Raw genomic sequence first — 42873 nt, 5'->3', positions numbered from 1 at the left:
TCGTTGGTCGGCTCGTCGAGCAGCAGGACGTTGCCGCCCTCCTTCAGCATCTTGGCGAGGTGGACGCGGTTGCGCTCGCCGCCGGAGAGCTGGCCGACCTTCTTCTGCTGGTCCGGCCCCTTGAAGTTGAAGGCGCCGACATAGGCACGGGTGCCGAGCTCGTGCTTGCCGAAGCGGAACACGTCGGCGCCGCCCGAAACCTCTTCCCACACATTCTTGTCGGCGCTGAGATGGTCGCGCGACTGGTCGACATAGCCCAAATGGACGGTCGGCCCGATCTTGACCTCGCCCTCGTCCGGCTGCTCCTGGCCGGTGATCAATTTGAAGAGCGTCGTCTTGCCGGCGCCGTTCGGGCCGATGACGCCGACGATGCCGCCCGGCGGCAGGCTGAACGACAATTCGTCGAACAAGAGCTTGTCGCCATAAGCCTTTGAAACGCCTTTGACGTCGATCACATTGCCGCCCAGCCGTTCGGGCACCTGGATCATGATCTGCGCCTTGCCCGGGGTGCGGTTCTCCTGCGCCTGGACCAGCTCGTCGAAGGCGCGGATGCGGGCCTTGGACTTGGCCTGCCGCGCCTTGGGTGAGCGGCGGATCCATTCCAGCTCGTCGTTGATCGCCTTCTGCTTGCCCTGTTCCTCGCGCTCTTCCTGCTCCAGTCTCTTGGCTTTCTTCTCCAGGTAGCCGGAATAATTGGATTCATAGACGTAGTAGCGGCCGCGATCGAGCTCCAGCACCCAGTTCACGACATTGTCGAGGAAGTAGCGGTCGTGGGTGACGAGGATGACGTTGCCCGGATAGTCGACGAGATGCTTTTCCAGCCATTGCACGCTCTCGGCGTCGAGATGGTTGGTCGGCTCGTCGAGCAGCAGGATGTCGGGCTTCTCCAGCAGCAGCCGGGTCAGCGCCACCCGCCTCTTCTCGCCGCCCGAAAGATGCTCGACGCTGGCGTCGCCCGGCGGGCAGCGCAGCGCGTCCATCGCGATCTCGAGCTGGTTGTCCAGCGTCCAGCCGTCGACCGCGTCGATCTTCTCCTGAAGCTCGCCCATCTCGGTGCCGAGCGCGTCGAAATCGGCCCCGTCCTCGCTCATCTCGGCGACGATCGCGTTGTAGCGGTCGACGAGGTCGGCGACCGGCCGGACGCCGTCGCGGACGTTCCCCATCACCGTCTTGGTCGGATCGAGCTGCGGCTCCTGCTCCAGATAACCGACCCGGATATTCTCGCCCGGCCAGGCCTCGCCGGCGAACTCGGTGTCGCGCCCGGCCATGATCCTCATCAAGGTCGACTTGCCCGATCCGTTCGGGCCGACGATGCCGATCTTGGCGTCGGAATAGAATTGCAGGCTGATATCGTTGAGCACCGGCTTGGGGACGCCCGGGAAGGTCTTGGTCATGTGCTGCATGACGTAGCTGAATTGACGAGCCATCGCGGCGCGGTCTCCGAATATGGGGTGCTGGCGGGATTTGGCGCTCCCCTAGTGCGGGCGAGCTGAAACGTCCATGCCGCGCGCGATAAGCGCAGCTTATGACGATGAGATAATATTACGGGTTTCGTCACTAGCGCGCTTTGGCTAGGCGGCGATCCATGAAAAAGCCGCTGCTGCTCATCGCGTTCGCCGCGTTCGCCCTCTCGCCCGCCTCAGCCTTCCAGACCTCCCAGCCCGATCCCGCCGCGCTGCGCGACGCGGCGCTGGCCAGCGACACCGTCGCCTGGGACCTGCTCGAAGGGCTCACCACCGAGGTCGGCCAGCGCATGGCGGGGACCGAGGCCGAGGCGCGGGCGCGCGACTGGGCGGTGCGGCGGCTGACCGCTTTGGGCTTCGCCAACGTCCATATCGAAGCCTTCGACATGCCGGTCTGGGTGCGCGGCGAGGAACGGGCCGAGATCGTCGCCCCCTTCCCCCAGAATCTCGTCGTTACCGCGCTCGGCAACAGCGGCGCGACGCCGGTGCGCGGGATCGAGGCGGAGGTCGTCTATTTCGAGACGGTCGCGGCGCTGGAAGCGGCGCCGGATTCGGCGGTGCGCGGCCGGATCGTCTTCATCACCCATGCGATGCAGGCGAACCAGGACGGCTCCGGCTACGGCCCGTTCGGCGCGCCGCGCCGCCGGGGCCCAAGCGTCGCCAGCCGCAAGGGCGCGGCCGCGATCGTCATCCGCTCGATCGGCACCGATTATCACCGCAACCCCCACACCGGCGTGCAGACGTTCGACGAGGGCGTCCGGCCGATCCCCGCCGGCGCGCTGTCGATCCCCGACGCCGAGCAGCTGCAGCGCATCCTGCGGCGCGGCCAGCCGGTGCGGATGCGCCTCGTCCTGACGCCGCGCAACATCGGCCGCCGTCAGTCCGGCAATGTCGTCGCCGAGGTGCCGGGCACCGATCCCTCCGCGGGCGTCATCGTCATCGGCGGTCATCTCGATAGCTGGGACCTCGGCACGGGCGCGATCGACAATGCCGCCGGCGTCGCGATCACCACCGCCGCGGCGCACCGGATCATGCAGGCGGGCCGTCCCCGCCGGACGATCCGCGTCGTCCTGTTCGGCGCCGAGGAGGTCGGCGTGTTCGGCGGCAACGCCTATTTCGCCGCCCATCGCAATGACGGCAATGTCGTGCTGGTCGGGGAGTCCGATTTCGGCGCCGACCGGGTGTGGCGGATGACGACCAATCTCGCGCCGGCCAATACCGCGCTGGGGGACCGGATCAACGCCCTGCTCGCGCCCTTGGGCATCGTCCGCGGCCGCGACCGCGCCAATGCCGGCGCCGATCTCGGCGCCTGGGCCAATGCCGGCATCGCCGCGATCGACCTCAATCAGGACGGCACCCGCTATTTCGACTATCACCACACGCCCGACGACACGCTCGACAAGGTCGATCCGGCGCAGCTGAGGCAGAATGTCGCCGCCTGGACGGCGGTGCTGGCGGCGACCGCCAATGCGCCGGAGCGGATCGAGCCGGCAGGGGTAGCGGCCGCACGGCAATAAGGCTGGTCGGGGAGACAGGATTCGAACCTGCGACCCTCTGCTCCCAAAGCAGATGCGCTACCAGGCTGCGCTACTCCCCGTCCGGCGGCGCTCTATCGGGCTAGCCGCGCAGCAGCAAGGCGTTCCGAAGCCATGTTACCGGCGTGCAACACCGCGCAAACAATCAAAATTCCGTCGTTAACCACGCCGCCTTTGCTTGCCTGCGACGCGACGTTGCGCCAAGACACGGCCATAAGCCTGAATCACAACCAGTCCTTTTGGGGGGATTATGACCGTCACTTCTGCCGCTCGCCGCGCGTTTTATCTCGCTTCGGCCGCGACCTCGCTCGCACTCGCCATCACCCCGGCGCACGCCCAGCGCTCCGATCTGTCGATCAACAACGTCCGGGATTCGGCGAGCTCGGCCTCGGCGCTGTCGATCGGCGACGTCCGGGATTCGGCCCAGACCGGCGCGGCCCTGTCGATCGCCGACGCGCGCGATATGCCGCTGGCGCCGCCAATATCGATCATGAATGTGACCGAGAATCCGAACGTCACGATAAACAATAACTTCACCCCAAATGACATTCGCGATCCCGTCAATGTCACAGGCATCGGGCAGATTGTCACCGACGCCGGCGGCGGCTTCGTCGGCCTCTGCACCGGCTCGCTGATCAATCCGCGCACCGTGATCTTCGCGGCGCACTGTGTGAACCAACGCGCGGCGACCGCCTACGGCGCCAATTCGGGCGGCGTCGGCGTCGGCGTCGGGTTCGAGACCAACACCCGCGCCAATGCGCCGGGCCAGCCGGACGAGCTGGTCAACTGGCTCACCGGCGGCAGCACCGGCCCGGGCCGGTTCCAGTCCAACCGGGCGCAGCAATTCTACAACGGCAACCAGGTCCTCTATAATCCGGCCTCGCTCGCCCCGGCCTCATGCACCGTCCCGACGTCCTGCTTCCTCGAGGCGGACATCGCGATGCTCTCGCTCGACACGCCGACCCGCGGCGTCCCGCAATGGGTGCTGCTCTTCTCGCCGCTGACGTCGCCGGCGGCGATCAATCCGGCGAACGGCACCGGCTATCATGTCGGCATCGCGGGCTACGGTAACACCGGCAACGGCACGACCGGCTCGGCCGCCAGCGGCGGCTTCCGCCGCCGCGTCGCCGAGAACATGCTCGGCGCGCTGACCTCGATCAATCGCCGGAACCTCTTCCTGTTCGGTTCGACCGGCACGACGTCGCGGCCTCAGCTGCTCTACTGGACCGACTTCGACGATCCCGCGCGCGGCACCGCGACCGCCGATCCGGAGGATTTCAACGGCTATCGCGACAACGCGCTGACCCGCGAGGGCCTGACCGGCCCCGGCGATTCGGGCGGCCCGCTGATCATCGACCAAGCCTTCTCGCGCCCTGTGGTGATCGGTGTCCTTTCCGGCGGCTCGACCTTCTTCGGCGGCCAGCCGGGCGGTAGCTACGGCGCGCAAAGCTTCTACCAGCCGCTCTTCCTCTATTGGGAGTGGATCGTCGCCAACAATCCCTACCGGTACGTGACGGCCAATGCCGGCAACCGCAACTGGGAGGATGCGGCGACCTGGGTGACGACGCTCGACCCGGCCTACCAGATCCTGACCGGTGGCCAGCTCGTCAACGGGATCCCGACCGAGCTCGGCGGCGCCCTTGTCGCGCAGACGCCGCAATTCGGCGAAGTCTGCTTCCAGACCCCGCTCAACACGCCGGCCCCGCCGGCCTTCAACGAGTGCGAAAACCTGGCAACCGGCGCGGCGCGCAATAACGTGCCGAACACGCCGACGGGCACGGGAGATGCTTCCGCGCCGCTGACGGTCCAGATAGTGGAGGGCGCTCAGCCGGCCGACGCCGAAGTCGAGCAGGCCGCGGCCAGCTCGTCGGGCACGACGACGCTCAGCGCCGGCGGGCGGTTGTCGCTGGCCGACGCCAGCGATGTCGCCATCTCTGGCGCCGCTTCAGGCCTGATCGACGGCGCGATCGAGTCGCCTGAGGCGGCCCCCGGCTACCGCGACGGCGCGCTTCCCGCCCCGTCGATCGCCAACGGGCTGCCCGGCGCGACCAATTTCGTGCCGAACAATGTTGACCCCGTCCGGACAACCGGCGCGCTCGGGCGTTATTATGACGTGACGCTCCGCAACGCGGGCACGATCACCCTGTCCTCGGCGGTGACCATCGATCGCTTCGCGATCGCGGCCGCCACGGCTGGCCTGACGATCAACAATGGCGCCTCGCTCACGAGCCTGATCGACATCACCCAGACCGCCGGCACCATGAACGTGAACGGCACGCTGGCGAGCGGTGGCGATTATGCGCTGATCGGCGGCCTGCTCTCCGGCAGCGGCACGGTCCGCACGCCGTTCCTGACCAGCGTCCTCGGCACGATCGCGCCGGGCACGGTTGGCACGATCGGTACGCTCACCGTCTCGGGCAACGTCATCCTGTCTTCGGGCACGCAGACGGCGATCGATCTCGGCGCCAATGGCGTGTCCGATTTGCTGCGGACCACGGCCAACGGCACGTCGACCGGATCGATCGATCTCGGCGGCGCGCTGGTGCTCAACCCGGTGGCGCGGGCCACGTTCGGCTCCACCTATACGATCGTCAACGCGGCGGGCGGGCGCACCAACACGTTCGCCAGCGCCAACGCCCTCTCCGCCATCCTGCGGCCGACCGTCACCTACACGGCGAACACCGTCCTCGTGCAGATCACGGCGGTGCCGTATCTTTCCGTCGTCAACCCGAACTCGCCGGTGCAGGTTGCCTATGCCAGGCTGCTCGACGGAAACCGCGCCAATTATACCTTGCTGGCCGATCTTTTCGGCGAGCTCGACGTGCTGTCGCAGGCGCAGATCCAGACGGTGCTCGAAACCGCCGCGCCGCGGACCGAGGCGACCCAGGGATCCCTGGCGCGGATGTCGACCGACACGATGGGCCGCTTCTATCGCGACCGCATCTCGTTCCTCGCCAGCGGTGAGTCGGGCGGCACGCTGACGATGATCGGCAATCCGATCCAGCTTGCGTCCAACGCGATCAACAATATGGGCGACAATGCGGGCGGCATGCAGACGATGAACGACGCCGGGTCCAGCAATCTGGTCCAGGCGCATGGCGTGCTCCCTGATCATGTCAGCGCCTTCCTCGCGGGCGGCTTTCTCGACGGCAGGGCCGATGCGCTGCCCAGCCTGATCGCCGGCCGCGACGAGCTTAATGGCTATTATATCGCCGGCGGCCTGGAGCTCGACCTCAACGAAGACACCCGGATCGGCGTCGCCATCCACTATGTCGACACCGAGGGCCTGTCGCCTGGAAACCAGTCCACCGACGGATCGCTCGTCGAGGGCAATTTCTACTCGATGAGCAACCTCGGCGGCGGCCTCATCGGCACGACCCAGCTGAGCGTCGGTGAATTCTCGGTCGAGAGCCGCCGCCCGGTCGTCGTCGGTGGCACGACGTTCGACCTGCGTGGCCGCAATGACGGGCTCGCGGCATCGGGCGAGATCGGTCTGGGGTACCAGATGCCGGTGGGCAGCCTGACCCTCACGCCGAACGTCGCCGGCCGCTACACGCTGGTCGACTTCGGCGACAATCGGGAGACTGGCGGCGGCCTCGCCCTGGTGATCGACAGCCAGCGCTACGAAAGCCTTCAGGGGCGCATCGGCGTCGATCTCGGCGGCACGATCGAGGGCTCAGTGTCGATCAGCCCGCGGCTCACGGCTAACTGGATCCACGAGTTCATGGATCAGCCGACTTTGGTCCGCGCCGGCTTCGCGGCGACCGGCTTCGGCGCGGCGGCGCAGAACTTCATCCTGCCCAATGCGGACCGCAACTGGGGCGAGATCGGCGGCGGGCTGCGGCTCAACACCGGCCGGGTGAGCATCGACCTTTCCGCCGACACCACGATCGCCCGGGGCGACCTCAATTACCGCACCTATCGGGCGGGCGTCACGCTCCGCTTCTGATCGGACCGGCCAGGAGAAAGGGCGCCGGGGTCGAACCTCGGCGCCCTTTTCTTTTTGGAGCTGGTGGGCCCGGCAGGATTCGAACCTACAACCAAGCCGTTATGAGCGGCCGGCTCTACCGTTGAGCTACAGGCCCCACCTCGCGCCTGCCGCGGATAGCGGACCCGGCGCGGCGGCGCCAGCCGGCGGAGCGGCTCTCACGCCGCCGGCGCGGCCGGCAACCGAAGCTGGATACGCTCGGCCCCGATGACGAGCTCGCCGCCCGCCGCCTCGGCAAGGTTGCGCACCAGCCGGAGCGCGAAGCCGAGGCCGAGCGCCGGCGCGGCCGGCCAGTCGCCCGCCGGGCTGAAGGCCGGATCGAGCAGCGCCTGCGCGTCGAGCCCTTCCACCGCCTGCGGCCGGTCGATCGCGAAGTCGAGCATCTCGCGGTCGGCGCGCAGCGCGGCGGCGATCTCCTCTCCCTCGCGCGCGAGTCCGATGGTCGCCGCGAGCATTCTGGCGAGCAATCGCTCCGTCACGTCCGGCGCCACCGCCGCCTCGGGAAGATCGGGCGCGACCGTCAGGTCGAACCGCGCGCCGCGCTGGCGCGCCGCATTGTCGTAGGATTGCCGGAGACGTTCGAGCAGCGCCGCCGCGTCGCTGCGGCCGGCGGTCTCGGCAAGGCGCCGGGTTTCGATCCGCGCCGCGGTGTCGAGATCGTCGACCGTGCCCAGCAGCCGGCTCGCATGGTCCATGATGTCGGCCGCGCGGTGGCGATAGCGATCCGCGGCCGGGCCCATATACTGGCCCTCGATCAGCTCGGCGAAGCCCATGATCGCGTTCAATGGCGTGCGCAGCTCATGAATCAGCTGGCGAAGCGAATCGGGCGGCAAAGCCGGCCCGAACGTGGCCGAAGGCATCTCGGCCGTGCCGCCGCGCCGCGCCGCGCCGCGATAGCCGAGAAAGGCGCCCCTTGCGGCGTCGAAGAAAGGCACGCCCGACGCGCGCCAGTCGCCCGCCGCTTCGCCTTGCCCGGCGACACGCAGCTGCGCGTCGCGAAACGGCGTACGCCGCTCGAAAGCGCGCGAAGCCTCGTCATCGACGCCGGGTCGCGCGGCGTCCGCCGGCGCGGCGATGCTGAGCCCGATCAAGGGCCCGCGCGGTGCGCCGTCCACCCAGCGGATCACCCCCTCGGTCCCCGCCTCCCAGCGAAAGGCGGCGGCGGGTGCCGCATAGCTGGCTGCCTCGGGTTCCGGCGCCGGCTCGCGGCGTTGGCGCTGATAGGCCTCGATCCGCTCGACCAGCTCGAGAATGGGCGAGCCGGCCTCGCCGCGCGGAGAGTCGGCAGGCTGCGGCCCGGGATCGGCCAGCTGCTGCCCGAGCACGAGATCGGAGGGACCGAACGCCGCCAGCGCGCGGCGGACATCGCGCGGCAGGTCCCGCCTGTGGCGCAGCAGCGCCCGCGCCGTTGGTCCAAGCCGCGGCAATATGCCAAGCCAGTCGTCCGCGCCGAGCCGCACCGAGCGCAGCAATGGCGCCGCGATCTCGGCGCGGTCCTCGGCGAAGAACGCCACCAGGTCCGGATCGATCGCCAGGCCCGCCAGCGAGGCGGCCGCGGCGGCGCGAACACGCGGCTCCACCATCGCGCGCTCGTCGCGCAGGAATGCGAAAGCCTCCGCGCGCGCCGCGTCCGGCGCGCCGGGCTGGCGCTGGGCGAGCAGGTCGACGAGTTGCCGCCACTGCGCCTCGCGCGCCTCCGGCCGTTCGGCCGAGGCGGCGAGCACCGTGGCGATCATGTCGTTGAAGCGCATCCCGATCCCGGCCCATGGCGCGCCACAGGGCGGCGCGACTACGCCGAAGGCGTAACCGCAAAGGCCGTGGCCGAGGAAGCCCCGCCCCGGCGGCCGTCACAAAGTGGGACGAACCGCCGGCGGGGTTTTCGATCCTATTGTGTGGGCCGCGCCGGCTGCGTCGGTTGAGCCGGCGCCGGCTGCGCGGCGGGCTGCGTGCCCCGCTCCATCCAGACCAGCCAATAGCCGGCCAGCGCCGCACGCGGCCCGGTCACCGCCCGGAACGCAGCCTGTGCCTCGGCAGTCCGGCCTGCACGCGCCAGCGACGCGCCGAGGCGGGTATTGAGCAGGTTCGCGTCCTCGCCGCCCTTCTGCAGCGACGCGCGGTAAAGCTCCGCCGCGGCGGCATATTCGCCGTAGCCGTAATGGGTGTCGCCCGCGATCCGCGCCTCGCGTCCGGTCGCGGCGGCGAGCGCCCGCGTCCGCATCGCCCCGAGCTGTGGCCGGTCCTCGCGAATCCGCGCCTCCGCGGTGGTCATCATCTGGCGCACGGTCGAATCGCTGGCGTTGACCGTTCCGCGCGCAACCCCCTGGTCGAGCACTGCCTTGGCCTCGCCCCATTGGCCCGCACGATCCAGCCGCGACGCGAAATCGACATAGTCGCCGGCACGCGGCAAGGCGCCGGCCACCAGCATCAGCCGCCGGACGTCGAGCCCCAGCTGAAGATCCTCGCCGGCGCCCTGCCGAAGCGCGACGAGCACCGCCTGCCAGCTCGCCGCGTTCGGATAGGCACGCAGCAGGCGGTCGTTCAGCTGTGCCGCAAGCTGCGTGTTGCGCTGGTCGGTCGCGAGGGCTGCGGTGCGGCGCAGCTGCTGTTCGGTCGGCTGCTGGCCGGCGGGCTCGAGCGCCTGGAGCAGCCGCTGATAGAGGGCCAGCGCCGCACCATTATTGTTGAGCGCGATCTTGACCTCGGCGAGCTGGAACAGCCGCTCCGTATTGTTCGGCTGAAGCTCCAGAACCTGCGTCAGCATGCGTTCGGCTGTCGGCCAGTCGCTCGCCTGGATCGCGATGCTCGCGCGCGCACCCAGCAAGGTCGGCATGGCGGTCGCCGGGGCGCCACCGCTGGCCAGCATCGCGTCCACGCCCTGGAGTTGCATCTCGCGATTCTGGGTGCCTTGCCCGAGTTGCAGCTGCAGCCGGCCGACCTCGAACCGCGCCGGGGGCGTTGTGGCGCCCGCCTGGGCGGCGGGGAGCGCGGCCGCGGCGCCGGCCCAATTCTGTGTCCGCACCGCCTCGCTGAGCGGCCGGATCGCGGCGGTCTCCTCGCGCGATAGGCGGATCGGCGCCGCCTGCTGCTGCTGGGCCGGTTGCCGCTGTTGCTGCACCTCCGGCGGCTGCTGGGCCGGCTGGGATTGCTGCTGATAACCACCCTGCGCCAGGGCCGGCATGGCGGCGGCGGCGAGCAGGCCGGACAAAGCGGGACGATAGGTCTTCATCGGGATCTCCTGTTGGCGCAACCGGCGCCGGTTATACCTCATTCGAAATCTGACGGCTCGCGCCCGACCGGCGTCAACCAGGCCGTCGCGCAATCCATGCCAGCCAATAGCTTGCCAGACCCGTGCGCGGCCCGGTCACCGCGCGCAAGACCGTCTCGGCCTCGACACGCTGCCCGCCCAGCGCCAGCGCCGCGCCGAGCCGGGTGTTCACCAGCGCCGGATCCACAGCACCACGCTGAAGCGCCGAGCGATAGAGCTCGGCCGCGGGCAGATACTGGCCGTTGCCGAAATGCGCGTCGCCGGCGGCGACCATCGCCGCGGCGTCGCCGGCAAGCGCGCGCGCGCGCGATGCCGCGAGGCCGGCGCGCTCCTGCGCGGCACGGGCGGTGACGGCGGTAAATTGCTGGCGCACGATCGCCTCGTTGGCATCGAGCGCGCCGCGGCTCACGCCCTCGTCGAGCACCGCCTTGGCCTCGCCGGGCGACGTCCGGCTCAGCGCCTGGGCGAATTCCAGATAGTCCCGCTCGCCGGCCAGCGCTTCGGCGGCGCGGGCAAGGCGGCGAATGTCGAGATCGAGCGCCGGATCGGCGGGTGGGGCTATAGCGGTCCCGGCCGGCCGCGGCGGCTCGCCGACGCGCAGCGCAAGCAAGGCGTCGCGCCAGTTGGCCGGGTTCGGATAATTGACCACGAGCTCGCGGCCGAGCGTCGCGCTCTGCGCCGCCAGCCGCCCGTCGACGGCGATCGCCAGCGCCCGCTGGTGCCAGCTCTCCGGCGCCGGCTGGCCGAGCGCCCGCTGCGCGGCGAGCGCGCGCTGGAACAGCGCAACCGCCGCCGGCCGGTCGCCGAGCCGTGCTTTGAACTGGCCATGATCGGCGAGCACCGCCGGATTGTTCGGCTGGGCCTCGACCATCCGGGCCAGAATGGCGTCGGCGCGCCGAAGGTCGTTGGCGGAATAAGCGCGGCTCGCCTGGCTGGCGAGCAGCGCCGCCAGCTCGGCGCCCTGCGGCAGGTTGGTCGCCAGCATCTCGTCCGCGGCCGTGTTCATCCCCCGGACGTCGCCCCGCGCGCGTGCGATCTGGTAGGCGAGGCTGGCGACGGCATAGCGAGCGTCGACCCCGCGCGTCGCGCTGCGGGCGGCCGCCAGCGCGCTGTCCTGCGCCGCCCGGTCGGGCCCGGCGGCGGCGGCGCGGAGCGCGGTCACCGCGGCGCGCTCCTCGCGGCTGAGCGTGAGCGGCCGTGACGCCGGTGCGGCGGGCTGCGCCTGGCCGGCGGCGAGCGGAATCGCGACAAGGGCGCAGGCGGAAAGGATCGCGGCCAGAACGGCCCTGACATGACGCATCAATTCGCCTTCCTTGCCCTCGAACGGGGCGGCTTCTACCGCCATCGCCCGCGCGTTGCTAGGGGGCCGGCCATGAACCGCCCTTGAACCCGGACGGGCTGGAAAAGCCGCGAAAAACAACCATATGACACGAGCCTCGCGCGCACGTGCGCGCATGCGCGCGCGAGGGGTGGCGCGGCCTGCCGGCATCGGCTAGGCCGGGCCCGACCAGGCCGCCGTCCGGCGCGGCCGATCTCGTAACCCAGGACAGAACTTTGGCCACCGAACCGCCGATCACCATCGATTCCAGCGACATCTCCCCCATCTCGATCGTCGACGAGATGAAGACCTCCTACCTCGATTACGCGATGAGCGTGATCGTGGCGCGGGCGCTGCCCGATGTCCGCGACGGGCTGAAGCCGGTCCATCGCCGCATCCTCTACGCCTGTCAGGAGGGCGGCTTCGTCGCCGGCCGTCCCTACCGCAAATGCGCCAAGATCGTCGGCGACGTGATGGGCAATTATCACCCGCATGGCGACAGCGCGATCTACGACGCGCTCGCCCGCATGACCCAGGATTGGTCGCTGCGGGTGCCGCTGATCGACGGCCAGGGCAATTTCGGCTCGATGGACCCCGATCCGCCCGCCTCGATGCGCTACACCGAGGCGCGGCTGGCCAAGGTCGCGATGACCCTGCTCGACGACCTCGACAAGGATACGGTCGATTTCACGCCGAATTACGACGCGTCCCGGGAAGAGCCGCAAGTCATGCCGGCGCGCTTCCCGAACCTGCTCGTCAACGGCGCCGGCGGCATCGCGGTCGGCATGGCGACCAACATCCCGCCGCACAATCTCGGCGAGGTGATCGCCGCCTGCAAAGCCTATATGGACGATCCCTCCATCACCGTCGAAGGACTGATGGAGCATATCCCCGCCCCCGATTTCCCGACCGGGCCTTTGATCCTGGGGCAAGCCGGCGCCCGCGCCGCCTATCAGACCGGGCGCGGCTCGATCATCATGCGGGCCCGCCACATCATAGAGGAAGGGCGCGGCGAGCGGCGGTCGATCGTGCTCACCGCCATTCCCTTTCAGATCGGCAAGAATGGCCTGGTCGAGAAGATCGCCGAAGCGGCCAAGGAGAAGCGGATCGAGGGCGTTTCCGACATTCGCGACGAATCCAACCGCGAGGGTGTCCGCGTCGTCATCGACCTGAAGCGCGATGCGACGCCCGACGTGGTGCTGAACCAGCTCTGGCGGCACACGCCGGCCCAGTCCTCCTTCCCGGCCAACATGCTCGCGATCCGCGGCGGCCGGCCGGAGACGCTGACCCTGCGCGACATCATCGAGGCCTTCGTCAGGTTCCGGGAAGAGGTGATCACCCGCCGCGCCAAGTTCGAGCTCGCCAAGGCGCGCGAGCGGGCGCATTTGTTGCTCGGCCTCGTCATCGCGGTCACCAATCTGGATGAAGTGGTGCGGATCATTCGCGGTTCCGCCTCGCCCGCCGAAGCGCGCGCCGCCCTGATCGCCCGCGCCTGGCCGATCGCCGAGATCGCCGCCTACATCCGCCTCGTCGAAGCGATCGAGACCGAGGTCGATGGCGACGCCTATCGCCTCTCGGACGCCCAGGTCCGCGCCATCCTCGACCTGCGCCTGCACCGCCTGACCGCCCTCGGCCGCGACGAGATCGGCGGCGAATTGCGCGAGCTCGCCACCTCGATCACGGGCCTGCTCGAAATCCTCGGGGACCGGGTGAAGCTCTACGCGGTGATGCGCGAGGAGCTGGACGCCGTCGCCGCCGCCTTCGCGACGCCGCGCCGCACCGAGATCGCACCCGCCTGGGACGGAATCGAGGACGAGGCGCTGATCGAGCGCGAGGACATGGTCGTGACCGTGACGCTCGGCGGCTACATCAAGCGCACCCCGCTCGAAGCGTTCCGCGCCCAGCGCCGCGGCGGCAAGGGCCGCGCCGGCATGGCAACCAAGGACGAGGACGCGGTCACCGAATTGTTCGTGACCTCGACCCACAATCCGGTCCTGTTCTTCTCGACCCACGGCAAGGTCTATCGGCTCAAGGTCTGGCGCCTGCCGGAGGGTCAGGCCAATACCCGCGGCCGGCCGATGGTGAACCTGCTGCCGCTCGCCGAGGGCGAGACGATCTCGACCGTCCTGCCGTTGCCGGAGGACGAAGCGGAATGGGGCAAGCTCCATGTCGTCTTCGCCACCGCCAAGGGCAGCGTGCGCCGCAATTCGATGGACGCCTTCACCAATGTGCCGTCCAACGGCAAGTTCGCAATGCGCTTCGATGAGGATTCGGACGATCGCCTCATCGGCGTGGCGTTGCTGACCGAGGGCGATGACGTGCTGCTTGCCACCCGTCAGGGCAAGGCGATCCGCTTCGCCGCCGACGACGTGCGCGAATTCCAGAGCCGCACCTCGACAGGCGTGCGCGGCATGACGCTGAAGAAGGCCGACGAGGTCATCTCGCTGTCCATCCTCCACCGGGTCGGCACGAGCCAGGAGGAGCGTGAGGAATATCTGAAATATGCGCCGTGGAAGGGCGAGAAGGACGGCAGTCCGGCACTGGAGCCGGAACGCTATCGCGAGCTCATGGAGCAGGAGCAGTTCATCCTGACCGTCTGCGCCAACGGCTACGGCAAATTGTCCTCGGCTTACGAATACCGCCGGACGGGTCGCGGCGGCCAGGGAATCGTGAATATCGACAATATCGAGCGAAACGGCCCGGTTGTCGCCAGCTTCCCGGCCGGCGAGGGACACGAGCTGATGCTCGTCACCGACCAGGCCAAGATGATCCGCATCCCGATCGAACTGCGCGATCCCAAAGTGAAGCTTGAGGAAGGCAAGCGCGATACGCGTCTCAGGGTGATCGGCCGCGGCTCGGCCGGCGTCAGGCTGTTCGACGTGGCCGACGAGGAGCACGTCGTCTCGGCCGCGAGGATCGAGGAGAGCGGCGAGGAAGACGGCGACGAGACGGCGGATGGAACCATGGATGGTGACGAGGCGGAGGCCTGACCCCAACCGCTTGACAGCGCCCCTAACGTTCCATACACGTTCCGCCAATGTTCCCGGCGGAGGACTCGCCATGCTGACGCGCAAGCAACAGGAGCTGCTGCTCTACATCGACGCCAAGCTCAAGGAAGGCGGCGTCTCGCCCTCGTTCGAGGAGATGAAGGAGGCGCTCGACCTCAAGTCGAAGAGCGGCGTCCACCGTCTGATCTCGGCGCTGGAGGAGCGCGGCTTCATCCGCCGCCTGCCCAATCGCGCCCGCGCGCTCGAAGTGCTGAAGGTGCCCGAGGTGCGCGCGCCCGTCGCGGCGAACATCAACACCCCCGCCGCCGCGCCGCCCCGCGCCGCCAACGACGTCATGGATATCCCGCTGCACGGCCGGATTGCCGCCGGCACGCCGATCGAGGCGCTGCAGGGCACCGACACCCTCCCCGTCCCCGCCGCCTTGCTCGGCCCCGGCGAGCATTATGCGCTGGAGGTCGCCGGCGATTCGATGGTCGACGAAGGCATCCTGGACGGCGACTATGCGCTGATCCGCAAGCAGGAGACGGCGCGCGACGGCGAGATCGTCGTCGCTTTGATCAACGAGGAGGAAGCGACGCTGAAGACCTTCCGCCGCGAAGGCCAGATGATCCGCCTCGATCCCGCCAACCGCCTCTACGACCCGCAACGCTACCGCCCCGACCAGGTCCAGATCCAGGGCAGGCTCGCCGGGCTGCTGCGGCGCTATTGAGCCGATGCCGTCCCGCCTCAATTATGTCGAGTTGCCGGTCGGAGACATCGGCGCGGCCCGGCAATTCTACGAGAAGGCGTTTGGCTGGTCACTGACCGGCTTCGGCCCGACCTATGCGGCAACGATGAGCGGTGACACCGATATTGGGCTGCAGGGAGACAAAGCGGAGGCGACCAAGGCGCCGCTGGCGGTCATCGAGGTCGATGATCTCGAGGCGGCGCTCGATGCCATATGGGGCACCGGCGGCACAATCGTGCGGTCGATCTTCGCTTTCCCCGGCGGCCGCCGCTTCCACTTCCTCGATCCCGCCGGCAACGAGCTGGCCTGCGTCAAATCGGACTGAGTCTTGCGCTCTTGCTGGCGGGCGGCGGGACTGAATCGCGGCGATATCGCATTTCGACGGTCCTCGGATGTTGCTTGTCGAACTAAACTGGTTTCCGATGCCGAGGCATGCACAGCGATGTGCTGAAGGAGTCACCGATAATGTTTGCACGCTCCGCTGCGGCGTTTGCCGGGCTTTTGCTCATTACGACCGCCGCCGTCGCGCAGCCGGGTTCGGCCGCGCGCGACGGGAGCCGCGATTTCGACTGGGAGATCGGGACCTGGGCCACCGCGTTGCGTTATCTTGCAAACCCGTTGAATCCGGAGCCCGATCGCTGGGTCGACTATCAGGGCAGCAGTATCGTCCGCGCCGCGATGGACGGCCAGGCCAATCTGGTTGAGCTGGACGTGACGGGCGCCGCCGGCCGGATCCGGGGCCTTTCGCTCCGGCTCTACAATCCGCAGACGCGGCAATGGAGCCTCAACTTCGCCAGCATGCGGAGCGGCCAGCTCACCGCGCCGGTCTATGGCGGCTTCGACGCGGCCGGGCGGGGGCTGTTCTACGGCCAGGACAATGTCGACGGCCGCGTCGTGCTGGTCCGCTTCGTCGTCACGCCGGAGGGGCGCGATCGGATCCGCTTCGTGCAATCCTTCTCGCCCGACGCCGGCGCGACTTGGGAAGACAATTGGATCGCGGTCGACACGCGAACGCCGTCGCCGCGATAATCAGTCGCCGGGCGGCGGCCGTGTCGACCACGGATGGTCGCCCGCCTCCCCCATCACCGTCGTGACGCGCGGGCGCTGGCCGAAGGTGATCGACAGGCCGCCGGTGCGGGCCAGCAAATCGCGATCGGCGCGCAGCCAGCGGGGATTGCAGCCGCGCGGCAGGCGCCGGTCCGAGATTACGATGTCCGCCCAGGCGCAGGCGCGGACCATTTCGGGCCAGGCGACGATATGCCGCGTGCGGGTGGCGAGGATACGCCACCGCCTTCCGTCCCGGTCGACATAGGCCGCGCACAGATCCTCGCTGCACGAGACGCCCGGCAGTTCGTCGAACTCGACATAATCCGCTTCGGCCGCGGCGAGCTCGGCGAGCGTGTCGCGGACATAGTCGCCGGCCCGCCAGCGCAGAATGGCGAGCCGACCGTCCGGCCCACGTAAGGCGACGTGGCGGCCGTCGCCGGTGACGATGAGGTCGGGCAGCGGCGTCGCGAGCGCCCAGATCGCCCCGACCGCGACGGAAACCAGCCCAAGCCGCCGCCAGCGCGTCCGCCACAGGCAGAGCCATAATCCGCCCGCCACCATCAAAGCGAAAGCCCCGCGCGGGATCGCCGGCAGCATCGCCACGGCGCCGGGCGCGTTGGCGGTCGAATGGGCAATCCAGAGCAGCAGCGACAGCGCCTGCCCCGTCACCCACCAGAAGGGCGCGCCCAACCCGATCAGGTCGAACAGCAAAGCCAGCGCCTCGAGCGGCATGATGACGAAGGTCGTGAGCGGGATCGCGACCACGTTCGCGCCCGCGCCGTAGAGGCCGGCGCGGTGGAAATGGAACAGGGCGATCGGGGTCAGCGCGATCTCGACCGCGACGCCGGTCAGCACCAGCCCGAGCAGGAAGCGCCCGACCCGCGCGAAACCGCCTTCGTCGCGCCGCGACAGCAACGCCTTCACCCGCGGATGCTCGTGCAACGCGACGATGGCGACGATCGCGGCGAAGCTCAGCTGGAAGCTCGGCCCGATCGCCGATTCCGGCCAGAGCAGCAGCACGATCAACGCGCCCACCGCGACCAGCCGCAGCGTGATCGCCTCGCGCCCGAGCGCGATTCCGGCGAGCACCAGCAAGGCCGCGATGCACGAGCGGACCGTCGGCACCTCCGCGCCGGTGAGCAAGGTATAAGCGATGCCCGCCAACGCCCCCGCCCCGGCGGCGATCAGGATCAGGCGGAAGCGCAGCGCGAGCGCCGGGCTGAGCGCGAGCAGCTTCAGCGTGAGCAGCATCACCGCGCCGACCACCGCGGTCAGATGCAACCCGCTCACCGACAGCAAATGCGCCAGACCCGAGCGCCGCATCGCCTCGGCGTCCGCTTCGGGAATGCCGAACTGGTCGCCGGTGGCCAGCGCCGCCGCGATACCGCCCTCCGCCTCCGCCAGTTGCGCCCGGATATGCGCGCCGAGCCGCGTCCGCCAGCCGGCGATCGTTGCCCGCCATCCCTGCTCCGATGCCGGTGCCAGCACATCGATCCGCCCCACCCTTCCCGTCCCGCCGAGCCGCTGGAACCAGGCCGTGCGGCTGAAGTCATAGCCGCCCGGCGCGGCCGGCGGCGCCGGCGGCATCAGGAACACCTGGAACCGCACCCGCGCGCCCGGCGCGAGGCCCTCGGGCGCCAGCACCTCGTCGATATTGACCCTGACCCGGGCCGGCTGGCCCTCCCCCTCCGGCGCGACGACGATCCGGGTGAGCCGCTCCGCCGCCCGCGGCTGGACGCTCTCCACGACGCCGGTGATGTCCACCGCCTGCGCCCGCTCGGCGCGCGGCGCGGCGGCGCGCTCGGCGGTCCACCAGATCAAAGCGCAGCCGAAGGCCGCCACCAGCCCGAACCAGGCGAGCGCCGGCTCCCAGCGGCTGGCCCGCGCCGTCGCCAGCGCGCCCAGCGCCAGCGCCGCCACGCCCGCGATGAATCCGATCCAGCCCGTCCGGTCCGGCAGCCAGAACCAGGCCGCGATCCCGCCGAGCAGCCCGACCGGCAGCCAGAGCGGAAACTGGTCCCGCTCCGCTTCGGCGAGCGCCTCCAGCCGCGCGCCCAGGCCGCCGAACCAGCGGCCTTCGCGCAGCCGGTCCGCCATGCTACGGGCGCTCGCGTCACGGGTCGCCATGGCCCCTGTTGTGGAGACTCGGCGCTTGAGCGCAACCCCATCCGAACCTGGCCAGGTCGTCACCCGTTTCGCGCCGTCGCCGACCGGTTTCCTCCATATCGGCGGCGCCCGCACCGCCTTGTTCAACTGGCTCTTCGCCCGCCATCATGGCGGCAGGTTCCTGCTCCGCATCGAGGACACCGACCGCGCCCGCTCCACGCAGCCGGCGATCGACGCGATCCTCGACGGGATGCGCTGGCTTGGCCTCGACTGGGACGGGCACGAATATTACCAGTCGCAATTCGAGGCACGCCACGCCGAGATCGCGCATGAACTGCTGGCGAAGGGCCATGCCTATCGCTGCTGGCTCAGCCAGGACGAACTGGCCGCCCAGCGCGAGACGGCGCGCGCCGAAAAGCGCCCGTTCCGCATCGAAAGCCCGTGGCGGGACCGCGGCGATGGCCCCGATGCGCCGGCGGTCATCCGCCTCAAGGCCCCGCGCGAGGGCGAGGTCACGATCCCGGATCGGGTGCAGGGCCCGGTGACGGTCAGCAACGCCGAGCTGGACGATTTCGTCCTGCTGCGCTCGGACGGCACGCCGACCTACATGCTCGCCGTCGTCGTCGACGATCACGACATGGGCGTCACCCACATCATCCGCGGCGACGATCATCTCAACAACGCCTTCCGCCAGCTGGCGATCATCCACGCCATGCGCTGGTCGGAGCCCATCTACGCCCACGTCCCGCTCATCCACGGCGCGGACGGCGCGAAGCTCTCCAAGCGGCACGGCGCGCTCGGTGTCGAGTCCTATCGCGACGAGCTCGGCATCCTGCCGGAGGCGCTGTCCAACTATCTGCTCCGGCTCGGCTGGGGCCATGGCGACGACGAGATCATCAGCCGCGAGGACGCCACGCGCTGGTTCGATCTCGCCCATGTCGGCCGCTCGCCCTCGCGCTTCGACACCAGGAAGCTCGAGCATCTCAACGGCCATTATCTGCGCGCCGCCGATCCGGCCGCGCTCGCCGCCTTGGTCGCCGCGAAAATCCCCGGCGCCGACGAGGCGAAGCTCGCCGCGGCGATGCCGTTCCTCACCCCGCGCGCGAAGGATCTGAACGAGCTTGCCGAGAGCGCCACCTTCCTCTTCGCCGCCCGCCCGCTCGCGATGGACGAGAAGGCCGCCGCGCTGCTAGAAGGCGCGGCGCGGGACCTGCTCGGCCTCGTCCACGACCGTCTGTCGGCCCTCCCCGACTGGTCGGCCGAGGCGACGGAGCAGGCGGTGCGGGAGGTTGCCGAGGCCGAAGGCGCGAAGCTGGGCCAGCTGGCGCAGCCCTTGCGGGCGGCGCTGACCGGCCGGGCGACGTCGCCGGGTATTTTCGACGTGCTGGCGCTGCTCGGGCGGGACGAAAGCCTCGCCCGGATCGGAGACCAGCTCACCAGAAAGGACTAGGGGCATGGCGGACAAGGCAACGATCGGGATCGGCGACAAGGCTTATGAAGGCGACGTCCTGCACGGCTCGGTCGGCCCGGACGTTATCGACATCCGCAAGCTCTACGCCCAGACCGGCGCCTTCACCTATGATCCGGGCTTCACCTCCACCGCGTCCTGCGGCTCGGCGATCACCTATATCGACGGCGACGCCGGCATCCTCCTCCATCGCGGCTATCCGATCGACCAGCTCGCCGAGCAATCGACCTTCATGGAGGTCTGCTATTTGCTGCTGAACGGCGAGCTGCCGAAGGCGGACGAGCTGGCGGACTTCACCCACACGATCACCCGCCACACGATGCTGCACGAGCAGCTCGCGACCTTCTATCGCGGCTTCCGGCGCGATGCGCACCCGATGGCGATCATGTGCGGCGTGGTCGGCGCGCTCTCCGCTTTCTATCATGACTCGACCGACATCACCGATCCGCGCCAGCGGATGATCGCCAGCCACCGGCTGATCGCCAAGATGCCGACCATCGCCGCGATGGCCTACAAATACAGCATCGGCCAGCCGTTCATCTCGCCCCAGAACAGCCTGACCTACACCGGCAATTTCCTGCGCATGACCTTCGCCGTCCCGGCCGAGCCCTACGAGGTCAATCCGGTGATCGAGAATGCGATGCGGCGGATTTTCATCCTCCACGCCGATCATGAGCAGAACGCCTCGACCTCCACCGTCCGCCTGGCCGGTTCGTCGGGCGCCAACCCCTTCGCCTGCATCGCGGCCGGCATCGCCTGCCTCTGGGGCCCGGCTCATGGCGGCGCCAACGAGGCGGCGCTGGAGATGCTGCGCGAGATCGGCCGGCCGGAGCGGATCCCCGAATATATCGCCCGCGCCAAGGACAAGGAGGATCCCTTCCGGCTGATGGGCTTCGGCCACCGCGTCTACAAGAATTTCGATCCGCGCGCGAAGGTGATGCAGAAGACCGCGCAGGAGGTGCTGAAGGAGCTCGGCATCTCCGATCCGGTCCTCGACACCGCCCAGGAGCTCGAGCAGATCGCGCTCAAGGACGATTATTTCATCGAGAAGAAGCTCTACCCCAACGTCGATTTCTATTCCGGCGTGATCCTGAACGCGATCGGCTTCCCGACCGAGATGTTCACCGCCCTCTTCGCCCTCGCCCGCACCGTCGGCTGGGTCGCCCAGTGGAACGAGATGATCTCGGACCCCGAGCAGAAGATCGGCAGGCCGCGGCAGCTTTATACCGGGGCGGTGCAGCGGGATTATGTGCCCGTCGCGCAGCGCTGAACCCGTCCTCCCCCCTCGATGGGGAGGGCTGGGGTGGGGTGAACGGTCGAGACCCGATGTTTCCTTCTCGCGCTAGCGACAGCGATCAAGCGCCGGCTGCACCTGATTGGCTTCCAGAGCGCCATTTTTCAGGACACCTTCGATGCACGCCATTTCCTGCGTCAGCGGCTCCACGGGCTCGGCAGCGACGTTTTGGGCCGGCGCCCTCGGCGGTGCTGTTTGCATCCAGATGGCGACCGCCGCAGCCATGGCGAGGATTGCCGTGACGGCAAGGGACGCAATCAGGACAAGGCCCCGACGACTCATGCGCATCTCACCCCTTGAGCGGCTCAGCCTCTTGCTGGCCGCGGTTCGTGCTGGCGACCCTTTTGAGGACGATGCCAAAGTCCAGGTCCATCGCTGCCCGCCCGATCATAGCGAAGAAGTCGCTTAACCCCGCACGCGTCCGACCCCATTGTGGAGTCGGTTTCGGAAGCGGGCCATCTCGTCGTCCACGCCTCACCAAGCATCTCCGGTTCGCGCTTTCCTACATCAGCATGTTTCTGTTATGTTCCGATTCGCGACATCGTCTCGGCTCGCTCGGGCCGGGGCGGCGCGGCTGGCTCTTTCAAATTTTCAGGAGACCGTCGTCGCCTGCCCTGAACTCGCATTCAGGGATTTGGGCGAATTCGCGTCGTTCGCGACGCAAAGCCTGCCCCGGACCCCGATCCGGGGGTGAGGTTCCCCGCCCTTGGGAAGGGGAATCCCTCCCGACGTAGCGTCAGGTTCGTCAGGTTCCGCAGCCGGGAGCCGGTGCTTGGCACCCAGAGCCAGTGCGAACATTGGGACCATTCGCGCCGCATCAACGCGGGCACCTGTCGGACTTGTCAGGTTTACCCGCGACTTTTTGGCGCTGCGGCGCCGCCCGCCCCTACCGTGCCGGCAATGTCAGCGTGAACCGCGCGCCCTGCCCCGGCGCGCTGTGGACGGCGAGGTCGCCTTTCATCGCGCGGGCGAGCTTGCGGGCGATGTAGAGGCCGAGGCCGGCGCCGCCCGGCTCGCTCTGGTCGACCCGCTCGAATTTCTCGAACACCCGCTCCTGGTCGGCCGCGTCGATGCCCTTGCCCTGATCGGCGACGATGAGAATCGCGAGGTCGCCTTCCCGCTCGGCGCGCAGCCAGATCTGGCCGCCGTCCGGCGAGTAGCGGACGGCGTTGCCGAGCAGGTTGACGAGGATCTGCAAGGTCCGGGTGAAGTCGCCGGTGGCCGGGAGCGCGCCCTCGTCGGGGCCGTCGATCGTGACGCCCTTGTCGCCGGCGCGAACGCCGAGCAGGCCGGCGGCGCGGCGGGCGATGTCGGCGAGGTCGATCTCCTCGGCGGCGGGCCGGAAGTCCGGCCGCTCGATCGCCGAGAGGTCGACAAGGTCGTCGACCAGAGCGAGCAGATGGCGGCCGGCGGCGGCGATGTCGGCGGCATAGCCGGCATAATCGGCGGCGAGCGGCCCTTCGTCCGCGGCGCCCATTTTCTCGGCCTGGCCGACGATCCGGTCGATCGGCTCGCGCAAGGCGGCGTCGAGGCGGCGTCCGAAGGCGTCGGTCGATGCCGGGCCGGCGGCCGATGGGCTTGCCGCGCCCTCGACGCGGACCGCGGCGCCGCGAAAGCCGGCGAAGCGGCCCATGCCGTCGATCAAGGGCACGCCGGAGAGCAGATAATGGCCCTGCGATCCGCCGCGCAGCTCGGCGCGCTGGCCCGCGAAGCCTTCATGCTCGGCGAGCGCGGTGAGCAACGGCAGGTCGCCCTCCGCATCCTCGTGGAAGCGGAACAGGCGAGTGATCTGGCGGCCGGTCAAATCGGCGGGCGGCCGGCCGATCGCCGCCGCCGCGCCGGGCGAGAGCGAGGTGATGCGCAGCGTGTCGTCGGTCTCCCAGGTCCAGTCGGCACTGGCGCGGAGGAAGTCGTTCTCGCGGGCAGCGGCGGCAGGCGCGGGTTCCGAAACCGTCCGGGCCGGACGCCGCTGCCAACCGGTGATCGACAGCGCGACCTCCTCGCCGTCAGGCTCGGCGCGGACCCAGAGATCGACATCCTCGTCGGCCTCGGCGGCGATCGCCGCGCGGGATACCGTGATCCCGAGCCGCCTGGCGAGCCGGGCCAGCGCCGCGATTTGCGGCACCGACAAAGGCCCGCCGCTGCTGCCGCCGGCGCTGGCCTGGAGCGCCGCCAGCGGCGGATCGGCGGCGATCAGCCGCCCGGCGGCGTCGAGCCGGCCGGTGACCGGGGCCTCGCTGGCCATCGTGTCGCTCACGCCGCCGCACCCGACGGGCGGGCGCGGGTCGAAACGCGGGCGACGCTCGCCCGGTAGGCCGGATGGGCGCGCCACATGCGCAGCACCTCGCCCGCCGCCGGCTGGTCGAGCGTGTCGAACAATTCGAGCTGCGTCTCGGTCGCGTCGCCCTCGGCGCCGGAGAAGATCGGTCCCTTCGCGTTGAGCGCGAGCAGGATGCGGGCCGCGTCCCGCCGCTCCAGCCCGGCGGCGCGGACCAGCAATGCCGGGCCGCGACCCTGCGGATCGGCCAGCACTTCCCAGGCCGCCGCGGGATCGAGGCCGCAGCGCGCCCCGATCGCGGCCAGGAACAGAGGCAAGAGACCGCTTTCGATCGTCTGCGCGAGCAGGTCGCCGTCGAGCCGACCGGCGCTATCCAGCCGCCGGACGAGGCGCGAGGCCGCCGCTTCCAGGTTCTCGCCTTCGTCGTGGCGGGACAGCACTTCAGCCGCCGCTGTCTCGATCGCCGCATCGACGCCGGCAAGGCGATGGTGCTGGACCAGATAATGGCGCAGCGCCGCGGCGACGAGCCAGACCAGGCGATGATGGAGCTCGGCCGGCAGCTCGGCCTCGGTCAGCACCGGCTCCTCGAAGCGGTCGAAGCGGCGGCTGCGCGCGATGACCAGCGCCATTGCCTCCCCCGCCACCTCCTCATCGGCGTCGCGGGCGAGTGCGAACAGCAGGTCGTCGCGTCCCGCCGGCCGGTGCAATGTCCAGAAACGATGCTCCTCGACCCGGCGGACCAGGGCGGCGCTCAGCTCGGAATCGTTCAGCGCCCCGGCCCGCTCCAGGATCGGCGCCGCGATCGGCACATGGGCGGATTCAAGCGCGGCAGCTACACCTTCCTCGCTCGCGAAATGGGCGGCCAGGCGTGTCCGCAATGCATCCTCGATGCAGGCGATCAGGCGCCCCAACAAGGCGGCCGCCGTCAGCCGCTGCCATTCGGTCAAACGCGCCGCGTCGGGCAACAGCAGGTCGGTCGCGGCCACGGCGAAGCGCTCGCGCGCCGCCGCCAGCAGCAGCCGCGCCGCGTCGCCTTGCCCGTTTCGCCCGTTCGCCACCCGTTCGGCCATCGCACGCGCATAGCCGACACAGGGTTAAACCGCTGCTAATCTTGGTCCTTCGGCCGATGCGCGTGACGCTGGGCCCAGAAGAAGCTCCCCGCGGCATAAGCGAACAGGCCGGCGAGCCCCGCCAGCCAGCCGCCGAATCCGGCGAGCGGCAGCATCAGCCAGCTGAGGCCCTTGCGGTCGGCCAGCGCGACCGAGCCCGGGATCGACGCCTTTTCCCGCTCCTCCGAAAGCGCGATCATGAAGGCAATCGTCATCGCGGCGAGCAGGATCGTCCCCCAGCCCTGCGCCGCCGCCTGACCATAGCCCAAAGCGAACAGCCCGGTCCCGGAAAGCGCGGGCAGCAACTGCCGCCACCAGCTGCGCGCCGGATCGTCGAGCAGCCGCGCCCGCCCGACGCGCAAAGCGGTCCCCTCCAGCGGCGTGGCGAGCAGCATCAGCGCGAGCCCGCTCCAGTTCCAGCCCCATGCAAAGCCCGCCGCGCCGAGCGCGGTAAAGCCCGCGGCGACGCCGCCGATCAGCCCGGGGCCCACGGAGCCGCCGAGCAACGCGCTGGCGAGCAAGCGCTCGACCGGTGCGAGCAACCGATCGATCCAGCTCCCGCGCGTCTCGAGCGCGTCGGCCAGGATGCGCCCCTCCAGCGCGGCGACATCCGCGGCGCGATCGATGATCGCCAGCGGCCGGTCCGCGGCGACATGGCGCGCGCCGGCCTGGAGCGTGCGGCGCAGCAGGGTCGATTGCAGATCCCAGTCGCGCACCATCGCGGCGGTCGCGTGGAGCATGTGACCGTCCATCGCCGCCGCGCCGCCCCAGCGCGACTGGCCGTCGATCCGCTCGTAAAGCTCGCCATGGACGCTGTCCGGCACGGTGAGCACGGCATGGCCGCTGCCCTCGGCGAGCCGCGCGAGCTGGTTTTCGTCAATCACCGCGCCATCGCCGATCATCAGCAGCCGGTCGGCCGGCTCGATCGCCTCCGCCGCTTCCTCGACGTCGCGGGCGATGTGAACCGGCAGCCGGTCTCGGCGCAGCCGTTCCAGCGCCGCGCCCAGTTCCGCCGGCAGTCGCTCGACGACCACGATGATTCGCGTCGCGCCGGCGCGCGCGGCGAGCCGCACCTGCCGTTCGATCAAGGTGCGCCCGGCAAGCGGCAGCACCGCGCGCAGCGCGCCGGCTTCCCCCGATTCATGATAGGCGGCGATCAACGCGGCCAGCGCCAAGTCCATTCCCCCGTTCGCGGATTCGCCGAAACGGTAGAGGCCATGACGGCCGCTGGCAAAACGGTTCGGCTCAGAGCCTGATCGTCTTAGGACGAAACGCCGTCGGCGTTTCGGTGTAAGGCGTGAATCAGGCTCTCGCTATATATCGAGACCATGATTCACATTTCAGGCTGAATCAGCCTGAAACGACCATGGTCTATGCCCCGGCGAAATCGTCGATGGAGCGGGCGATCTCCCGCAGCACCACCGGATCGCCCGGCGCGCCGCCCAGGGCGTCGTCGGCGAGCGCGACCAGCCCGCTGGCGCCGAAGCTGGCGGCGAGGCTCTTGAGCCGCGAAGCGGCGATCCGCCAATTGGCGTCGCAACGGGCCCGTCCCATCAGGTCGAACTGGCGCGACGCGCTGTCGATGAACGCCGCGCGCAGCTCCGCCATCAGCTCGCTGTCATTGCCGACCGCGGCGGCGAGCGACGCGTTCAGCGCTCCGGGATCGTACGCCATGCCCGCGATTTAGGCCGAACCGTGTTAACGCCCCGTTTCATCCCGCCCGCGACATGATAGGATGCGGTCCATGACGACGGGGGTTGAGCGCGCCGAGGCGCATGCGCCGGATCACCGGAGCTGGAACGCGGCGAACGAAACCGCGATCGAGCCGGTGGAATCCTTTTCCTTCCACGATCTGATCGAGGAGGAAGAGCAATCGCGCCGCATATGGCCGACGATCCTGGCCTTCATGCTGATCGCGGCGGCGCTCGGCTGGCTCGGTTTCAGCGGCTACGCGCTGTGGACCGCCTGGCCCGGCTCGGCGCCCGCCGCCTGGCTGGCGCCGCTGGCGACGATCTCGGCGCCGCTGATCCTGCTCGCTCTGACCTGGCTGCTCTTCGGCCGCTCGTCGCGCCGCGAGACCGAGCGCTTCGCCGAAGCGGTGCGCGCGCTGCGCAGCGAGAGCGAGACGCTGGAGCAGGCGCTCGCGGTGATCGCCTCGCGGCTCCACGACAATCGCGCCGCTCTGTCCGACGAGGCGAGCCGGCTGATGAGCCTGGGCGACGAGGCCGCGGATCGAATCGGTCGCACGACTCGCGCCCTCGCCGGCGAATCGGCGGCGCTGGACCGCACCGCGCAGGCGCTCGACACGGCCGCCGCCAGCGCGCGAATCGATATCGGCGTGCTGCTCAGCGACCTGCCCCAGGCCGAGGCCCAAGCGCGCGCGGCGGCGGAATCGATTCGCGCTTCGGGCCTTTCCGCGCACGAGCAATCTGCGTCGCTGGAAGGCCATCTCGCGGCGCTCGCCGCCCGCGGCCGCGAGGCGGACGAAGCGCTGGGCGGGGCGGCGCAAAGGCTTGGCGCACAAGTGACGCGGCTGGAAACCAGTGCCGGTGCGGCGGTGGAGCGGATCGATCAGTCGGCAGCGGCGATGAACCTTGCCGTCGACGGCGCGATGGGTCGCGCGGCCGACGCGGTCGAGCAGGCGCGTGCCGGCCTCGACGCGCAGGGCCAGACGGTGCTGGCGATGGTCGAGCAGAGCCGCGCCGCGTTCGAAGGCGCCACGGCCGATGCCGGTCAGGCGCTGATTGTCCGGCTCGGCGAGGCGAGTGCGGCGGTCGAGGCTCTTGCCGGCCATCTCGCCCGGCAAGATCGAGCCGGCGCGCGGCTCGCCGAACGACTCGCGGCGCAATTGGGCGAGATCGAAGGCCAGATCGCGGCTTTGGGCGCGTCCGGCGAGGCACAGAGCGGCCGGATCGGCCAGGCTTTGGCCAGCCTGCGCGAGGTTGCGCAGGCTTTGCGTGGCGAACTTGGCGAAGGGGAAGCGGCGGGAGCCACCCTGATCGGCCGCACGCAGGACCTGGGCAGCGCGCTTTCCGTGGTCGCGACGCAGCTGCGCGACGAGCTTCCGGCAGCCTTGGCGACCGTCGAGCAGCAGGCGGAGCGCACCAGCGCGGCCGCGCTGGGCCTTGTCCCGGCGGTCGAGGGCGCTCAGGCCAGCGCGGCGCTTGCCGCCGAGGCGTTGGGCGAGAGCGAGGCCAGCCTCAACCGCCAGCGCGCGGGGCTCGAGATGCTCTTGGCCGCGACCCGCGACGGCGTCGCCGAAGCTGAAGCGAAGCTTGCCACACTGGCCGCCGCGCTTGACGAGACCGACACGGCCTCGGCACGCCTCGTCCAGGAGACCGGCCCCGCCCTCGTCGAGTCGCTGGTCCGCGTTCGCGAGGCGGCGCAACAGGCGGCGAACCATGCCCGCGAGGCGATCGTCGCCGCTATTCCCGACAGCGTCGCCGCGCTCGCGGACGCCACGCGCGAGGCGCTCGCCGAGGCGACCGCCGAGCCGGTGCAAGACCAGCTCGCCGAGGTTGCCGGTGCATCACAGCGCGCGATGGCGGTCGCCCGCCAGGCAAGCGAGCGGCTCACCCGCCAACTGCTGACGATGAGCGAGACCGCAGCCGCGATCGAGGATCGGATCGCCGAGGACCGCGCCGCACGCGAGGAGCAGGACGCCGAGGCGCTGTCGCGGCGCGTCTCCCTGCTGATCGAGGCGCTCAACTCGACCGCGATCGACGTCAACAAATTGCTGTCGAACGAAGTCGCCGACACCGCCTGGGCCGCCTATCTCAGGGGCGACCGCGGCGTCTTCACCCGCCGCGCGGTGCGGCTGCTCGACACTGGCGAGGCGCGCGAAATCCAGCGTCATTATGAGGAAGAGCCGGACTTCCGCGACCAGGTGAACCGCTACGTCCACGATTTCGAGGCAATGTTGCGCCGGGTGCTCGCCGACCGCGACGGCCATGCCCTCGCCGTCACCCTGCTCTCTTCCGACATGGGCAAGCTCTATGTCGCGCTTGCCCAGGCGATCGAGCGGCTGCGTCGCTAGCCGCGGTGGACCCAGTCTAGGTCGGCGGGCGTGATCCAGCCGTACACGTAATTCGCGTAGTACAGGCCGAACAGGACCGCCGACACGATCGTCGCGCGCAGCGCGTTGCGGCCGAAGCTGAAGGCGTGCGGCGCGCTGTCCGCCTGGCCGGGCACCCGCTCGACGCCGGCTTCCTCATGCGTCTTCACGCCGAAGGGCAGGACGACGAAGAAGGCGGCCACCCAGAACAGCACATAGATGGCGAGTGCGGACGTCCAGCGCATTCAGGATCAGATCCGAACGAAGCTGACCGCGACGACCGGCTTCTTGCCGGTCCAGTCGGTCGCGCACCGGCGCACCGCGAGCCGGATCGCCTCGCGCAACTTCTCCTCGTCGCGCGTTCCCGAGGCAGCGGCCGCCGCGGCCGCCTCACAGGCTTCGTCGAGGAAGGCGTCGCGATCCTCCTCGACCGGAATACCGTGCAGCGCCAGCTCGGGCCGCCCCTGCACGCGCCCCGCGCCGTCGACCGCGACCGCGACCGAGATCAATCCGTTGACCGCGATCCGGCGCCGGTCGTTGATCGTCGCGCCATCGGCCGGAAGGATGACGTCGCCGTCCAGCACCAGCCGCCCGGTCCGCTCGCGGCCCACGATCTGTGGCCCATCAGGCGCGAGGCGAACAACATCGCCATTCGACTGAACAAGCGCGGTCGCAACGCCTTCCGACAGCGCGAAGCGCGCCTGCTCGGCCATATGCCGCCGTTCGCCATGGACCGGAATCACGGTTTCAGGCCGCAGCCATTTGTAGAGCGCCGCGAGCTCGGGCCGGCCCGGATGGCCGGAGACGTGGACATGCGCCTGCTTCTCGGTGACGATCGGGATGTTGGATCGGGCGAGCTGGTTCTGGATGCGGCCGATGGCGACCTCGTTGCCGGGGATCTGCTTCGACGAGAAGAGGACGAGATCGCCCTCGTCCAGCTTCAGCGGATGGCCGCCGCCGGCGATCCGGCCGAGCGCCGCATTGGGCTCGCCCTGCCCGCCGGTCGCGATGATCATCAGCTCGCGCGGCGGCAGCCGCATCGCGGCTTCGAAATCAATCACTTCCGGGAACGACTTGAGATAGCCGCTGGCTTTGGCGACGCCGATGATCCGGTCGAGCGAGCGGCCCGCGACGCACAGCTTGCGCTTGCTCTCCTTCGCGATCTCGCCGAGCGTATGAAGCCGCGCCGCGTTGGAGGCGAAGGTGGTGACCAGCACCCGGCCCCGCGCCGCGCCGATCACGCGCGCAAGATCGGTGCGCACGCCGCCCTCGCTGCCTGATTCCGCCGCGTTGAACGCGTTGGTCGAATCGCAGACCAGGGCGAGCACGCCCTCCTCGCCGATCGCGGTCAGCGCCTCGGCGGTCGCCGGCGCGCCAATCACGGGGTCGACGTCCAGCTTCCAGTCGCCGGTGTGAAAAACCCGACCGAAAGGCGTGTCGATCACGCAGGCCTGCATGTCCGGGATCGAATGGGCGAGCGGCACGTAGCGAAAGGCGAATGGGCCGAGCTCGAATGCTCCGCCGATCTCGATCACCCGGAGGTCGACGTCGGTCAGCCCTTCCTCGTAGAGCTTGCCGCGGATCATCCGGGCGGTGAAATCGGTGGCGTAAAGCGGCACCCCGAGATCGGCGGCAAGGTAGGGAACCGCGCCGATATGATCCTCATGACCGTGCGTCAGGACGATGCCGAGCAGGTTCTCCCGCCGCTCCTCGATGAAGGCGGTGTCCGGCAAGACGAGGTCGATGCCCGGATATTGATGGTCGGCGAAGGTGACGCCGAGATCGACCATCACCCATTTGCCCCGGCAGCCGTAGAGATTGACGTTCATGCCAATCTCGTCCGAGCCGCCGAGCGCGAGGAAAAGGAGCTCTTCGCCGGGGGTCATAGATTCGGATCCACCCCGTCATTGCGAGCGCGGCGAAGCAATCCAGGCTGGATTGCCGCGTCGCTTCGCTCCTCGCAATGACGATCAGACAGCGGATTTGCTCCGCTGATAAAGTAAAGACAGGCCCTGGATGGTGAGGTCGCCCTCGACCGCGTCGAAAATCGTGGTGTGCTTGTCGAACAGGGTGGCGAGGCCGCCGGTGGCGATGACCTTCACCGGCCGGCCGATCTCCGCCTTCAGCCGTGCGACCAGCCCCTCCATCATCGCGACATAGCCCCAGTAGATGCCGATATGCATCTGGCTCTCGGTCGTGCGGCCGATCACGCTCTGGTCCTCCGGCGCCTCGATCGCGACGCGGGGCAGCTTGGCCGCGGCGGCGACGAGCGCGTCGAGCGACAGGTTGATCCCCGGCGCGATAATCCCGCCTTTATAGGCGCCGCTGAAATCGACCACGTCGAAGGTGGTCGCGGTGCCGAAATCGATGACGATGAGGTCACCGGGATGGACTTCATGCGCGGCGATCGCGTTGAGCGCTCGGTCCGCGCCGACCGTCTTCGGATCGGCGACATCGAGCTCGATGCCGTAATCCGCCTCGCCCTGCCCTGCGACGAGCGGCGTCACGCCGAAATATTTGCTCGCCAGCACCTCCAGATTGTGCAGCGCGCGCGGCACGACCGTGCCGATGATCACCGCGCTCACATCGGCGCGGGTGAAGCCCTCGAGCTCGAGCAGCTGATGCAGCCAGACCGCATATTGATCCGCCGTCCGCCGCGCATCGGTCGCGATCCGCCAGCGCGCGCGGATCGATACCGCCTGCCCCGGACTCGATCCGGGGTCCTCGACAAGCGCGAAGACGAGGTTGGTGTTGCCAGCGTCGATGGCGAGCAGCATGGCGCGTCCCTAGCCGGAGCGTGACGGATTGGCGAGAGGCGCTGCTGTCGCAATCCGCAAGAGGATAGGCGCGTCCTGCTAGTGCGCCTGCGCGATACGCCCGCCATGATCGCCTCCAGGTCATTGGAGGGAAGGATCATGACCAGACTCACCGATCTGGGCTTCCTGTTTCGAGTGGTCGCGATCGTGGAGCTGGCCTATGCGCTGATCGGCTTGCTAACGCCGCCGTACCTCGTTTTCCCGATCACCGGCTGGGTGTTGTCGCCCGACGGCCATTGGATCGCCAAGTTACTCGCCATCGCACTCGCCTCGCAGGCTTGGGTCGCGTGGATATTGCGCAATGAGCCGCATCCGGGGGTCGCACTCGCCTTCGCGCTCTACCAGGTCGGAAGCGCGACCGCGGATTGGGTGATCTGGCTCACCATGGCCGACGAGGGAGTGTTCGCCACCGCCTCGGCCCAGGCCGGAATCATCATCTCGATCCCGACCCACTATTTGATCGGAGCCCTTCTGCTCGTCGCGGCCTACAAAGCGACGCGGCCGAGGCGGGCGTATGGCTGAGGAAACGCTCCGCCGGTCGAACGCCGAACTGGTGCGGCGCTTCATCGAGGCTATCAACGACGATTGGAACATCGCCGCAATGGACGCCTTGGTTTCGGAGGATTTCCGGTTCACGATCCCGTTCGCGCCCGACTGGTTTCAGGTACACTGCGACGGAAAGGAGGAAGCGCTCGCGTTCCTCGACAGCGTCCGCGAGCTGATGGAGCCCGAGAACCTCCACGATCTCATGATCGATACCCTGGCGGGCGATCCCGGCGAGGTGATCGCAGAATATAAGAGCGACACACGGATCAGGGCGACCTCTCTCCCCTATCACAACCTTTATGTCAGCCGGTTCACGGTTCGCGACGGTAAAATCACCCGTTTCGCCGAGCATCTCGATCCGATACGATTCGTCATCGCGATCGGGGGCAAGGTTGACCCGCCACCGGGCTTCATATCCGCAGCAGGCTGAGGGCACGGCGCGGCCCGCGTTCAGGATTCCAGTGGGGCTGGCAACGGCCCTGCACGAGGCAGGCCTGTCCCGCGCCGAAATCCTCGCCCAAGCCGGGCTTTCGCCGATGCTGCTCGACAGCCCGGCAAAGTTCGCGCCGCCGGCGGAATATTTCGCGCTCTGGACGGCGATCCGCGCGGTCAGCGGCGATCCGAACATCGGCATCCGCCTGGCCCGCTCGGTCAGGCCCGACATCACCGAGCCCTTCTTCCTGGCTATGATCAACGCTGCCGACGTCGCAGGTGCAATTGACGTGGTCGCCCGCTTCCGCCGCCTGCTCGACCCGGAGGACCTCGCGATCACCATCGACGGGACCGGCCAAGCGACGCTCGGTTATCAATGGCCCATTTGCGGCGTGCCGCTTCCGCAGGTTCTGGTCGACGCCGAGCTGGCGCTACTAGTCGAGCTGTGCCGGCGGGGAACGGGTCGTGCCGCGCTCGCGCCGCGCGAAGTGCGGTTCAGCGCCGCCGGGCTGGAGGACGGGGCGCAGCATGCCGCCTTTTTCGGTTGCCCGCTGCGGCTCGGGGCGCCGCGCAACGCCATGGTATTCGCCGCGGCTGATCTTGCACTGCCGTTCAGCACGCACAATCCGGACATGCTGGGCGCGCTCATCCCCTATTTGCGGGCGAACATCCCGCCGCAATCGGCCGCGGCACGGGTGCGGTCGACCATTGCCGCGAGAATGCGCGGGCGGCGGCCCGACGCGCGCGCGATCGCCGGCGAGATGGCGATGAGCATGCGGGCGATGCAGCGGTTGCTGAAGGAGAGCGGGACCTCGTTCCGCCAGCTGCTCGACGAGGTCCGCAAGGACCATGCCCAATTCTATCTCACCGATACCGCCTTCACTGACGGCGAGATCGCCTTCCTGCTCGGTTTCGAGGATCCAAATTCCTTCTACCGCGCTTTCCAGGCCTGGCACGGACGTTCGCCCGGTGCCTTTCGAGCGCGCCGCCGGAGCGCCGGCTAAGATCGGGCCGCCTTTCAGCCAGGGAACACGTCGCCGGCATGGACGAGCCGGATCGATCCGTCTGCCAAGCGCAGTCGCAATGCGCCGCTCTCGTCGAGGCCGTCGAACAGGCCCTCGCCCTCCGGCGTGGAGAGGACGGTGCCGAGCGCGTGGGCCGCGGTGAGCCAGGCGGCGCGCACGCGCGCCAGGTCCTCCTGCCGCCACCGTACCAGCCAGCGCGAAAAATTGCGGGCCAGGTTCTCAAGCAAAGCCGCGGGCGCCGGCGCCGTGCCGGCAAGCGCGCTGAGACTGGTGGCGGGGCGAGGTAGGCCTTCCGGATGATGCGCGATATTGACGCCGAAGCCGGCGATCACCGCATCGTCGACACGCTCCAACAGGATGCCTGCCACTTTCGCGCCGCGGATCAGCAGGTCGTTCGGCCATTTGATTGTGGCGTCCGGTGCAAATGGCGCGAGCACCTCGTGCAGCGCTACGGCTGTGACCAGCGCCAAGGTCGGCGCCGGCGGATCGCCCGGACGGAGCCGCACGATCGTCGAGGCGTAGAGGTTTCCCGGCGGCGACAGCCATGTTCTGCCCTGCCGCCCCTTGCCGCCGGTCTGTCGTTCGGCTCGCAGCCATATCCCTTCCGCGGCGCCTTCCCGCGCGAGCGCGGCGAGATCGTCGTTGGTCGAGCCAGTCTCGGCGACGGTTCGGATCAAAAGAGCGAGTTCGCCGCGTTGAGGGTCGCGGCATTCAAGGCGCCGAGCGCGAACCAGCCGAGCGGAGATACGAAGGCAGCGGAAGCAAGCATGAGGCCGGCGGTCGCGGGCTCGCGAACATCCGAGTAGGCTGGAGCTGGTTCGTCAAAGTACATCATTTTGACGATCATGATGTAATAGAAGGCACCGATCACCGAGGTGACAATGGCGATCACCGCCAACCAGGTTAGGTTCGCTTGAACGGCGGCATTGAACACGAAGAGCTTCGAGAAGAAGCCAAGGAATGGCGGAATGCCGGCCAGACTGAACATGAACATTGCCATCCCCAGCGCGAGCCAAGGCCGGGTCTGTGACAGGCCGGCGAGGCTGGCGATCGCCTCCACCGGCTCGCCATTTGCATCGCGCATGCGGAGCACGACAAGAAAGGCGCCCAAGGTCATCGCGACATAGACCGCCATGTAGAACAGCACCGAGGCGACGCCCTGCGGCGTGCCGGCGGCGAGGCCGACCAGCGCGAAGCCGACATTGTTGATCGAGCTGTAGGCGAGCAGCCGCTTGATATTCTTCTGCCCGATCGCCGCGACGCCGCCCAGCACGGTCGAGGCCAATGCCGCGAAGATCACGATCTGCCGCCATTCGTCGGTCGCCGGCCCCATCGAGTCCACAGTCACCCGTACCAGCAGGGCCATCGCGGCCACCTTGGGCGCGGAGGCGAAGAAAGCGGTGACCGGAGTCGGCGCGCCTTCGTAGACGTCCGGCGTCCACATGTGGAACGGCACCGCGCTCACCTTGAAGGCAAGGCCGGCGAGGACGAAGACGATGCCGAACAACTCACCGGTCGAGACGCCATCGGCGGCGAGCGCCCGCGCGACGCCGTCGAAGCCAGTCGTGCCGGTAAAGCCGTAGAGCAGCGAGATGCCGTAGAGCAGGATGCCGCTCGCCAGCGCGCCGAGGACGAAATATTTGAGGCCCGCCTCGGAGGAGCGCGCGTCGGAGCGCTGGAAGCTCGCCAGCACATAAGCGGCGAGGCTCTGCAGCTCGAGGCCGACATAGAGCGTCAAGAGGTCGTGGGCGGAGATCATGATCCCCATGCCGAGCACCGCGAACAGGATCAGCACCGGATATTCGGCGCGGTAGTCGCGGTCGCGCCCGAACCAGGTCATCGCCGCCAGCATCGCGACGATCGCGGCGAGGTAGGTGACAATCTTGGCGAAGGCCGCGAAGCGGTCGGCAACGAACTGCCCGCCGAAGGCCGCGCCGCCGTCATCGACCAGGCCCGGCAGGAAGGCGGCCGCAATGCCCAGGACCAGCACCGACAGCCAGGTCAGCACGGCGGCGCCCCGATCGCCCGTCCAGGCGGCCGCGATCATCAGCACCAGCGCGCCAAGCCCGATAATCTCTTCCGGAAGCGTCAGGATGAAATCGTTCCACATCAATGATGAACCCCTTCCGCCGCGGGGGCATGCGCCGCTGCCGGCGCGGGCTGGCCGGCGCTCACCATGGCGTCACCGGGCGGCGCGGCATGCTGAACCCGTTCGAGCAGCACCGCGACATCCTCGCGCATCGGCGCGATGAAGCTTTCCGGATAGACGCCCATCCACAACACCGCCGCGGCGATCGGCGCCATCAGCGCCCATTCGCGGACGTTGAGGTCCTTGAGCGTGGCCGCCTCCTCGGTCCGAGCCGCGCCGAAGGCGATCCGCCAGTAGAGCCAGAGCATGTAGGCGGCGCCGAGGATGATGCCCGTCGTCGCCACCGCCGCCACCCAGCTGTTCGCCGCATAGGCGCCGACCAGGGCCAGGAACTCGCCGACGAAGCCGCTCGTCCCCGGCAGGCCGACCGAGGCCATGGTGAACAGCATGAACAGCAAAGCATAGCCCGGCATGTTGTTCGAAAGGCCGCCATATTTGGCGATCTCGCGGCTGTGCAGCCGGTCGTAGACGACCCCCACACACAGGAAGAGCGCGCCCGAAACCAGACCGTGCGAGAGCATCACGACGAGCCCACCCTCGATCCCCTGGCGGTTGAAGGTGAACAGGCCGATCGTGACGAACGCCATGTGCGCGACGGACGAATAAGCGATCAGCTTCTTCATGTCCTGCTGCACAAGCGCGACGAGACTCGTGTATACAACCGCCACCATCGACAGGCCGAAGATGATCCAGATCAGCTGCGCCGACGCCTCCGGGAACATCGGCAGCGAGAAGCGGACGAAGCCGTAGCCGCCCATCTTCAAGAGCACGCCGGCGAGGATCACCGAGCCCGCGGTCGGCGCCTGAACGTGCGCGTCGGGCAGCCAGGTGTGGACCGGCCACATCGGCATCTTCACCGCGAAGCTGGCGAAGAAGGCGAGCCACAGCCAGGTCTGCGCCTCGGCCGGGAAATCGGTCGCCATCAGCTCGGGGATGGCGGTGGTGCCGGCATAGTTCACCATCCACAGCATGGCGACGAGCATCAGCACCGAGCCGAGCAGGGTGTAGAGGAAGAACTTGTAAGCGGCGTAGATCCGGTTCGCGCCGCCCCAGATGCCGATGATCAGGTACATCGGGATCAGGCCGGCCTCGAAGAAGATGTAAAAGAGGAACAGATCCTGCGCCATGAAGACGCCGAGCATCAGCGTCTCCATGAACAGGAAGCAGGCCATGAATTCCGGCACCCGCTGCTCGATCGCCTCCCAGGACGCGGCGATGCAGATCGGCATCAGGAAGGCGGTCAAGACAATCAGCATCAGGGCAATGCCGTCGATGCCGAGCGCCCAGGCGAAACTGCCGAACAGGTCGGCGCGCTCGACGAACTGCCATTGCGGCCCGCCGATCTGGTAGGTCACCCAAAGGCCGATCGAGAGCGCCAGCGTGGCGAGCGTCGTCGCCAGCGCGATCCAGCGCGCCCCTCCCGCGCCCGTCAGCAGGCAGGCGAGCGCGCCGAGCAAAGGCAAGGAGAGGATCGCCGAAAGGATCGGGAAGCCCGTCACCGCGCCATCACCCAGGTCGTGGCGGCGGCGACTCCGAGCAACATCACCAGCGCATAGGTGTAGAGATAACCGGTCTGGATGCGCGCCGTGAGCCTGGTTCCCACCATCACCACGGCCGAAGCGCCGTCCGGCCCGAAGCGGTCGATCGTCCCCTCGTCGCCACGCTTCCAGAGCAGCCGGCCGAGCCAGACCGCAGGCCGGACGAAGATCAGGTCGAACAGCTCATCGAAATACCATTTGTTCAAAAGGAACAGATAGAGCAGCCTGAAATTGCTGGCGAAAATCGCCGGGAACGCGGTGTTGCGGATGTAGGCGTAGAAGGCGATGGCGAGGCCGAGCAACATCGCCGCCGTCGCTGAGAGCTTCACCCAGAGCGGGACGAGATGGCTCTCATGCGCGAGATGGGCGTCGAAGGCGACGCTGCCGGCCCAGAAATGCGGCCCGCCCTCGGCGTCGATGAACGCATGGTGGAAGATGAACCCGGCGAGCAGCGAGCCCAGCGCCAGCAGGCCGAGCGGCACCAGGATCGTCCACGGGCTCTCGTGGGGATGATAGCCGCCCGTTCCCTCGCGCATTTCGGCCGCACCCGCCTCGTGCGCATGCGTATCGTGGCCGGCATCCTCGGCGTCGGGATGATCGTGATGGTCGCCGTGCAAGGCGTGCTGGATATGCTCGCTCTCGGCCCAGCGCGCCTTGCCGAAGAAGGTCAGGAAGACGAGCCGCCAGGAGTAGAAGCTGGTCAGCAAGGCCGCGAACACGGCGACGAAGAAGGCGAAGCCGCCGAAGCTCGCGCCGCTGGCGAACGCGCTCTCGATAATCGCGTCCTTGGAATAGAATCCCGCGAAACCGAACAGCCCGATCACGCCGACGCCGGTGATCGCCAGCGTGCCGATCGTCATCGCCCAGAAGGTGAGCGGGATCTCCTTACGCAGCGCGCCATAGTAACGCATGTCCTGCTCGTGGTGCATCGCGTGGATGACCGAGCCCGCACCGAGGAACAGCAAAGCCTTGAAGAAGGCATGGGTGAAGAGGTGGAACATCGCCGCGCCATAAGCGCCGACGCCCGCCGCCATGAACATGTAGCCCAGCTGCGAGCAGGTCGAATAAGCGATCACCCGCTTGATGTCGTTCTGCACCGTGCCGACGGTCGCCGCGAACAAGGCGGTGAGTGCGCCGACGACGGTGACCACGGCCAGCGCCGTCTCGCTGGTCTCGAAGAGCGGCGACAGGCGGCAGACCATGAACACGCCGGCGGTCACCATCGTCGCGGCATGGATGAGGGCGGAGACGGGAGTCGGGCCCTCCATCGCGTCGGGAAGCCAGGTGTGAAGGCCGAGCTGGGCCGATTTGCCGCAGGCGCCGATGAACAGCAGGATGCAGATCAGGGTCAGCGTGTCGATGCGATAGCCGAGGAAGCCGATCGTCGAGCCGGCCATGCTCGGCGCCGCCTCGAGGATTCCGGGGATCGAGATCGTGCCGAAGACGAGGAAGCAGGCGAAAATACCCAGGCTGAAGCCGAAATCGCCGATCCGGTTGACGATGAACGCCTTCATCGCCGCCGCATTGGCCGAGGGCTTGTGATACCAGAAGCCGATCAGCAGATAGGAGGCGAGCCCGACGCCCTCCCAGCCGAAGAACATCTGGACGAGATTGTCCGCCGTCACCAGCATCAGCATCGCGAAGCTGAACAGCGACAGATAGGCGAAGAAGCGCGGCTGGCCGTCGTCCTCCGCCATATAGCCCCAGGAGTAGAGGTGGACGAGCGCCGAGACGGTCGTCACCACCACCAGCATCACCGCAGTCAGCGCGTCGACGCGCAGCGCCCAGTCGACCTGCAGCGCGCCCGAATTGATCCAGGTGAAGACCGGATGCAGTTCCGAATGCTGCGTGCCCGCGATGAAGCCGAGGAAGATCGGCCAGGACAGGGCCATGCCGACGAACAGCGAGCCGGTCGTCACGACCTTCGCCGCCGTCTTGCCGATCAGCCGGCCGCCAAGCCCGGCGACGATCGCCGCGAGCAAAGGCAGGAAGACGATCGCCTGAACCATCAGCCGACCACCTCCCCGTTATCGCGAGGCGCGACAGCGCCGCGGCGATCCAGCAACTGGATTGCTTCGCTTCGCTCGCAATGACGGGAAACCTGGAACACCGTCACCCCCGCATCTGGTTGATGTCGTCGACCGCGATGGTGCCGCGGTTGCGATAATAGATGACCAGGATGGCGAGCCCGATCGCCGCCTCGGCCGCGGCGACGGTCAGCACGAACATCGCGAACACCTGCCCGACCATGTCGCCCAGGAAGGCGGAGAAGGCGACGAGATTGATGTTCACCGCGAGCAGGATCAGCTCGATCGCCATCAGGATGACGATGACGTTCTTGCGGTTCAAAAAGATGCCGAACACCCCGAGCACGAACAGGATCGCGCCGACGGTGAGGTAATGGTGGAGGCCGATCATGACCTCATCCTCCCCTTTGAGGGGAGGTGGCGCGCGCAGCGCGACGGAGGGGTGTCAGCGGTGGAGGAAACGCGCGAACGTGCGCACCCCTCCACCACGCGATTGCGCCGCGCGGTCCCCCTCCCCTCAACGGGGAGGGTTTCGTGGAGGCCGATCACAGCTCCACGCCCTGCCCCACCGGCGGCCGCATGTTCACCACCGAATCCTGCGGCCGGCGGCGGACCTGGCTGGAGACGTTCGGCGTGCGGATGTCGCCGCGGCGGCGCCGGGTCAGCACGATCGCGCCGACCATCGCGACCAGCAGGACGAAGCCCGCCGCCTCGAAGATGAAGAGATAGCGACTGTAGAGCAGCTGGCCGAGCGCAACGATGTTGGAGGCGTCCGGCGCGACCGGCGCGGTGCGGCCCTCCAGCGCGATGCCGCCCTCCCGCCAGGCCAGCACGGCCGCCAGCATCTCGCCCAGCAGCACCGCGGCGAGGCCGATGCCGAGCGGCCAGTAACGCGCGAACCCGGCGCGAAGCTCGGCGAAATCGACGTCGAGCATCATCACCACGAACAGGAACAAAACCGCGACCGCGCCGACGTAGACGATGACCAGCAGGAAGGCGAGGAACTCGGCCCCCAGCAGCAGGAACAGCCCGGCGGCGTTGAAGAAGGCGAGGATCAGCCACAGCACCGAATGGACCGGATTGCGCGACGCGATCGTCATCACGCCCGAGAAGATCACGAGCGTCGCAAACAGGTAGAAGGCAAGGACGGGAATCACGCGCGCCGCCTACCGATAGGGCGCGTCGGCGGCAATGTTGGCCGCCAGCGCCCTCTCCCACCGGTCGCCATTGTCGAGCAATTTCGCCTTGTCGTAGATCAGCTCCTCGCGGGTTTCGGTCGAGAAATCCATGTTCGGCCCCTCGACGATCGCATCGACCGGGCAGGCCTCCTGGCACAGCCCGCAATAGATGCACTTGGTCATGTCGATGTCGTAGCGGGTGGTGCGCCGGCTGCCGTCCGCCCGCTCCTCGGCCTCGATCGTGATCGCCAGCGCCGGGCAAATCGCCTCGCAGAGCTTGCAGGCGATGCAGCGCTCTTCCCCGTTCGGATAGCGGCGCAGCGCATGCTCGCCCCGAAAGCGCGGCGAGATCGGGTTCTTCTCGTAAGGATAGTTGATCGTCGCCTTGGGCTTGAAGAAATAGCGCAAGGTCAGCGCGTGCGCCTTGACGAACTCCCAGAGCGTGAAGGTCTTGATGTAGTGGGCGATGCTCACGCGCGGCCTCCCAACATGGATCGTGTAAGGCAATCGCCCCAAAGCGGACGAGCTTCATCGAGCACGAACAGCATGGCGGAATTTCGCCCATCGATTTGCACGTCTGTCTGCGCCAACGCGAGGTCGCGACGACCCGTTTGGGTCAATAGCTCGAGCGATCCGCTCCCGCCAAAGCCGCGACCCCTGTCCTGTCGGTAGCGATAGCTGCCTGCTAACTCCGATGGGGCGCGGATTTCGATCAGGTCCCGGTTCGGCCCATTGCTCTCCGGCCGCTGCAAATAGACGACCATCACGGGCCTAGCATTTGCATTGCCGTACTCCTCCGCTCTCACGAGAATGCAGGCGTCAGAGGCATTATGAGCGGCCAGCGTGGCCACGGTTGGCGCGATCCGACCGGAATGCTGATCGCTTCGTGTCAGCATCAGATAACCGGAGACCAGAAACACCCAGAGAAGCGAGATGGGCAGGAAGATCTTCCAGCCGAGCCGCATCAGCTGGTCGTAGCGGTAGCGGGGCACGGTGGCCTTCACCCAGGAGAAGACGAAGAAGAAGAGCAGGATCTTGGCGAAGAACCAGATGATGCCGGGGACGGCGTAGAGCGGCGCCCAATCGACCGGCGGCAGCCAGCCGCCCCAGAAGAGCAGCGCGTTCATGGCGCACATCAGGATGACGTTGCCATATTCGCCCAGCCAGAAGAGCGCGAAGGCCATCGAGCTATATTCGGTCTGGAAGCCGGCGACGAGCTCGCTCTCCGCCTCGGTGAGGTCGAAGGGCGCCCTTGCCGTCTCCGCCATCGAGGAGATCAGGAAGATCACAGCGAGCGGGAAGAGCAGCGGATTGAGGCCGAACATATTGCCCCAGCCCAGGATATGCCCCTGCTGTGCGGCGATGATGCCGGAGAGATTGAAGGTGCCCGCCCAGAGCACCACCGGGATCAGCACGAAGCCGATCGACACCTCATAGGACACCATCTGAGCAGCGGCACGCAAAGCGCTGTAAAACGGATATTTCGAGTTGGACGCCCAGCCTGCGATGATGATCCCGTAGACGCCGAGCGAGGACACCGCGAGCAGGTAGAGCAGGCCGACATTGATGTTGGCCAGCACCATCCCGTCGCCGAACGGGATCACCGCCCAGGCGACCAGCGCGACCGTGAAGGTAATGATCGGCGCGATCAGGAACAGGCCCTGGTTGGCGCTGGTCGGGACGATGGTTTCCTTGAGGAAAACCTTGAGCCCGTCGGCGAAGCTCTGCAGCAACCCGAGCGGCCCGACCACGTTCGGCCCGCGCCTGAGCGCCATCGCCGCCCAGATCTTGCGATCCGCATAGATGATCATCGCCACCGCCAGCATCAGCGGCAGCGCGATCAGCAGGATCAGGATCAGGGTGGCGATGAACCAGCCCCAGCCCGGCCCGAGCCAAGTCGATTGGAACCACGCGGTCATTCGGCCCTGCCCTTCACCGCAAGCCAGCGATCGAGGCGTTCGATCAGCAGCGCTCCGAAGAATGGCAGAGCAGCCGAGGCAAAGACGGCCAAAAGCGCCTGTAGCACCATCAACAAGTGATAGGACGGATCCACGCTCGCCATATTGTGGTTCAGGGGCGTCTCCGACGACCCAATAAGCTGGAAGACGCCGATCAGGCCCAGCACGAGCTGAACCATTGCGATGGCGAAGAGGATCGCCGCACCGAAGCGCATGCACCAGCGGTAAAAGCTCATTCCGCCGCCTCCGCGAAGTCCTGTCCGTGGAGCAGCTCGGCCGAACAGCGCTGCAGCGTCGGCGAGGAGCGGGCGATCGGGTTGGTCAGGTAGAAGTCCTTGACCGGATAAGCGAGCGTGCTCCCCTCGGCCACCTTCGCGTCGAGCGAAGGTGGCGCCCAGTTGAAGGCGACGAGACCCGTCTGCGCGAATTCCCGATGCTCTTTGAACAGCTTGGCGCGAAGCTCTGAGAAACTGTCGAACGGCAGCGGCTTGCCGAGCGCGTCGGACAGCGCCCGCAGGATCGACCAATCCTCGCGCGCGTCGCC

General features: G+C 68.4%; 33 protein-coding genes, 2 tRNA genes and 2 pseudogenes. 12 read left to right on the top strand and 25 right to left on the bottom strand.

Annotated features, from left to right (window positions below):
* On the bottom strand, window positions 1-1427 hold a 1427-nt coding region (gene ettA, locus ACT4N3_RS03115), incomplete at its 3' end, for an energy-dependent translational throttle protein EttA (RefSeq protein WP_444853745.1).
* Window positions 1428-1585: 158 nt separating this feature from the next.
* Between ettA and ACT4N3_RS03110 the strand changes: the two genes are divergently transcribed.
* Entirely contained in the window at window positions 1586-2980 is a 1395-nt protein-coding gene (locus tag ACT4N3_RS03110) for a M20/M25/M40 family metallo-hydrolase (protein WP_444853744.1), read from the top strand.
* A 3-nt stretch (window positions 2981-2983) separates the two neighbouring features.
* Here the strand turns inward: ACT4N3_RS03110 and ACT4N3_RS03105 are convergent.
* Window positions 2984-3060: transfer RNA gene (locus ACT4N3_RS03105), tRNA-Pro, on the bottom strand.
* Between the two features lie 188 nt (window positions 3061-3248).
* On the opposite strand from ACT4N3_RS03105, the gene ACT4N3_RS03100 reads away from it, so the two are divergent.
* Complete coding sequence (locus ACT4N3_RS03100) at window positions 3249-6947, top strand: autotransporter domain-containing protein (protein ID WP_444853743.1); 3699 nt, start codon at window positions 3249-3251, stop codon at window positions 6945-6947.
* Between the two features lie 61 nt (window positions 6948-7008).
* On the opposite strand, the gene ACT4N3_RS03095 is transcribed toward ACT4N3_RS03100, so the two are convergent.
* The 4 genes from ACT4N3_RS03095 to ACT4N3_RS03080 form a co-directional block, all read right to left on the bottom strand.
* Window positions 7009-7083, bottom strand: a tRNA-Ile gene (locus ACT4N3_RS03095).
* Window positions 7084-7144: 61 nt separating this feature from the next.
* Window positions 7145-8737 (bottom strand): histidine kinase dimerization/phospho-acceptor domain-containing protein, encoded by a 1593-nt coding sequence (locus ACT4N3_RS03090; RefSeq protein ID WP_444853742.1) that lies wholly within the window; start codon window positions 8735-8737, stop codon window positions 7145-7147.
* A 134-nt stretch (window positions 8738-8871) separates the two neighbouring features.
* Window positions 8872-10212 (bottom strand): tetratricopeptide repeat protein, encoded by a 1341-nt coding sequence (locus ACT4N3_RS03085; protein ID WP_444853741.1) that lies wholly within the window; start codon window positions 10210-10212, stop codon window positions 8872-8874.
* Between the two features lie 73 nt (window positions 10213-10285).
* Entirely contained in the window at window positions 10286-11551 is a 1266-nt protein-coding gene (locus ACT4N3_RS03080) for a hypothetical protein (protein WP_444853740.1), read from the bottom strand.
* Window positions 11552-11805: 254 nt separating this feature from the next.
* Here ACT4N3_RS03080 and gyrA point away from each other — a divergent pair, with 254 nt between their 5' ends.
* The 4 genes from gyrA to ACT4N3_RS03060 all read left to right on the top strand — a co-directional run bounded on the left by gyrA (window position 11806) and on the right by ACT4N3_RS03060 (window position 16333).
* Window positions 11806-14559, top strand: coding sequence for a DNA gyrase subunit A (gene gyrA / locus ACT4N3_RS03075; RefSeq protein ID WP_444853739.1), 2754 nt, complete (start codon window positions 11806-11808; stop codon window positions 14557-14559).
* Window positions 14560-14629: 70 nt separating this feature from the next.
* Window positions 14630-15286, top strand: a complete 657-nt coding sequence (lexA, locus tag ACT4N3_RS03070; protein ID WP_444853738.1) for a transcriptional repressor LexA — start codon at window positions 14630-14632, stop codon at window positions 15284-15286.
* A gap of 4 nt (window positions 15287-15290) precedes the next feature.
* Entirely contained in the window at window positions 15291-15629 is a 339-nt protein-coding gene (locus tag ACT4N3_RS03065) for a VOC family protein (protein ID WP_444853737.1), read from the top strand.
* 140 nt (window positions 15630-15769) lie between these two features.
* Window positions 15770-16333, top strand: a complete 564-nt coding sequence (locus ACT4N3_RS03060; RefSeq protein WP_444853736.1) for a hypothetical protein — start codon at window positions 15770-15772, stop codon at window positions 16331-16333.
* Here ACT4N3_RS03060 and ACT4N3_RS03055 read toward each other — a convergent pair whose 3' ends face one another.
* Window positions 16334-18478 (bottom strand): ComEC/Rec2 family competence protein, encoded by a 2145-nt coding sequence (locus ACT4N3_RS03055; RefSeq protein WP_444853735.1) that lies wholly within the window; start codon window positions 18476-18478, stop codon window positions 16334-16336.
* Between ACT4N3_RS03055 and gltX the strand changes: the two genes are divergently transcribed.
* Both gltX and ACT4N3_RS03045 read left to right on the top strand, forming a co-directional pair.
* Window positions 18477-19907: a glutamate--tRNA ligase gene (gltX, locus tag ACT4N3_RS03050; protein WP_444853734.1), complete on the top strand. Its 1431-nt coding sequence runs from the start codon at window positions 18477-18479 to the stop codon at window positions 19905-19907. The genes ACT4N3_RS03055 and gltX overlap by 2 nt on opposite strands.
* 4 nt (window positions 19908-19911) lie before the next feature.
* The gene (locus ACT4N3_RS03045; protein WP_444853733.1) at window positions 19912-21195 is read left to right on the top strand and encodes a citrate synthase; all 1284 of its coding nucleotides are present in this window, start codon (window positions 19912-19914) and stop codon (window positions 21193-21195) included.
* A gap of 72 nt (window positions 21196-21267) precedes the next feature.
* On the opposite strand, the gene ACT4N3_RS03040 is transcribed toward ACT4N3_RS03045, so the two are convergent.
* The 5 genes from ACT4N3_RS03040 to ACT4N3_RS03020 all read right to left on the bottom strand — a co-directional run bounded on the left by ACT4N3_RS03040 (window position 21268) and on the right by ACT4N3_RS03020 (window position 26280).
* Entirely contained in the window at window positions 21268-21507 is a 240-nt protein-coding gene (locus ACT4N3_RS03040; RefSeq protein ID WP_444853732.1) for a hypothetical protein, read from the bottom strand.
* A gap of 598 nt (window positions 21508-22105) precedes the next feature.
* Complete coding sequence (locus ACT4N3_RS03035; RefSeq protein WP_444853731.1) at window positions 22106-23476, bottom strand: ATP-binding protein; 1371 nt, start codon at window positions 23474-23476, stop codon at window positions 22106-22108.
* A complete protein-coding gene (locus tag ACT4N3_RS03030) occupies window positions 23473-24567 on the bottom strand; it encodes a DUF2336 domain-containing protein (RefSeq protein WP_444853730.1) in 1095 nt (364 codons plus the stop codon). The genes ACT4N3_RS03035 and ACT4N3_RS03030 overlap by 4 nt, the downstream gene beginning before the upstream one ends.
* Before the next feature lie 35 nt (window positions 24568-24602).
* Window positions 24603-25787: a hypothetical protein gene (locus ACT4N3_RS03025; protein WP_444853729.1), complete on the bottom strand. Its 1185-nt coding sequence runs from the start codon at window positions 25785-25787 to the stop codon at window positions 24603-24605.
* A gap of 190 nt (window positions 25788-25977) precedes the next feature.
* Window positions 25978-26280: an Hpt domain-containing protein gene (locus ACT4N3_RS03020; RefSeq protein WP_444853728.1), complete on the bottom strand. Its 303-nt coding sequence runs from the start codon at window positions 26278-26280 to the stop codon at window positions 25978-25980.
* A 70-nt stretch (window positions 26281-26350) separates the two neighbouring features.
* On the opposite strand from ACT4N3_RS03020, the gene ACT4N3_RS03015 reads away from it, so the two are divergent.
* Window positions 26351-28642 (top strand): hypothetical protein, encoded by a 2292-nt coding sequence (locus ACT4N3_RS03015; RefSeq protein ID WP_444853727.1) that lies wholly within the window; start codon window positions 26351-26353, stop codon window positions 28640-28642.
* Here ACT4N3_RS03015 and ACT4N3_RS03010 read toward each other — a convergent pair.
* The 3 genes from ACT4N3_RS03010 to ACT4N3_RS03000 form a co-directional block, all read right to left on the bottom strand.
* Window positions 28639-28905 carry a DUF1467 family protein gene (locus tag ACT4N3_RS03010; RefSeq protein WP_444853726.1) on the bottom strand — a complete coding sequence of 89 codons (267 nt, stop codon included), beginning with the start codon at window positions 28903-28905 and terminating at the stop codon, window positions 28639-28641. The genes ACT4N3_RS03015 and ACT4N3_RS03010 overlap by 4 nt on opposite strands.
* A gap of 6 nt (window positions 28906-28911) precedes the next feature.
* Window positions 28912-30546: a ribonuclease J gene (locus ACT4N3_RS03005; protein ID WP_444853725.1), complete on the bottom strand. Its 1635-nt coding sequence runs from the start codon at window positions 30544-30546 to the stop codon at window positions 28912-28914.
* 84 nt (window positions 30547-30630) lie between these two features.
* Window positions 30631-31437 (bottom strand): type III pantothenate kinase, encoded by an 807-nt coding sequence (locus ACT4N3_RS03000; protein WP_444853724.1) that lies wholly within the window; start codon window positions 31435-31437, stop codon window positions 30631-30633.
* A 138-nt stretch (window positions 31438-31575) separates the two neighbouring features.
* Here ACT4N3_RS03000 and ACT4N3_RS02995 point away from each other — a divergent pair, with 138 nt between their 5' ends.
* From ACT4N3_RS02995 to ACT4N3_RS02985, 3 genes are read left to right on the top strand one after another with little or no spacing between them, the layout of a single operon-like run.
* On the top strand, window positions 31576-31998 hold the full coding sequence (locus ACT4N3_RS02995) for a hypothetical protein (RefSeq protein ID WP_444853723.1): 423 nt from the start codon (window positions 31576-31578) through the stop codon (window positions 31996-31998).
* The gene (locus tag ACT4N3_RS02990) at window positions 31991-32452 is read left to right on the top strand and encodes a nuclear transport factor 2 family protein (protein WP_444853722.1); all 462 of its coding nucleotides are present in this window, start codon (window positions 31991-31993) and stop codon (window positions 32450-32452) included. Before ACT4N3_RS02995 ends, ACT4N3_RS02990 begins: the two co-directional genes overlap by 8 nt.
* Before the next feature lie 31 nt (window positions 32453-32483).
* The gene (locus ACT4N3_RS02985) at window positions 32484-33458 is read left to right on the top strand and encodes an AraC family transcriptional regulator (protein ID WP_444853721.1); all 975 of its coding nucleotides are present in this window, start codon (window positions 32484-32486) and stop codon (window positions 33456-33458) included.
* Between the two features lie 14 nt (window positions 33459-33472).
* Here ACT4N3_RS02985 and ACT4N3_RS02980 read toward each other — a convergent pair whose 3' ends face one another.
* The 10 genes and pseudogenes from ACT4N3_RS02980 to ACT4N3_RS02935 all read right to left on the bottom strand — a co-directional run.
* Window positions 33473-34156, bottom strand: a complete 684-nt coding sequence (locus ACT4N3_RS02980) for a biotin--[acetyl-CoA-carboxylase] ligase (RefSeq protein ID WP_444853720.1) — start codon at window positions 34154-34156, stop codon at window positions 33473-33475.
* Window positions 34153-35589, bottom strand: a complete 1437-nt coding sequence (gene nuoN / locus ACT4N3_RS02975) for an NADH-quinone oxidoreductase subunit NuoN (protein WP_444853719.1) — start codon at window positions 35587-35589, stop codon at window positions 34153-34155. Before nuoN ends, ACT4N3_RS02980 begins: the two co-directional genes overlap by 4 nt.
* Entirely contained in the window at window positions 35589-37127 is a 1539-nt protein-coding gene (locus tag ACT4N3_RS02970; RefSeq protein WP_444853718.1) for an NADH-quinone oxidoreductase subunit M, read from the bottom strand. Before ACT4N3_RS02970 ends, nuoN begins: the two co-directional genes overlap by 1 nt.
* Window positions 37124-39175 (bottom strand): NADH-quinone oxidoreductase subunit L, encoded by a 2052-nt coding sequence (gene nuoL / locus ACT4N3_RS02965; RefSeq protein WP_444853717.1) that lies wholly within the window; start codon window positions 39173-39175, stop codon window positions 37124-37126. Before nuoL ends, ACT4N3_RS02970 begins: the two co-directional genes overlap by 4 nt.
* Window positions 39176-39278: 103 nt before the next feature.
* Entirely contained in the window at window positions 39279-39584 is a 306-nt protein-coding gene (gene nuoK, locus ACT4N3_RS02960; protein WP_444853716.1) for an NADH-quinone oxidoreductase subunit NuoK, read from the bottom strand.
* A gap of 154 nt (window positions 39585-39738) precedes the next feature.
* On the bottom strand, window positions 39739-40350 hold the full coding sequence (locus ACT4N3_RS02955) for an NADH-quinone oxidoreductase subunit J (RefSeq protein ID WP_444853715.1): 612 nt from the start codon (window positions 40348-40350) through the stop codon (window positions 39739-39741).
* Window positions 40351-40359: 9 nt separating this feature from the next.
* Window positions 40360-40845: an NADH-quinone oxidoreductase subunit NuoI gene (gene nuoI / locus ACT4N3_RS02950; RefSeq protein WP_444853714.1), complete on the bottom strand. Its 486-nt coding sequence runs from the start codon at window positions 40843-40845 to the stop codon at window positions 40360-40362.
* Between the two features lie 410 nt (window positions 40846-41255).
* Window positions 41256-42290 (bottom strand): annotated as a pseudogene (nuoH, locus tag ACT4N3_RS02945) (NADH-quinone oxidoreductase subunit NuoH); the annotation flags it as partial.
* On the bottom strand, window positions 42287-42565 hold the full coding sequence (locus ACT4N3_RS02940) for a hypothetical protein (protein WP_444853713.1): 279 nt from the start codon (window positions 42563-42565) through the stop codon (window positions 42287-42289). The gene ACT4N3_RS02940 and the pseudogene nuoH, both read right to left, overlap by 4 nt.
* Window positions 42562-42873: pseudogene (locus tag ACT4N3_RS02935) on the bottom strand (NADH-quinone oxidoreductase subunit NuoG); the annotation flags it as partial. The gene ACT4N3_RS02940 and the pseudogene ACT4N3_RS02935, both read right to left, overlap by 4 nt.

It is taken from the genome of Sphingosinicella sp., assembly GCF_052388015.1.
GTDB lineage: Bacteria > Pseudomonadota > Alphaproteobacteria > Sphingomonadales > Sphingomonadaceae > Allosphingosinicella.
This window is presented reverse-complemented; position numbering and strand designations above follow the sequence as displayed.

Excerpts from the sequence above, each read along its gene's own strand:
- ACT4N3_RS03110 (WP_444853744.1), top strand. The coding sequence starts at position 1,586 with ATGAAAAAGCCGCTGCTGCTCATCGCGTTCGCCGCGTTCGCCCTCTCG.
- ACT4N3_RS03100 (WP_444853743.1), top strand. The coding sequence starts at position 3,249 with ATGACCGTCACTTCTGCCGCTCGCCGCGCGTTTTATCTCGCTTCGGCC.
- ACT4N3_RS03090 (WP_444853742.1), bottom strand. The coding sequence starts at position 8,737 with ATGCGCTTCAACGACATGATCGCCACGGTGCTCGCCGCCTCGGCCGAA.
- ACT4N3_RS03085 (WP_444853741.1), bottom strand. The coding sequence starts at position 10,212 with ATGAAGACCTATCGTCCCGCTTTGTCCGGCCTGCTCGCCGCCGCCGCC.
- ACT4N3_RS03080 (WP_444853740.1), bottom strand. The coding sequence starts at position 11,551 with ATGCGTCATGTCAGGGCCGTTCTGGCCGCGATCCTTTCCGCCTGCGCC.
- lexA (WP_444853738.1), top strand. The coding sequence starts at position 14,630 with ATGCTGACGCGCAAGCAACAGGAGCTGCTGCTCTACATCGACGCCAAG.
- ACT4N3_RS03065 (WP_444853737.1), top strand. The coding sequence starts at position 15,291 with ATGCCGTCCCGCCTCAATTATGTCGAGTTGCCGGTCGGAGACATCGGC.
- ACT4N3_RS03060 (WP_444853736.1), top strand. The coding sequence starts at position 15,770 with ATGTTTGCACGCTCCGCTGCGGCGTTTGCCGGGCTTTTGCTCATTACG.
- gltX (WP_444853734.1), top strand. The coding sequence starts at position 18,477 with ATGGCCCCTGTTGTGGAGACTCGGCGCTTGAGCGCAACCCCATCCGAA.
- ACT4N3_RS03055 (WP_444853735.1), bottom strand. The coding sequence starts at position 18,478 with ATGGCGACCCGTGACGCGAGCGCCCGTAGCATGGCGGACCGGCTGCGC.
- ACT4N3_RS03045 (WP_444853733.1), top strand. The coding sequence starts at position 19,912 with ATGGCGGACAAGGCAACGATCGGGATCGGCGACAAGGCTTATGAAGGC.
- ACT4N3_RS03040 (WP_444853732.1), bottom strand. The coding sequence starts at position 21,507 with ATGCGCATGAGTCGTCGGGGCCTTGTCCTGATTGCGTCCCTTGCCGTC.
- ACT4N3_RS03030 (WP_444853730.1), bottom strand. The coding sequence starts at position 24,567 with ATGGCCGAACGGGTGGCGAACGGGCGAAACGGGCAAGGCGACGCGGCG.
- ACT4N3_RS03025 (WP_444853729.1), bottom strand. The coding sequence starts at position 25,787 with ATGGACTTGGCGCTGGCCGCGTTGATCGCCGCCTATCATGAATCGGGG.
- ACT4N3_RS03020 (WP_444853728.1), bottom strand. The coding sequence starts at position 26,280 with ATGGCGTACGATCCCGGAGCGCTGAACGCGTCGCTCGCCGCCGCGGTC.
- ACT4N3_RS03015 (WP_444853727.1), top strand. The coding sequence starts at position 26,351 with ATGACGACGGGGGTTGAGCGCGCCGAGGCGCATGCGCCGGATCACCGG.
- ACT4N3_RS03010 (WP_444853726.1), bottom strand. The coding sequence starts at position 28,905 with ATGCGCTGGACGTCCGCACTCGCCATCTATGTGCTGTTCTGGGTGGCC.
- ACT4N3_RS03005 (WP_444853725.1), bottom strand. The coding sequence starts at position 30,546 with ATGACCCCCGGCGAAGAGCTCCTTTTCCTCGCGCTCGGCGGCTCGGAC.
- ACT4N3_RS03000 (WP_444853724.1), bottom strand. The coding sequence starts at position 31,437 with ATGCTGCTCGCCATCGACGCTGGCAACACCAACCTCGTCTTCGCGCTT.
- ACT4N3_RS02995 (WP_444853723.1), top strand. The coding sequence starts at position 31,576 with ATGACCAGACTCACCGATCTGGGCTTCCTGTTTCGAGTGGTCGCGATC.
- ACT4N3_RS02990 (WP_444853722.1), top strand. The coding sequence starts at position 31,991 with ATGGCTGAGGAAACGCTCCGCCGGTCGAACGCCGAACTGGTGCGGCGC.
- nuoN (WP_444853719.1), bottom strand. The coding sequence starts at position 35,589 with ATGTGGAACGATTTCATCCTGACGCTTCCGGAAGAGATTATCGGGCTT.
- nuoL (WP_444853717.1), bottom strand. The coding sequence starts at position 39,175 with ATGGTTCAGGCGATCGTCTTCCTGCCTTTGCTCGCGGCGATCGTCGCC.
- nuoK (WP_444853716.1), bottom strand. The coding sequence starts at position 39,584 with ATGATCGGCCTCCACCATTACCTCACCGTCGGCGCGATCCTGTTCGTG.
- ACT4N3_RS02940 (WP_444853713.1), bottom strand. The coding sequence starts at position 42,565 with ATGAGCTTTTACCGCTGGTGCATGCGCTTCGGTGCGGCGATCCTCTTC.